This window comes from Humidesulfovibrio mexicanus (genome assembly GCF_900188225.1).
GTDB classification, from domain to species: domain Bacteria; phylum Desulfobacterota; class Desulfovibrionia; order Desulfovibrionales; family Desulfovibrionaceae; genus Humidesulfovibrio; species Humidesulfovibrio mexicanus.
In genome coordinates, this window is sequence record NZ_FZOC01000004.1 from 204,682 (window position 1) to 253,285 (window position 48,604).

Consider the following 48,604-nt stretch of genomic DNA (forward strand, 5'->3'; position numbering starts at 1 on the left):
CAGGGGTTGTACCCGCGCGCCTTGAGGGCGCCGGCCTCCGGCGTGGTGAGGCCGAAGAGGAAGAAGTTCTCCGCGCCCACGCGCTCGCGGATCTCCACGTTTGCGCCGTCCAGGGTGCCGATGGTCAACGCGCCGTTCAGGGAGAACTTCATGTTGCCGGTGCCGCTGGCCTCGGTGCCGGCCAGTGAGATCTGCTCCGAGAGCTCGGCGCCGGGGATGATCTTCTCGGCGTTGGACACGCAGTAGTTGGGCAAGAAGGCCACGGCCAACTGCCCCTGGCACTTGGGCTCGCGGGCCACCGCATCGGACACGGCGTGGATGAGCCGGATGATGAGCTTGGCCATGCGGTACCCCGGCGCGGCCTTGCCGCCGAAAATCACCGTGCGCGGCACGATGTCGCGGCCCAGGCGGCCGGAGCGCAGATCATCGTACAGGCTCACCACGTGCAGCACGTTCAAGAGCTGGCGCTTGTACTCGTGGATGCGCTTCACCTGCACGTCGAAGAGGCTGTCCGGGTCGAGCTTGCGGTCGAGCTTATAGAGCACGTACTCGGCAAGGCGCTGCTTGTTCTTGTGCTTCACCTTGCCCCAGCGGGCGCGGAACTCGGCGTCCGCGGCCAAGGGCTTCAAGCCCTCCAGGCGCGAAAGATCCGTGACAAAGCCGTGGCCGATGCCCTCGGCGATGAGCTCGGCCAGGCCGGGGTTGCACTGCCGAAGCCACCTGCGGGGGGTGACGCCGTTGGTCTTGTTGTTGAAGCGCTCGGGGAACAGCTCGGCGAAATCGCGGAAGGTGCTGTTCTTGAGGATGTCCGTGTGCAGGGCGGAGACGCCGTTCACGGAGTGGGAGCCCAGCACGGCCAGGTTGGCCATGCGCACGCGCTTGCCGTAATCCTCGGAGATGAGCGAAAGGCGGCGCAGACGTTCGTCGTCGCCGGGGTAGCGCTTGCGCACCTCATCCAGAAAGCGGCGGTTGATCTCGAAGATGATCTGCATGTGCCGGGGCAGCACGCGGGTCATGAGGTCCACGGGCCAGTGCTCCAGGGCCTCGGGCATGACGGTGTGATTGGTGTAGGCGAAGGTGCCCACGCAAATCTCCCAGGCCTTTTCCCAGGGCAGCAGGTGCTCGTCGAGCAGAATGCGCATGAGCTCCGGGATGGCGATGGCCGGGTGGGTGTCGTTCAACTGCACGGCCACAAGGTCCGGCAGTTCGTCGAAGCCCTGATGATGCTTCAGGTGGCGGCGGGTGATGTCCTGGAATGTTGCGGCCACGAAGAAATACTGCTGCTTGAGGCGCAGCTCCTGCCCCTCCACGAAGCTGTCCGTGGGATAGAGCACCTTGGAGATGTTCTCGCTTTTGGCCTTGTCCTCAATGGCCCGCAGATACGCTCCGGAGTTGAAGAACTCCAGGTCGAAATCGCGGCTCGACTTGGCGCTCCACAGGCGCATGTTGATGACGTTGCCGTTCTGGTAGCCGGGGACCATCATGTCATAGGCCATGGCCATGACCTTCTCCCCGCCCTCCCACACGGCGCGCAGGCGGCCCTGCTCGTCGGTGTAGGCGCGCACCTCGCCGCCGAACTGCACCGGGTACAGATAGCCCGCGCGGTCGTACTCCCAGGGGTTGCCGAACCGGAGCCAGTTGTCCGGGCGCTCCACCTGCCAGCCGTCCTGGATGCTCTGGTGGAAAATGCCGTACTCGTAGCGGATGCCGTAGCCGTAGGCGGGTATCTTCAGGGTCGCCAGGGAGTCCAGATAGCAGGAGGCCAGCCGCCCCAGGCCGCCGTTGCCAAGCCCGGCGTCCCACTCGGTCTCGGCCACTTCCTCGAAGTCCTGGCCCATCTCGGCCAGGGCCTCGCGCACCTGGTCCTCCAGCCCCAGGCACAGCACATTGTTCTTGAGGGAGCGTCCCACAAGAAACTCAAGGGAAAGATAGTACACGCGCTTGGCGCTGGCGTCGTAGTAGGAGCGCTGGGTGCGTATCCAGTGCTCGGCCATGCGCTCGCGCATGGTGTAGGCCAGGGCCTTGTAGTAGTCGTGAATGCCCGCGCGGGCGATGTCCTTGCCAAGAAAGGCGAACATGTGCCGCCGGATGTCCTTCTTGAGCTTCTCGATGAGGGAGCAGAAGCCGACCTGTTCCTCCGGGTCGTCCGGACACGGGCCGGAAACGGGCTGGGGCTGCGGGACCGGTGGGGACTTCTGGGCGGGGCGCTTGGGAACGGGCTTTTTCACGGGCATGGCGACCTCGATTGCTTGTGCGTGGCGTGCCGGGCAAGTATGGATGCCTGTAGCCCGCAATGGGCCAGAATGGCAAGCCGCCCTTGACGGCCGCAGGAAAATGCGCAATCTGTATGCTACCCCACCAGGGTATACACACTGGAACAGGAGGAATTCGCATGAGCGCAAAAACGCCGTCCCCCCCCTGGAACCCGTATCTGGCCGGAGCGCTGGCAGGGTTGCTGCTGGTCCTGTCCGTGTACGTTTCGGGAAACTACTTCGGGGCCTCCACCACCTTTGTGCGCGCCGCAGGCTTCGTGGAAGGCGCGGTAGACCCAGAGCGCGTGACCGCACTGGACTACTTCGTCAAAATCGCGCCCAAGCTCGACTGGCAGTTCCTGTTCGTCATCGGCATAGCCTTGGGCTCGCTTATGGCCGCGCTGGCCAGCCGCACCTTCCGCGTGCAGGCGGTTCCCGACCGCTTCGCCAAACGTTTCGGCCCCAGGACGGCCCTGCGCATGGGCCTCGCCTTTCTTGGCGGCGCCGTGGCCATTTTCGGCGCGCGCCTGGCGGACGGCTGCCCCAGCGGGCATGGGCTGTCCGGATCGCTGCAGCTTGCGGCAAGCGGTTTTGTGTCCCTCGCGGGATTCTTCATCGGCGGGCTGGTGATGGCCCGGCTGGTGTACGGCCGCCCCTCCGGCGCGGGAAGGAGGTAGACATGGATCTCTGGTTCGGACTTTTCACCGGCATCGGCTTCGGCGTGCTGCTGCAACGGGCGGAGGTCATCCGCCACGACCGCCAGCTCGGCGCGCTGCTGCTTCAGGACATGACCATCGTCAAATTCATGCTGAGCACCATCCTGGTGGGCATGGTGGGCGTGCACCTGCTGGTGGACCTGGACCTGGCCAAGCTGTCCATAAAGACCCTGTCGCTGGGCGGCAACCTGCTTGGCGGCGTGGTGTTCGGCCTGGGCTGGGCGCTTCTGGGGTACTGCCCGGGCACGGCCGGGGCCGCCCTGGGCGAAGGCCGCGTGGACGCCCTGGCGGGCATGGCGGGCATGGTCGTGGGCGCGGGGCTGTACGCGGAGTTCTACCCCGCGCTCAAGGAAAGCGTCATCGCCTGGGGCAACTTCGGCAAGGTCACGGTCCCGCAGCTGCTGGGCCTGGGGCACTGGCCGGTCATCGCGGCGTTCCTGGTATGCGGGGTGCTGCTGCTGCGCTTCATCGAGCGCAAGGGCCTGTAGGCACGGGACGAAAGACGGCCGGGGAAGGGCGCGGGCCTAGGAGCCCATGCCCTTTTCCCGGTACAGGTCCAGGTTCCATTTGAACACGAACTTGCCCAGTCCGGACACCTCGTCGAACTTGAGCGGCCGCCACATGAGCCCGTTCTTCTCGTCCATGCTCCCCTCGGCCACGAACTCGAAGCCCAGGGCGGTTTCGGAGGTGTGCGGGTCGCGAAAGACGTTACGCAGCGCGGCCTGCACCCAGAAGGTGGCCGGGGCGGCGCCCGGCTCGGCCACGGCGCTGAAGCGCATGGCGTAGCGCGTGCCCTTCACCGGTTCGGGCAAAGCCTCGTGCATAAGCGCAGAGGTGACCACAAGGCGCACGCCGTTGGCGGAGAAGTTGTCCACCTTGAAGCCCCGTTCGGCCAACTGCTCGGGTCCGAATACGGCGGGGAGCTTCTCCAAATCGCGCCAGCCGGAAAAATCCGGCCAGACCGTGAGTTCCGGAACCTTCCGAGGGTCCACCTTCACGCGCACGCTGCGGCGCAACTGCGCGCTTTTGAGGTTCTGGGGGAAGGCCAGGCTGAAATGGACCATGCCGCTGGGGCGCTGGGTCACGCCCTGAACCGCGGAATCGAAGGTGAGGTACCGCTCGCGGCCGCGACCCGCGCGGTCGCGCACACGGAAATAGCAGGAAATATTCGCACCGTCGAAGGCGCGGGTGGCGCCCTTGAGGCTCGAAACCTCCACCACCATGCCGGAGACATCGTACTCAAGCAGGGTGGCGGTCAAATCCTTGATGCTGGTGACCCCCTCGTCGAACTCCAGCTTGATCTTGGCGCGCTGGTCGCGAATGTCCTCCAACAGGTCCATGATGACCTGCCGCTTGCGATCGTCGTCGCTGCTGTTCTTGGTCCACAGGGCGCACACAATGACCTGCCTCGCTGTCTGGGGGGCGTGGTTCTTCCAGCGCCGGGGCAAACCGGGCGCGCTTCACAGGGCAAACTACGGTTCAGCCGATATGGCTAATGCACCGATCTGCTGGAGGGCTGATCAGGATCGCCCCCGCCGGCCATGAGCTTCTTGCGGTATTCCTTCACCTGGTCCAAGGAATTCCATCCCGCGTACATCTCGCGCCATTCGGCAAAAGACATGCGGCGCTCGTCAAGGTACTGCTGGTGCCCCTTGAGCCACACGCCGAAGACATACATCTCGATCTTGAAGGCCTTGCTGTCCAGGGCGCGGGCCACAACGTCCGGCCCGTACTTGGTGCCGTCGTAACGCGCGCCCACAAAGGAGCAGACCGTGGCCTGGCACTTCTCGTAGCTGATCTCGGCGTTCTGCAGCATGTCCACCAGCGGGGCAAGATGCTCTTCCTGCTGATAGATGTCCCGCAGGTCGTCCTGAGAGACCTCGAGGAACAACTTGCCGTCCTTCTCGACGACGAAAGAGTGCCTGAGCCAATGTTCAAACATGAACACCTCGGCGATGTCGGCCACCGCGTTGGCGTAAGGGTCGTTGGTCATTCGTCGGGACTCCTGGAAATGGACGTTTTGCCGCGGGCAGCGCCCGCTGATTGATAATGAAGCCTTACGCCGCATCCGTCAAGGGCAATGCCCGGCGCGCAGGGGCCAGACGACCCTTTACATGCGCCGTGATGTGCGCTAGAAGCGCGCATCCGAAGAAGGCGATATGCCGTTTTTTCCCAGGAGGACACATGGGCAAGCACAAGAAAGTCGAGCGCATGAAAGAGATTGACCGCCGCCGCAAGCGCCGCGAGGAGCGCCTCAAGGAGCGCGTCCGCGAGGCCAAGGCCGCGGCCAAGGGCAAATAGGCGTACTTCCCAGACGGGCGGCTCGACCGGCATGGCTGAGCCGCCCCGCCAGCTACGACGGGCCCCTGCGGCCCTTTTTCCGTTTGGAGGCCGATCAATGCCGATCTACGAATACCACTGCCAGGACTGCAAGCAGATTTTCGAGGAATGGCAAAAGGACTACGAGGAGCGGGACATCCCCTGCCCCGTGTGCGGCGGCACAGCCCGCAGGATCATCTCCAGCTCGTCCTTCGTGCTGAAGGGCGGAGGCTGGTACGCCAACGGCTACTCCGGAGGTTCCGGGGCGTCCGCGCAGACGGGCGCAAGCGCCCCTGCCGCACCGGCGGCCGAAAGCGCGCCGACGGCCCAGGCTCCGGCAAGCCCGCAGTGCACAGGCCCCACGGCCGCCAGTTAGACACGGCAAGAACAAGGCAGCCCGAGGCTGCCTTTTTCTTGCGCTCCCCCCGGAGCAGGGCCGCAGCCCGGCGCGGGCCAAGCGCCCCCCTGACCAAACAGCGCAAGACGGAAGCACCCACATGATCGAACGCTACTCCCGCCCGGAAATGGCCGCCCTCTGGACCATGGAGGCGCGCTTCGGCGCGTGGCTTGAGGTCGAACTGGCCGTGTGCGAGGCCTGGGCCAGCCTTGGCGTCATCCCCCAGGCCGACATGGAATCCATCCGCGCCAAGGCCTCTTTCGACGTGGACCGCATCCTCGAAATCGAAGAAAAGACCCGGCACGACGTCATCGCGTTTTTGACCGCCGTGGAGGAAAAAGTGGGCGCAAGCGCCCGCTTCATCCATCTGGGCTGCACCAGCTCCGACATCGTGGACACGGCCAACGCCGTGCTGCTGGTGCGGGCGGGCGCAATCATCCTGGCCGACATCGACAAGGTCCTGGGCGTCCTCAAGACGATGGCCTTGGCGCACAAGGACCTGCTCTGCATGGGCCGCACCCACGGCATCCACGCCGAACCCACCAGCTTCGGCCTCAAAATGGCGGGATTCTATGCGGAATTCTGTCGGCACAGGAAACGCTTCGCCGATGCGCTGGAAAACATCCGCGTGGGCAAGATTTCCGGCGCCGTGGGCACCTACGCGCACCTTTCGCCCGAACTGGAGGCCAAGGCCTGCGCCATCCTGGGCCTTGCCGCCGACCCCGTGAGCACGCAGATCATCCAGCGCGACCGCCACGCCCAGTACTTCACCGCCCTGGCCCTCTTGGGCGGCGGCGTGGAGCGCCTGTGCACCGAGCTCAGGCATCTGCAGCGCACCGAGGTGCTGGAGGTGGAGGAAGGCTTCGCCAAGGGGCAGAAGGGCTCCTCGGCCATGCCGCACAAGAAGAATCCCATCAGCGCGGAGAATCTTTGCGGGCTCTCGCGCCTGCTTCGCACCAACGCCTTGGCCAGCATGGAGAACATGCCCCTCTGGCACGAACGCGACATCAGCCATTCCAGCGTGGAGCGCGTCATCATGCCCGACTCCACCATCCTGGCCGACTACATCCTGAACCGCCTGGCGGGGTTGCTCTCGAACCTGCGGGTGATCCCGGAAAACATGGCCCGAAACCTGGAGGCCTCGTACGGGCTGTTCTACTCCCAGCGCGTGCTGGTGGCCCTGGTGGACCTGGGCCTGCCCCGGCAGAAGGCCTACGAGATGGTCCAGGCCGCGGCCATGCGCTCCTGGGACGCCAAGAGCCCGTTCAAGGACCAGGTGCTTGGCGATACGCAGATTCGTGAACACTTGACTCTAGAAACTCTTGAAAGATTGTTCGACCCCTGCTATTACTTGCGCTACGTAAGCGCCATATTCGACCGGGTGTTCGGCCAGGGACAGGAGTAATCGTGAAGGATTCCAAAGCGAAACTTGCGCGTCTGCTCATGGCGTTGTCTTACGTGGAGGGAGAGGTGACCCTCACCTCCGGCCGCAAGAGCGACTACTACTTCGACTGCAAACAGACCGCCCTCAACCCCGAGGGGGGCTATCTCATCGGCAAGCTGTTCCTCGACATGCTCACGGGCACGGGCGCTCACGCCGTGGCGGGCATGACCCTTGGGGCCGATCCGTTGGTCACGGCGGTGTCCGTGCTTTCGCACCTGGAGGGCAGCCCCCTGCCCGCGGTGATCATCCGCAAGCAGTCCAAGGGGCACGGCACCGACCAGTACCTGGAAGGCCTCAAAAACGTCGAGCCCGGCGCGGAAATCGCCCTGCTCGAGGACGTGGTGACCACCGGCGGCACGCTGGTCACCTCTGCGGAGCGGGTTCGCGCGGCCGGGTTCACGGTGGGCGCGGTGCTCTGCGTGCTGGACCGCGAGGAAGGCGGCACGCAGCGTCTGGCCGAGGCGGGCCTGACGCTCAAGTCCATTTTCACGCGCAAGGAGCTCTTGGCCGCAGCCAAGGGCTAGGACGAAAATGGCGTCCCGGCCGCCATCGCGCGGGGGCATAGGGTGCGCCGCAAACAGACAAAGCGGATGAGCTGTTGAAAACCTTACGCACCCTCCTCCTTCTGGCCGGTTTGGCCCTGACTCCAGCCCTTGCCCTGGCGGCCGGAACCGGCTGGGTGACGCACGTCAACTCGCAGCCCTCCGGGCCGGAGTTTTTCCTTGGCATCGACAAGGAGACGCAGACGTTTTTCATGTTCGGCAAGCGAAGCCCGCTCACGGTGCTGCGCAAGCTCGTGTGCGCCACGGGCCAGGCCGAGGGCGACAAGCAGAAGGAAGGCGACAAGCGCACCCCAGAGGGCGTGTACTTCGTTGAAGAAAAGGTGCCCGGCAAACTCGACTTCGCACTATACGGCGACCGCGCCTTCAGTCTGAACTTCCCCAATCCCGTGGATCGCCTCAAGGGCAAGACCGGGCACGGCATCTGGATCCACGGCCGCGGCAAGCAGCTGCTGGCCCAGGACACGCGCGGCTGCGTGGCCCTAAGCGCCCAGGACATCAAGAGCCTGGACGGGCAGATTCCGTCCGGCACGCCGGTGGTCATCGCCAAGAAGCTTACCTGGAGCAAGGACCAGGGCAGCGACGCCACGGCCCAGCACCTGTCCGAGCGCGTGCGCCAGTGGGCCGGCGATTGGCAGAACAAGCGGGAACGCTTCTTCGACTACTTCCAGCCGGAAAAATTCGCCCAGACCGAGGGCGTTTCCTTTACGCAGTTCAAGAACCACAAGCTGGGCATCTTCGCCCGGCAGCCCTGGATTCACGTCATGGTGGACAACGTGCGCGCCATCCAGGGGCCGGACTACTGGGTCACCACCTTCGACCAATACTACCGCACCCAGGACCTCATCTCCGCCGTGGGCAAACGCTTCTACTGGCAAAAGGAGAAGGACGGCGCCTGGCGCATCGTGGGCGGGGAATACGTCGACGCCCCCACCGCCGCGCTGGAGACCCGCTATCTCCGCTCCAAGCAGCCGGAGGTCGACAGCCTGCTCAAAGGCTGGCTGGAGTCCTGGCTTGCGGCCGACATCGACAAATACATGGCCTACTACGACGAGGACGCCAACAACGGCCGCCAGCATGGCGCCAAGGCCATTCGCGAGTACAAGCAGGCCCTGTGGACCAGCAAGACCCCGGTGCGCATCGCCGCCGACAAGGTGGAGGTGGCCATCCACAAGCAGGGGCTGAAGGTCAGCTTCGAGCAGATTTACGAGGACAGCTCCGGCCACGCTGACAGGGGCGCAAAGACCCTGGTCATCGCGCCCAGGGGCGACGGTTGGGTGATCGTGAGCGAAGCCTGGGGCAAAAGCTGATGAAGAACGCCAGCTACAGCGTGCTGCTCATGCGGGACGACGCCGACGTCAAGACGTTGCGCGTCAGCCCACGGCGGCTCAAGCTGTTGCTGTGGGTCGGCTCTGTGCTGGCCGTGGTGGTGCTGGTGGGGCTTGTGGTGGGCCTGCGCTCCTTTGTGGGCTACCGCAGCGTGCTGGCCGAACGCCGCGACCTGGAAGTGCGCCTGGCCGAGGCCCAGGTGGAGTTGGAACGCCTGGGCAACCTGGAGAAGATCCAGAATACCGCGCCAGCGGCCGGAAAGAACGGCAAGGCGTCCACGGAAAAGGCCGTACAGCCGACATCGCGGGCCTTCGCTCGGGTGGACCTCGGCACCATCGCCGTGGAGAACTTCAAGGCCCAGCTCTCGGGCGAGACCATCACCACCAGCTTCGACCTGAACAACCGCGCGCAGGGGGCGTCCTCGGGCGGCATTTCGCTTTTGCTGCTGCGCACCGACGGCGCCCTGACCGAACTTTCCGTGCAGAACGCTTCCGACCTCACCTACCAGATCCAACGCTTCAAGCGCATCTCCGCCACAGCCAGCGCCCCGCGGGGCCTCACCCGGAAGGATGTCCTGGGGCTGCGCGTGGAGATACGAAACGCAAACGGGGAAGTGATCCTTGGCGAAACGTACCCTCTGGGCGGCTAGCTTCGCGCTGACGCTCCTTTTGCTGCTGCCGCTCGCCTGCCTCGGGGCATCGCGCAGCAGTTTCGTCTTCTTCGAGGGCACCCAGTACCCTCTGCATGTCGTGTTCATCCAGGGCGAGAAACCCGGTCCCACGGTCATGATCCAGGGCGGCATTCAGGGCGACGAGCCCACCGGCTTTCTGGCCGCGCAGATTCTGGCGGAAAGCCGTGTCCGCACGGGCAACCTCATCGTGGTGCCCCGGGCCAACGTGCCCTCCATCCATGTGCACCAGCGGGCGGTGAACGTGGACATGAACCGCCGTTTCGACCGCGACTACAACCAGTTCTACGAGGACCGGCTGGCGCGCGCCGTCCGGTTCCTGCTCTCCCAGTCCAGCGCGCTCATCCACCTGCACGAGGGCTCCGGCTTCTATGACCCGGAATACGTGAACCCCCTGCGGAACCCCTCGCGCTGGGGACAAAGCATCATCATCGACGCCAACGTCCATGACAGCCTGGACCTGGCCCGGCTCGTAAATTCCGCCCTGCGGGAAATCAACGCCTCCGTGCGGGAAAAGGACTACGAGTTCAAGCTGTTCAACACGCGCACCTTCGAGTCCGACAGCCGCTACGCCCAGGAGATGCGCAAGTCGCTCACTTTTTACGCCCTGGCCAACCTGAACATCCCGGCCATGGCCGTGGAAGTGAGCAAGAACATCGGGGCGCTGGGCTGGAAGGTCAAACATCAAGTCTACGCCACCGGCGTGCTGCTCCGGCATTGCGGGGTGGACATCGTGCCGCCGTCCGTGGACGAGCGGGACGTGCAAAGCCAGTTCGAGCGCGACTGCCGCCCCAAGATCAACGGCACCCCGCTGGACGGACGACCGCTGGCCATCCGCTCCGGCGGCACCATCACCGTGGACCCGGCCTCCATCGGCCAGAACGCCGACAAGGGCCAGGCCGTGGCGGTGTTCGCCTCCGACCGCCAAGGCGTGAACATCGTGGATTCTCCGCGCATGGCCCTGGAGCGTTTCAAGGAACTGGAGACGCGCGTGGACGGCCGCAAGGTCAGCTCCACCACGGTGCGCTTCGCTGGGGCCATGCCTCCCCCGCTGCCGGCCGGGCCGCCGGTGTTCGTCTGCTGGCTTAACGGCAAGCCCGTGCAGGTGCGCCAGGGCGAGACCCTGCACGCCCTGGTGGGAGACCAGCTGGTCATCGAAGGCGTGCTGGGGAGCAAATGGCGCGAGGTGCTGAACTTCAAGGGCTACACGGCCCGCCCCACCGACAACGACGGCCAGGACATGGGCTGGGAGATCATCCTCGATCCGGAGAGCTTCATCGACCGCTACCGCCTGCCCGGCCCGCAGGCCGATGTGGCCCGGTACCAGGTGCTGCGCGAAACCAAAGGCGCGCGGCCGTCCTCCTTCTATGTTGACGTGGCGCCGCGGATTGTGCGCTCGGTGAAGCTTGTGGACGCCAAGGGACAGGTGATCACCCTGCGCTGGTCCAGCGGAGGCGAGGTGGCCCTTCCCGCAGGCCAATACACCGTGGCCGAAACCGCCAGCAACGGCCCGGCCAACCGGATCCTCTCCCTGGCGGGCGGAAGGCCGCTCAGGCAGGGGGACACATTCCGCGTGGAGCCTGGCAAGCCGCTGCTCTTTTCCCTGCGGCAGGCCACCACCTTTGCCGCCCTGGGCACCATGACCCTGGTGCCAAAGGCCCAGGAAGACCGGGCGGCCAGAAACGACACCCAGCTTGTGAGCGATGGGCAAAGCGCGCGCTATTGTGGCGAACTGCCCCCGCCCGGCTCCGTCTACTAGCCTCCCGCCAGCGCCGGACGCAAAAAAGGCCCCTGCCATGGCAGGGGCCTTTGCATTTCCGTGGAGCCCACGACCGGAATTGAACCGGTGACCTCTTCCTTACCAAGGAAGTGCTCTACCGACTGAGCTACGTGGGCGAAGCGCGTTTCCGGAGCAAGCCCCTATCCCGACTGGCTTTCAAGGTCAAGCAAAACCTTCGCGCGCCGCCCTGCGCAACGCCGCAGGTTGGGGCACCCACCGCGCCGAATCGCGCGCCGATCAGTGCCGAATCGCGCGCGGGTTTACGCTAAAAGCCACTTTCCGGGCGTCTGGGTATACTATTGTGCATACCAAACAAAACGGCTTGCAGTTTTTATGCTGCAAGCCGTTGTATTTACTGGTCGGGGCGACTGGATTTGAACCAGCGACATCCTGCTCCCAAAGAAGGTGTGCAGGCTGTGAACCATTGGTATCACTTGCTTTGTCTGTTTCAGTAGGCGCATTTTGTGGCATTTTCGGCCATCTGGAGACACCTTTGCGCCTACTGATGCGCCTACTTGATTTTGACGAGCTTCCCGGCCTTGGGCGCGGCGACTTGGGGCATGAGCGCGACGGCCCGCGCCTTCTCTCCGGCCATGAGGTGATAGTAGCGTTCCTGCGTGGTAGCGATGCTGCTGTGGCCCAGGAGGGCGGACACGGCGGCGAGATCGGCCCCGCCCTGGAGCAGCACCGATGCGAACAAGTGGCGCACGTCGTAGGGAGTGACGGGGTAGGTGATGCCAGCGCGCTTGATGGCAGTCTTGAGGCTGCGGTAGACCTGTTTCACCGGCCTGCCCTTGTACTCAATCAGGTAGGCGCTCTTGGCCTCCTGGCGCATGATGAGCAGCCGGGCGCGAAAGTCCGGGGTGATCGGCACGATGCGGCTGGCCCCCTCGGTCTTGGTGCCACGCACATGGACGAGCAGGCCTTCAAAGTCAACGTCAGCCCAGCGGATGCTGAACAACTCGGAGGGACCAGGGCGGGTGCCCAGGTTGGCCTCCACCTCCAGAGCCCAGGAAAGGTGGGGATCGGCTGCGGCGATGATGCGGCGCAGACCGTCCAAGGTCAGGTGCATTTCCTTCTTGCGCTCGGGCGTCTGCTTCCAATCGTCCAAGGGGCTTGCCCCGGTGATCTTCTTTTTGACACCGAATTTGAACACGGAGCGCAGATAGCCCATGTAGCGGTTGACCGTGGGGGTACTCTTGTCTGCCCACGGGCCGCCCGGCTCCACCATCTTGAGGATGTCTTGATACTCCAGTTGATCGACGGGGCGTTTGCAAAGCACCGGCAGGATGGCATCGTTGAGCAGGGCCGCGAATTCCGTGCGAAACTGTTCGCCTACACCGCGCATTTTGGCATCGTGGAGATAGAGCTGGGCGAGTTGGTCAAGGAACACGCCGGAGGCGTTGCGGGGGACCTGCCCCTTGGCGCGCATCAGGGCGATCTCGGCAAGCCGGATACCCGCCTGGCGCTGGGCGGCTGGGCCAAGGCCAAAGTATTCCTTGATTCGCTTCCGGCTTCCCGGCAGCGAATAGGCGATGTAGTAGCCGCCCGTCTTGTGGAATAGAACCTTGCCCATGCCTTGCGCCATAGCCTACGCGACAACCCGCGTAAAGCCCCCCCCTTTGTGGCGTGGCATATGGATCTTCGCGGCCAAGAACACCTCGGGGTCATCCATAAAGGCGTCGAGGTCGGCCCGGCCAAACTGGTTGCGGCATGGCCCCTTGCGCGGGATTTGGTATTGCTTGGCCCAGCGAAGGAGCGTGCGCGTGGACTTCCCCACGTGCGCCGCCGCCTCCTCAACGGTCAAGTATGCTGCCGGAATCTCGCGCATTGCTCATCTACCCTCTCGCGTCCATGGCCAGCGGAGCGGCCTCGGTGAAATGCTCGCACCCGCCCTGTTCAGGATTGTACGGGTCGAAGTTGCTGCCCGCGCGCACCGCCCCGGCCAAGTCCGCCCACGTGTGATGACAGGAGTGGACGGCGCAATCCAAGCGTCTGGGGCAGTCTTGTGACGCGCATACTGTGATGTCGGCGCTGGGCATAGCTAGGCCCTCTCGTCCAACGCTGGGTTGTGCCGGACGCGAGCCAGGGCGGCCTGATAGTCCTGGTGCTGGGGCATGGTCTTGGGCGGGAACATAAGCTGCGCGATGCGCTTGAAGTTGGGGCGGCGGTAGTCATTGAGCCAGTAAAACCAGCGCGCTGTTATGTCGACCTTCCCCGTTCCGCCACACTCGTCGCACGGCTCCTGCTCACCACCCTGCGCTCCAAAACCTTTACAGGTTGGGCACTCCGCCTCGTGCACGACCTCAACGCGTGTTCGCACCTCGTCTAGACCGGGCCACGCGGCGCGGAACTCGTCGATGAGGGGGGCCAGGCGGTCCTGCCACTCCGGGGGCATCGCCCCCATGAGGCTGCGCGGCATTGTAAGCCAAGAGTCGCGGGTGAGCCCGAAGGCCAGAGCCAGCTTTTCAGTTTCCATGCTACTTCACCTCCGTGGCGGCGAGGGCGGGGGTCGGGAGGGGCCCGGTGTGCAGGATGGCCTCGCGCAGGGCCTTGCACTCCGCGTAGGTTTCCTTGCTCCGGGCGCGGCCCGATTCCACCTTGCCGATGAACTTCTCGGCCAGTGCAAGGGCCTGTGTGACAATCTGGAGCAGGTCTGCGACGTGCTTGGGAAGGGCATCAAGGCGGCCCTGGAAGCCCGAGGCATCGAGGGTTCGCATAAGGATAGGCCACATACCCTTACGGGAGTTGAGCTTGTCGTTCTCCGCTTTGAGCCCGGCCACGATGCCCGCGAGTTCGCTCATCATGGGCTTGCCGCCAACGCCCAGCGCTTTGCGGATGTCCGCCAGGGCGTTGAGGGCCGGGGTAATGGTGTCGGCGGCGGGCGCGGCCTTCGCGAGCTTGAGCAGGTTCACGCGTGGCCAGTAGAGCCGAGGAGCGCATCCGGGCACATTCTGCGTGTCCACCACGTAGCTCTCGTGGCCGCGCGGGAGAGCGCCCTGCGCGAGATTTTTCGGCGGACGCCCCTGGGCAGGGATGATCTCGACGATGCGTCCGGTCTTAGTTTTGAAGCGCCCGCCAGCCTGGGAAGTCCAGGTGACGGTATCACCGATTTTGAAGTTCATGCTCTCACCTCCCGGCCAGCTAGGGCCTCGGCCATGCGGCCGCCTACATGGTCGCCCTTGTCGAGCGGGGCGCCCTCAAGTTCCGAGTCCAAAGCCTCAGCGAGATCAGCCAGCAGCCCATGCAGCAGATTCCACTCCATGCGCTTGGCCTGCGCGCGCGGACCGCGGATGTGTCCTTCGGCCCAGAGTCGGTCCAGCTCTTCCTGCTGCGCGGCGACCAGAGACAGCGCCGCCGCTACAACCTCACGGGCGTCGATGTTTTCCGGCCAGAGTTCCCAAAGAGCGTCGTTCATGCGGAGGATGGCGCGCTTGACCCTCCGGTCTTCTTTCGCGTCGCCCGGGGCAGGCTCCATGCCTTTTGCCCGCAGCACGCAGCGCCCGATGCGACTCCGTAAAATTTCCGTTCGTGCCCGCTCTTCAGTGGTCAGCCCGCTGTCTTTAACCGGCGATTCCGCAGCCTCCAGCATCCCCAGGATGAAATGCAGCGGCCCCAGCCTACGGATGACGTGCGCGGTGATGCTCCCCATGCCCCCTCCTGTTCTCTCCTCGGATTGTCGGGCGAAGGCTGGCGGCAAGAGATTGGGGCGAAGAAGCCCTCCTCCTGCCGCCAGCTTGTGCTACGCCGCGCCCTGGACGTGCTCCGCGGCATCGTCGCCCACGCGCGGGATGCTCTCGCCGCTCACGCCAGCTCCGGCCATCTCGCTGCATTCAGCGTAGAAGGCACACAGGCTCGCGCCTTCGCCGCATTCCAGACCGATGGGTCCGCCGTAGCAGTCGGGCGCCACACGCTCGCCTCCCAGGGCCTCCAGCCGAGCCTTCGCCGCGGCTTCGTCCATGGCCAGCTCAAAGGCGGTCGGGGTGTCGTCGTCGTCCACCACAGGCTCATCGCCGGGGGTGTGCTCCTCAACCTTCTCGCCGTCCGGGTGCGGATTGGTCCCGAAAGTGCCGCCGATGTTGGCCGCCGCCAGGTCGCCCGGTGTGGCCTCACCGATGGGAAGCGGCACCTGGGCTTCGTCGTGGCGCAGACGCCGACGGTGGGTCTCCTCCATGGTGTCCAGGCGGATGGTCGTGACCCAGCCTGTCTTGTAGTCCTTGACGATCTGGCACTCGACATCGCGCATTTCGTGCCCTTCGCGGTAGAGCGCGCCGTCCTTGTGCAGCTCGGCATCGACCTCGCCGATCTTCTGCGCGTAGGACTTGGTGCTCTGCGCCTTCTGCTGTTCCAGGTCGGCTTTGCGGCGCAGATTTTCCGCCGTGCGGTCGGCCAGGGCCTTCATCTCTTCCGTGGTGAGCTTCACCCGGTGCTGCTCGATGACCTTCTCAATGCGCTTGCCTTCCGCCTTGGACTTTTCTTCCTGGAGGCGCTTGCGCTCACGGCACGCCTCGCCGTCCAAGCAGAACACCTGCTCGGTGGGCGTCACGAGGTAGGCCGTGGTCTGCTCGCCGCAGTGCTCGCAAACGCGGGGCTCGGGTGCGTCCGCTTCTCCGCTGGCGTCGACGCGCGCGGTCCAGAACTCCAGGGTGTCATCCAGACAGTAGCCCTCGGCGCGAGTGCAGGGGTCTTCATCCTGGGGGCCGGAGAACGCGCATGTGGTGCGCGAGCGCTCGACCTCGCGGGTTTCAGCCTGGCTCTGGTCCACAACTTCCACGAAGCCCTGCTTTGCGGCCTCTTCCAAGACGGCGCGCTTGCCGCGGCGCGCTTCCAGCCACGCGCGGTAGCTCACCACGAACTGCGGCCAGTCGGCGATGGCGTTAGCCATGATCTCGCCGGGGTCTTTGCCCAGCGCCGTGCGCGCGTCTTCCAGCATGGCCTCGATGCCGTCTTCGCCCAGCGTTTCGTTGGGGAAGTCGCGCACCAGGCGGTCGTAAAACTGCGGCCCGACCGCATAGCCCGCGATGGACGCGGGGACATCCTGAAGCTGAAGCGTGGGCTCGGTTCCGGTTGCCTTCTTCTTCGCCATGGTTCCTCCTGTCGTCGTTTGTGTTGATGGTCCCTCGCTCGTTGCCGCTCTGGGTCTCCCCGGAGCGGTGTGAGGGGAGGACTAGGCTTCGGCCCGGTCTCCAGTGATCCCCCCGATGGGTCGGCAGTCGTTGAAGTCCAGGTCCGGGCAGAGCTTGCGGGTGTTGCTGCCGTAGATGCCGCGCCGCCTGTTTTCGAGGTGCGGGCACGGCCCGGCGTAGCCTTCTTTGCCCTCGTACAGCGGGTCTTTCAGGCAGGTTTCGCAGCCGGTCACGTAGTCCAGGGCGTGCAAAAGGAAGTCGATGCGTTCAGCGTCGTCTTTCAGGTCTTCGAGTTTCATTATTGCCTTCCATTTTTTTGTGGGACGGCGGGTGGGGAAAAGACCCGCCGTCCCGGTGCAAGGAGGAACATGCTCCTGTTGCGCGAATCCTCGCCGGGGATGGAGCGGCGGGGTCTACACCTGGAGCTGGTAGCTGTTAGCCGTTCTGCTTGGCGTGCTCCGGACCGTACTCCGGGCAGCGCGCGGCTTTCGGACACTTCGCGCAGACGCTGGCCGGGAAACGCGTCCCGTCCGTCCGGTCGGGGCAGAGGTAAGTCTCCTCCGGCGCACGCCGGGCTTTCCAAGCGTTGAAGCTGGTCAAGAACGAGCCGAAGTTGTCGCCAGCCGCGGCCATCTTCAGGCCGTTCACGTCGGTTCCGTTTGCCGCAGCCGTTGCCGCTATGAACTCGCCCAGGATGTCCATGTCTTCGTCAGGGAGTGCTTCCGTGATTTGCTTGTTGAAGCGGTCGAGGGCGGCGAGGTCCAGAGTGGGCTCTGGCCTTGTGTCAATGGCGGCGGGCATGTCTCTGGTCATATTGACCACTCGCGCTTCGGCGATACGTTCAGCCTCGTCCTCGTCGTAGACACCAGAGAAGCCAAAGGCGATACGCACCCCCTGAATCAGGGCCTTGTGGCGCAGGAAGCGTCGCGTGTGCGACTGCCACGGGCCCTTGATTTTGTAACTGCCGCGCTGTCCCTGCCCTTCAAATGCTGGGCGGTAACACTCGTCCAGGTATTCGCGCACCACTATGGGGTGGCTCCGATCCTTGCGGTGGATCACAACCTCGATCCATTCCGGGCAATCCTTGGCGTCGGGGTCTGCCTTGGCCATGGTCTCGCTGTACCGGAACTCTATGCCGTCCATGGCTGGGTGGTCATTCATGATGCGGTTCCACCCGTCCACGCCGATCACGGGCACGATGCCTTTCTGTTTGTCGGGGAAGGCGTAAATTTCTTTGGTGAAAGGGTTGAGTCCGTATTGATCGGCTACGATCAACAGAGCAGCCAACTGCTCGTTGCTGATTTCTTCGGCCGGGCCGTCCTTGCCCTTCGGCTGCTTAAACACCGTGGCCTTCAGAATCTCGCCAACCTTGGCCTTATCCACGCCGAATTTCTCGGCCATGCGGGCAAGCAAAGCGCCCTTGGTGCCGTCAACGACTGCGACTGTTTGAGCCATGACCTTTTCTCCTAGCCCCGGAAGGCGATTTCGGTGTGTTCGTAGATGCGGATGCCGGGAATCTCCCGCACGCCCTGCTTGACGGCCTGGCGCACCTTGGCCTCGTCGACCATCAGGTATTCACGCGGCACCTGGGTCTCGTCGGTGATCTCGTGCTTCCAGACCTTGCGCTGGGTGGCGCTGCCGGCCTCGGTGCGGACGATGGTCTGCTGCTTGGGCAGCGCGGGCGCCGCGATCTGGACCGGCTCCACGTGCGCGGCCTTGGCCTCGGCGTCGATCTTGGCCTGAAGCTCGGCCTGGGCCTTGCGCGCGGCCTCTTCGGCCTTGCGGCGCTCCATCTCAATGCGCTGGGCGTAGGCCCCGACCTTGCCGCGCAGGCTGGCGACGATGGTGCCCAGCCGCCCCTGGAAGCCCTTGGCCAGGCCGTTGACGCTCTTCACGTACTCGTTGGGGGCCAGCACCAGATCCTTGCGCACGCGCTCAATGGCCGCGTCGATCTTCTTGGCCTGATTCGCCATTTCAACTGCCGTGGCGTTCGTGGCGTCGTCGGAGACCATCAGGCGCTCGGTTTGAGCCACCATCTTGTCTATCTCGGCGTCGTAGACCGCCAGCTTGGCGCGCACCGGGGCGAGGTCGTAGGGGTTTTGTGCCGCCGGGGCGTGACTCGGTTCCCAGGTGATGTTCATGTCGCCCGACTGTTCGTCCTGCATGGCCATCATGTGCCCGGCGAGGTTCCCGTCTTGGGCGCGCAATGCTGCGCCAAAATCCATTCCCATGGTGTCCTCCTTACAGTTTGGTGCCGAAATACCGGTGCGCGTTGAGCGCCGCGACGAACCCGGCGAGGTCCGCTGCGCTGCCGTCCGTGTACTCGTCGAAAATTGGGGCCTTCCCGTCGCGCTTGAGGCGCAGGGAGCCGACACGCTCCACGGGATAGCCATTGACCACAGCCAGGTGCTTGTAGGCAGCGAGTTGCGCCCGCCAAAGTGGGCTCTTCGTGGCCGGGGTCTTGAAGTCGATCAGGGCCAGGGTTTCGTCTCCCCGGATGCGGCAAATCAGGTCCGGGTGCCCGCAGAAACCCAGAGCGGCGTCAGACAACTCCCCCTCGGAGAGCACGACCTCCTCCACCACGGGGAACCACCCGCGAAAGCTCTCGATGAACCCGGCGCAGTCGTCGGGTATCTCGGGAAACCAGAGGCCTTGCGTGATGCAGCCACAGATGCGGTGCACTGCGGTGCCGCGCCGGGCCGCGTTCTCCAGAACATCGGGGGCGATGCCGGAAAAGTCCGCCCAGGGCGAAAGCACGGCCGTCACGCTAGGCAGCATCGCGCTTTCCTTTGCGTCCGCAGCGGCCAACGAACCGGCCGCAGAACTCCATCCGGGGCTCGGCCCACAGTGCATCACCCGCCCAATCCGCCGGGCACCACTCCCAACTGGCGGGAACACACGCGGGGCGCGCAGGCTCGACAACGGCGCGCGGGTCGTCGCAAGGGTGCGTGCCGTAGCCGCCGAACGAGGGCTGCATGTCTTGCGGGCCGAAGGCCCAGCGCTTGCAACCTTCGGGGGTGCAGAACGCGCCGCTCTTGGCCTTGGCGAAAGGGCATGGCGTCTTGCGCGCCTCGGCCACCGTGACGAACATCCCGCTCATGCCTACAGCCCCCCTGTCCCGTATCCCTTCACAGAGCCAACATCCCACTGGTGCTGTGCTGCGCTGCGCTGCTCGGCCAACTCCAACGCCCGGTCCTGGGCGGTATTGCGCAGGTAGTTGCGGCTCGGCCACATACCGGGGCATTGGCTGGCGTTCCGGTCGCCGTCGGGGGTGAAGTCGAACACCGGGATGCTCATGTCGTTGCCCCGGCTGCGCATGGCCTCCAACACGACCACCGCGTTGGCGCACGTGTGGCCGAAGTATGCGCACTCGCGGCACTCGATGTCCGCGAAATCTTCGTCGCGCCGCCCGTCGTACAGGTCGAGATGGATGAGCTTCTCCATGGCTAGGCCGCCTTTTTGGTGTTTTGGGCCTGCGGCTTCGCCTTGCTCGCCGCGCTCCAGGCCAAGTGCTTGATTTCGTCCAGGTACTCGCCGCGCCTGTAGTCGTCATCGCGCAGCGCCCGGTCGGCTAGACTTTCGATTTTGCGCAGGGTTTCGAGCATCTTGTCCATCGCTACCTCCCGAAGATATTGTCGGCGTTGAGGTCAATGAGCAGGACCACAATGGCCCAGGCCACGGCCAGCCACCCGGCAATGTGCAGGCCCAGCGGCAATTTCTCGTCGGCCTGGTCCAAATTCTCCCGGCGCACAGTCTTTGTGAGTTCCGTCATGGTTGCCTCCCCTTTTTCAAACTTTCCCAATCCTCAAAATCAACAACTCACAAATAACCAATTGGCAAAACATAGTCAACAACTAAATTCCCAATTGGCAACAAATGGGTCAAAAAAGTCCATCAGGGGAGGGTGGCATTTTTGTAAGGGGCTGGCCCAGGCTGATGAGCAAAAGAAAAGCCCCCTGGGAGGGGGCTTGAGTTGGTAAGCAATGCTTTACAACTGATTTATGGCAGCTCTCGCCCTTCTTTATCCACGGCCCACACCTCCAGGGGCAGGCCGTAGGCCTCGCGCACGCGCAGCACGCGCTGGAGGTAGCGCTCATCGCCAGGCTGCTCCAATATCAAGACGACGCCCGGAGCCTTGCCGCTTTGGGCGCCATAATTGAGGGCCTGGCCTACACTCTCCGCCTACTTGCGCGCAAAATCAAATTCCACGGCGTAAGTCTCGGTCAGGCAATCGCAGCGGCTACCGTCGGGCATGACCACTTCCATTTCGCCGCGCGAGTCGCACCAGGCCTCTTGGTACCATGGTTCGGGGTGGGAGTGAGGTGAAGCCGAGAACGCAAGAGATGAAAACAGAACAATAGAGGCTACGACCACGGTTGCTGTGAGCGATTTAGCCACAGCATGTGCCGCTAGTGCATAGATATTGAAATGATGAACAATCGAAGCCATTGTGCTATGCAGGCAGCCAGAATAACGACAATCCCTCTTCCTACCAGCCCCTTCGCCATTACAACGATACCAAGAGCAACCGCGACAAGCGCAAGTACAACACCTAGCATACCGAGCAATACGGAAAGAAGAGCAAAACCTATTCCTGTCCAAAACATTTTGAAAGCCAAGTGCTCACGGCTTGCTACTACAAATGGGTTAGCCCCTTTCACCGCTACATAAAATGAATAGATAATTCCAAGGACAATGAATAGGTAGATCATTTTTAGACTCGGCAACAATTCCGCGACCACGATTTTATCCTCCTCAATATCAGCCCAATGATGCAAGTACCCACCTACACCTCTGGGAACATCCTGATTACAACCCCTCTCCCTCGAAGTTTCACCTGACGCGGCGCAAAACCTGGAAGCGGCAGCAGGCAAGCCGCGTCATACCGCCGCATCTTTCTCTCGGCCTGCCGTAGCCTCCTCAAGCGACTTTATCTTTGCCTGGAGCGCAGCGGACAAAGCCTTGAGCGTTTCCAACTCGCTCATGCCGCATGATATATTCACGTCAACCAGCCGGGGAATGAAGCTGTAGCTCTCCGGGAGCTGTAACTGGCTCTGCACAACTCCGGGGGTATCCTGTCCAACGGCAACCTCTTCCTGCTGCCCTTTCTCTCCGAGGAACACAATCCTACCCCCGATGGCGTCGAGGATTGCGCTGGCCGTTTCAAATCCGACATTTCTTGTCCCATCGGCCAATCTCTTTACCTGGCTCACGGCAATGCCAGACCGCTCGGCCACACGACTTTGGCCGCCGCGTCCTAAGTCTTTCAGCAACTTATTTAAGGCCTTTACGGCATCTTCATGGATTCCCATATCAACCCCTTTGGCACACACGTTGCCAATTGTCTACGCGCAGATTGGCAAAATACTGTTGACATATTTTGCCAATTGGTTAGGTTCTGACCATGGGAATCAAACAAGACATCGAAACATTCCTGGCGGAGTCCGGCTGGAACTCTTCTCGTCTTGCCAAGACGGCGGAAGTCCCGATCAGCAGCATCACCAGGCTGCTTAACGGGAAACGTCCCGGCCTCAACACAAAAACCTACGAACGCATCCAGGCGGTCATCGACGCGTACATCCCCATCCCCCCGCCCGAAAACCCTCCCCAAGACGAGGCTCGTGCGTGAAGCCGTCCACCTCGCTTGCCCGGCATGGCCCCGCGGCGCGCGGCGAACTGAACCTGTTGGCCCGTCGTAGAGACGGGGTGGAGGTGCCCATGGTTTCACCCACCCGAAGGCAAGGCCAACTGGTACATGACCAGGTTTGCGGCAGGTCCACCGTGCTTCTTCAGGTGGGCGAGCACCTGATTGACGATGTCGTGCTGGACTTTATCCAGCGAGACGGACTCTGGCAGCGTGACCCTGAACCACTTCACGTCTTCGGCAGTGAGGATTCTGGCCGTGGCCAAGACGTTTCCGTTCATCGTGCGACGAGTGGTGATTTGGATGTCCATGAGACCAGAAAGCACAGGGCGATGAGTGTGTACACAAGCACTTCGCGTGGGGAGGCTTAAGGTATGGCGCAAATGATGAAATTGGTCGCGCTACTCCATGAGTCCGTAGAATCCGCCATCAAAGACGGCCGCACGACCAAGGAAGAGCTCTTGGTCCTGCTCGACAAGGCACCCTCGACCCTCAACAACGAATTGAACCCTTTCCCCACCCCAAACAAGCTCGGGCTTGAAGACGCCTGGAAGCTCATCCAGAAGATTTCCGACACCTCAGTGCTCGCACACATGGCGACCGCCCTCGGGTTCTTGCTGCGCAGCAACGACGAAGCCTGCCCGGACCAACCGACGCTCCCTGAGGAGATGCTGGACGATGTCCCGGCCCTTGCCGCCTACCACCAGGCAATGCGCGACGAACTCCCAACCGAGCAGGTCCACGCCAAGCTCCAGGCCCACATCCGCGAATGCGAGCAAGACTTTGTGGCCTATCGCACCGAACACGAGAGGCGGACGAAGGTCAAGAGAGGGAGGCCTGCGGCATGAAAGGCTTCTCCCTTTCCGACTTGCGCCGACCCGCGGACTACAAGGCGCGCTACGAGCGCGCAGAGCACCAACGGGCACGCCTGTCCGACCAGGTGAAGCGCCTCGAAATGGAGCGTGACGCCTACAGAATGCGCCTTCAGGATGCCGCCGCCGAAATCGAGCGGCTGAAGGCTGCGGCGTGCCCGCCAAGAACGGCCCAGGCCCGGCTCGGAACGGGGGCGTAGGAGATGATCTCCGGCGGCTTCATCCTCAAGGCGCGCAAATCTCTTGAGTCCGAACTTATGGACAAGCCCCCCCTGTACTCGAAACTGTGGGATTGGATGCTGCTGCGCGCCGAGTGGCGCGATGGTGCAAAGCTCAAACGAGGGCAGTTCCGAACCTCCATCGAGGAGATGCAGGAGGCGATGTCCTGGCTGGTCGGATACCGCCGCGTAACCCCGTCCATCAAAGAAATCCGCTGTGCTTACGAGTGGTTCGCTGGGCGTTCCCACGAAAGTCCGCATGAAGGGGACACGAAGGGCACAATGATAGGCATTACGAGGGGCACTCGCGGGATGCTCATAACCATCACAAATTACGAAGTTTACCAGACAATAGAAAACTACGAAGGGCACAACGAAGGGCACAACGAAAGGTCTACGAAGGGCAGACAGAGGGCACCCGAAAGAGAAGAAGTTAAAGAAGCTAAGAAAGAAGAAAGACAGATTCCTGAAGACAGGAATCTTTTTGTCGAAGGTGCTCCGCCCCTCCGACTCGCCACGTACCTGTACAACTGCATTCGGCGCAACCGGCCGGAGTTCAAGCAGCCGGACCTCCAGGCGTGGGCAAGGCACGTGGACCTCATGCTGCGGATCGACAAGCGCGACCCCGAGCATATCCGAGAGGTTATCAAGTGGGCGCAGGCCGACAACATCCCGCAGGAGGGGAGCAAATTCTGCTGGGCGGCGAACATTCTCTCGACGGCCAAGCTCCGCGCGCAGTTCGACCAGTTGGCGATGAAGATGGCCGCCGCGCAGGCCCCGCCCGGAGTCCCCAGAAGACCACGTGCCACGACGGTCTACCAGCAGAAGCAGCAGGAAGGTGAGCAGAAGGCGAAGATTCTTCAGAAATTGAGACAGGAGAGGGAGAGAAATGGACAAGGCAATAATTCTCGAAGCGTTGATGAAAGCGGACTTGGTATTCCAATCAAGGCTCTCGGCTGATGAGCTGTCGGAACTGTCCGACCTGTGGGCGGATGCCCTTGAGGGCATGGGTGAGACCGATTTTCTCTTGGGCATGAAGTGGTGGACGAAGGTCGGGGGGTTCTTCCCCAAGCCGTCGCAGATTGTCGAAGCCGTTGGCGAGGCCCATGCCGAGGCCCACCGCGCCAAGATCGCCGCGCAATCCCAGAGGCCCGCTTTGTCGATCGGGATCCGCACGCCGGCGGATATTGCGCACTTTCAAGCCAAGTGCCGCGAGCTGCGCGCGTTGGTCGCCCGGAACGGCTCACCGGTTCAACCGTTCAAGCAACGCTGCGCCTCCGAGTCGGCGACGCAATAGCCGGAGGAAGCCCTGGATGTCCGTGGAATGCCCCCCCCCGGCTTGGGCTAGGTCGGGATGCGCCGAAACGAAAAGGAGAGACTATGCCTCAGCTTGAGCGGACATCGTTCGAGTTCAGCTTCGGGCTCCAGATGGACTTTAATTCATTCATCCTCGGGGACCGGCTAGGTGAAGGCGTTGGGAGAGAGGTGTTCGAGGACCGATTCCACCCCACGCGGGTGTTCAAGCTGGAAAATTACGGGGTGCAGAATTTTCACGAGTGGCAACTGTGGGGCGCCGTTCAGGGGACCGAATGGGAGCAGTGGTTCGCCCCGGTCTACTGGCTTTCCAGCTACGGACGAGTGCTCATTCAGGCGCGCACGCGGCAACCAGTCGTGGGCCGGAACACGCCAGCGTTCCCCACAGAAATCCCAAGCTTCATGGACGACGTGAAGCCCGCAAATATGGGGATTTACCGGGGTCGGTGGGTGTTCCATGACTACGGCGACACCAAAGCGCTGAAGGTCGGACTGGCCGGGGCGAAAATGATCCTGTGGGCTGAGGCAGCCGCGGTCTTCACGAGCCCAAAGGCCAAACCCGAATGGGAGTTGCCATGACCCAGCAAGCGATTCGCCTCTACATTCCAGGCACGCCCACAGGGCAAAAGCGCGTGCAGGCCGTGCGGCGCGGAGAACACGCGGGTGTTCATAAGGACGAGAAACAGAAGAAGCGCGAGGATGTCATGCTTGCGCAGATCGCGGCCAAGGCTCCTGGTGAGCCGTTGACCGGGCCGCTTGAGCTTGGGGTCTACGCCTACCTGCCAATTCCGGCCAGCAAGCCCAAAAAGTGGCAGGCCGCGGCGCGCGCCGGACTCATGCGGCCAACGAAAAAGCCCGACCTGTCAAACGCCATCAAGAACATTGAGGACGTGATGACCATGGCCGGGTTTTGGACCGACGACAAGCTCATTGTCGGATATCTTCCGGGGACCGGGAAATACTACAGCGACAACCCCCACTGGCTCATCGTCGTGCAGCCGTGGGTCCCGAAGCCTTCAGGAGGGGCGATATGAGCAGCCAGGCAGTAGCAGCGCGCGTCACGGAGGTCCTCGTGGGCTACGCAGACTTCAAGGTGGCCTTCCGGGTGCAGGAAAAGCTCGTAAGGCGCTGGGAACGCGAAGGCGCGCCGATCGTGCGCGATGAGATGAGGCGGCCTGTGGCCGACAAATACGAACTGTGGCTTTGGCTGAAGGGGCGCAAACTCATAACCCCGTCAAGTCCCCCTCCTGACCCCCTCTAGGCCCCTGCCTGACCCCGTCTGGCGGGCGCTTACCGCGGACTGCGGTGTTAGTGCCTCACGCAAGGGCAAACCGCCCTGCGTTTTCCCCGGGCCACAGGAGGGGTACAGGTGAAAAATCTCGACATCTGCATGAACTTCACGCTCGGCCCGAGCATCGAGGGCGGGTTTTCGGACAATCCGAACGATCCGGGTGGGGCAACCAACCACGGCGTGAGCATCCGTGCCCACCGCGAGGACATCGGCGACAAGGACCACGACGGCGACATCGACGCCGACGACGTGAAGCTGCTCACCCTCGAAGACGCAAAGGCCATTTTTCAGGCCGACTACTTCGCCCCCTGCAATGCTGGCCAGCTCCCCGCGCCCCTGGCGCTCATGGTCGTGGACTTCGCTTACAACTCGGGCGTGCGCGTCGCCTGCAAGAAGCTCCAGGAGCGGCTGGGAGTCACTGCGGACGGCAAGGTCGGCCCGCACACCCTGGCCGTGGGCAACGCGCTTTCTCCCAACATCCTGCGTTCGGTCATCAACGCCTACGCCGCAGCGAGAATCGACTACCTGGAAGGCCTTTCCGGCTGGCCGATTTTCGGCGGCGGCTGGGAAAGCCGCGTCAAGGCCGTGCGCGAAGCGGCTCTCAAACTCGTGGAGGGATAGCATGGGCTGGGTCATCGGAGGTCTCATTGTTTTGGTGGTCGCCGTTGAGGTGATGGTGATGGTCTTTGCGATCATACCAACGGCCGGAGAGTAGTCCATGGATCCCATCACCATCATCGGCGGGCTCATCGGCGTGGCCCCGACCATCGCCAAGTGGATCGGAGGTGACAAGGCCGAGGAGGTCGCGAACACTGTGGCCAGCGTGGCTCAGGCCGTCACCGGCAAGGCCGACGCGCAGAGCGCCGTGGATGCCATCAAGGCCGACCCCGCCCTGGCCATGGAGTTCCAGAAGGCATGGCTAGCCACGGAGCTGGCTCTTGAACAGGAAGAAACCAAGCGCCAGTTGGCCGTGAACGAAACCATGCGCGCCGAGGCGCACAGCGAGCACTGGCCGCAGTGGAGCTGGCGGCCGTTCTGGGGCTTCACAAGCGCCCTGGCCTTTTTGTTCGTGTCCATCCTGTGCTGCTGGCTTGGCTTCGACGCCGTGAAGTCCAAGAACATGGCCGCGCTGAACATGATCCCGCAGCTCGTGGCCTCCTTTGGCCTGCTCTTCGGCACCCCGTTGGCCATCCTCGGCGTGGCCAGCTTCAAGCGAGGCCAGGAGAAGATCGAGAAGCTCAAGACGGGGGCGCAGTAGATGCTCCCGGAGGACGCCGTGAGGGCCACGCGAACCATGGGTGAGTACGCCTCATTGATCGCAGGGCTCATGCCCGTGGCAATTCTCGCCGCCCTCGGGGCCGTCGTGCGGTCGATCCAAGCCAGGCGCTGCGGTCTCAAGGCCGTTGGCGTCGCAGCCGCAGGCGGTGGATTCGTCGGGGTTCTCGTCGGACTCCTCCTGGACCAGACAGACCTCCCGATGGGCGTCAAGGCGTTCCTTGTTGGGTCGGGCGGATACGCCTCCGGCGAGCTGCTGAAGATATTCATGGTGCGGGCCTGCCGCTGGGCTGAACGCGCCGTTCCCGGGGGCAAGTAGCCCCCCATATTTTTCGCAAGACGAAACCCTGCGGCCCCATGACCACCGGGGGCCGATTGCCCAGCACCGCTGGGGTAACGGATAAACGAGCGCCGGGATTCAGATCACGCCAGCCACGTCTGGCCAGAGCGCAAGCCGACCACGGGCAGCGCCGCCCCAAGGGGAGGATCGAACGGTGGGAGACACGCGGCAGGCTCGATATATCGCGGGGCATAAAACGCATGGCGGTTGCCTCATAAATTCAAGGCCTTGGTGGTCGAGTGTGTCGAGGAAACGGGGCTGAATGGAAAGGCGCCACCGCACACACTTTGGACGCCATAAAGGCGAAGAAGACGCTGAAACCTCCAGCCCGTAATCCGTCGTTGCGGCGGGAGAGGGGCTGGAGACAAACCACGGAGGCCAGTATGGCTTATCTCCAGGACCGGGCTCACACCGGCATGAAGCAGGGCATCGGGCGCGGCGCTTCCAATTACGGTGGCATCGGGCGTTCGACGAAAAGCGGCAAGGTGCCCAAGTACCTGATGAATACCCGTGACCACGGCAGCGACTCCTAGCCGCGAGGCGTGGAGGAGCTACGCGGGGGGAAAGGGGTATGCTTCCCCCCGCGTTTCATTTTTAGGACTTGGGATACGGGTACTGAACCAGCGCACAGAGCTTTGTGTCTTCCTTGGCCGGCTGCGCACGGTACTTGAATGTGAATGGAGGCAAAGTGATCCCCAGCCGTGCGGCGAGATCGTCGCCCCACATATACCGCTTCTCGTTGATAGGGACGCCGAGCGTGCGCAGGAATCTGTCGGCGCACTCCTGGCTCCTGAAGCACACGGAGGACCAGAACCCCATGTCTCCGGTCCACTCGATGTACTTGGCCACATTCTTCTCTTCGGACCTGATATTCTGGAGCGCTTCGCCCACTTCCGCCTTGACCTCTTCGACCGCGGCCAGCTTTCCCGCCTTGAAGCCCTTCGCGGCGGCAAACTTCCCGGACGCTCCGGCGGACGGTTCTTTGTGCGCGGTAAATTTCGGCGGGCTCCATGGTGTATCGCGCTCAAGCTCGATTCCCAAAACCGCCGCGACCACATGGCCATCAAGGTACTTGTCACCATGGGCGGCAAGCCCCAGGTCGGCGAGTAACTTGTCGCGCCACTCGCGCCCATTGAAGGCGATGACGAATCCGAAGGGGTACAGCACGTCGCGCACGGGAGGAACCCGTGGGTTCTTTGTCGCATCAAGCAGAACTCGCCGCACGATCTTATGCAGCATGGCGCAGTCGTGTTCTGGTTCGCCGTTGAAGGGATTTTCCTCATCGGCGATCACGTCGATGGGGTTGGGCATGGGCTTTTCTCGGCCACGGCTGAACGAACCGCCTCCAGAGACCTTGCCTCGGCTAAACGAAGTTGCCAGTTTCTTTGCCATATCGGAACAACTCCAAGTCGGCCAGGGGGTAGTATTCCAGGACGCGCTGGTAATCCCTGGGAAAGTGTTTTTTGAGGCCAAGCAGGAACAGAAGATAAATGCCGTCGAATGTGCGGCCCCAAATTTTGTAATCCACGGGCAAGACGATGTTGTTGCGGGTCAGCTCGGAGACGAGCCGGTCCTTGTTCCAGTCCCACACGGGGTAGAACTTGCGCAGATTCTCGGTCACAGGGCCATGGGATTTGAAGGCCAGGGCGCGACGCGCAGAGTCCGCAGCGCGAACGCCAAGCGCCGTATAGGTGCCCTCATCGATCCCAAAACAGCGCGCTGCGGTTCTTTGGACCTCAGTCCAGTCGAAGGTTTCCAGATTGCAGGCGCACAGCGTCTCAACCCTTTCAGGCGGTTGGAACACAAGACCCTTGGGGGACAAGCGGGAGTGCGCTGCCGGGGACGGCAGACGGACAATGCGCTTCCCAATGACCCTCTCGCAATACTCCAGGTACTCGTCCACGAACTCAAGCCCCTCTATCCCGTAGTAATAGAACGGGCAGACGTCGAACTTGTCCCGGATGGCCAGCCATGCTGCCCATGCGTCCTTCCCGCGCGAGAAGGACAGCAGAACCTTTCCGTCGGGCGATTTTGCCCTGACCCTCTTCACAATTTCGCTGAGTTCCATTTTCTTCCCTCCTTCAAACACACCAACACACCAACACACCAACACAATAAAGTCAACAAAAAGCAACAAACTGGACGTACATTCTACGTCAAGAACAAATAATTGACTATGAGGAATGACAAATGGCAGCAAAGAGCAAAGTAAAGACAGACTCCGGGGAGGCGAAGAAGCCCGCAAAGAAAAAAAGAAAGAATAGACCAGGTGGACCTGGAAGGCCGAAATATACCATCAAGCAAGTGAAGCAGGCGATAAATGGGACAGGCGGGATTAAAGTAGAGATTTGCGAACGTCTCAAATGCAGCAGAACAACACTTGATGCGTACATCGCAAAGCACCCAGAGATCGCGGAGTACTACAAGGAGGAGTGCGAGTCTGTTCTGGACATGGCTGAGTCCCGCCTGTTCTCCAACATTGACCGCGGGGAGCTTGGCGCGCTCATGTACTACCTGAACAACAAAGGCAAGGAGCGCGGCTACAATAGGCCCCAGCGGGGCGATGCCGCAGATGCCCAACAGCGCCCGGTCGTCCTCTCTCTGAATTTCGGCCCGAAGCCTGGCCAGGATGACCGGCCCGCAGGCCAACCCGTGGGCGGAGGTGCCGATGGCCAGTAGCGAGAGCTACGAGCTCGAAATGCCCGCCTACCAAGCGGAGCCCACGGCCCAGAAGTTTCATGCAGACCCGGCCTTTTTCCGGGGAATCCGCGGCCCGCTAGGAAGCGGCAAGTCTGTGGCGTGCTGTGCAGAAGTCATGGGCAAGGCGCTTACAGCCAGGCCATACAAGGGCGTGAGGCGGTCGAAGTGGGCGATCATCCGCAACACTTACGGCGAACTGCGCACCACGACCATCAAGACTTGGCTGGACTGGTTCGGTCCCGTGACCCGCATCAACTACGGGCACCCGATCATCGCCACCATCGTGCTCCCGCCGCTCCCGGACGGAACGCGGGTTGAGTGCCAGATTGTCTTCCTTGCATTGGACCGCGATGCGGACGTGCGCAAGCTCAAGTCCCTGGAGCTGACGGGCGTCTGGCTGAACGAGGCAAGCGAAATCGGCTTCAGCGTGCTCGAAATGGCTACCGGCCGCGTGAACCGCTATCCGGGCATGATGCTGGGCGGCTTTGATTGGTCGGGGATCATCGCCGACACCAACTCCTGCGATGTGTCCAACTGGTGGTATCGCCTGGCTGAGGAAGAGAGGCCTGAGAACTACAGCTTCTATTCGCAGCCTCCGGCGCTACTCACCGTCAAAGGCCCCGATGGCATCCAGTACGTGCCGAACCCAGCGGCCGAGAACATCGACAACCACGTCACGGGCTTCAACTACTACCTGCTCCAGCTCTTCGGAAAGCCCAAGGAATGGGTGAAGGTCTTCATCCTGAACCAGTACGGCAGCGCCGACGCCAGCAACGTCGTGTACGGCGACTACGATGAGCGCAACCACTGCGCGGTCGAGGCCGACAAGAACTTGGGGCACCTGATCTGGACCCACGACTTCAACTTCACCCCCCTGTCCAGCATCGTCATGCAGCGCGACAGCTCCAACAACGTGTACTGCGTGGATGAGATCGTCCTGGGCAGCGCCGTGGCCAAACAGACGGCAGCGGAATTCTGCGAACGCTACAAGGACTACAAGGGCTGCCTGGTGAAGGTCTACGGCGATGCCAGCGGCCACGCGGGCGAGAAGCACGGACATGCCTCGGACTTCATCACCATCGAGCGCATCCTGCGCTCCGAAGGCTTTCGGGTGGAGATGAAGGTGCCGCGCTCCAACCCGTCCATTAAGGACGGCCAGGAGAGCCTGCGCGCCCGCATTTGCGACGCCACGGAACACCGGGCCTTTTTCGTGAACCCACGCAGATGCCCCACGCTCGACAAGGGCCTCCAGGCGCTCAAGCTCAAGCAGGGCTCGACCTTCCAGGAAGAAGACGCCGACTACCAGCACATCACAACCGCGGCGCGCTATTTCACCGCCGTGGAATTCCCGATTCAACATCGCGTTGCCCTCGGCTTCGGCCTCCAGGGCTAAGGAGGGTCCATGGCGAAGAAACTCAAGTCCGTACCGGCCCCGGCAGGCTTCACCCCCAACGAAAACCAGCACCTGGACTTCTTCGGGAGCAGCACGCGCCGGGTGCTCTGGTCGAACCTGTACGAGGGCGGCGCACGCATCGAGGACAACGGGCAGTACCTGCTGCGCCACCCGTTCGAAACCCAAAAACAATTCGACATCCGCAAAGATCGTGCGACGTACAGGAATTTCGCTGCGCCCATCGTGGACACATTCGCGGCCGCGATCTGCGAAGGGCGCCCGCCGCGCGTACTGCCCAACGCCATTGAGCCCATGCTCACCGACGTTGACCGCCAGGGCAACAGCGCAGACAGCTATTTTCAGGACAACACCCGCATAACAGGAGCGGCCGGCGTCAACTTCATCCTGGTGGACATGGAGCCGGGGACCGGCGGGAGCGTTGAGGCCGACAAGCAGGTGGGGCGGCGCATGGTGCCCTACTTTGTCCAAGTCGCGGCCGAGAACCTGCTTGATTGGAGCATTGGCGCAGACGGAGAGCTTGATTGGGTAGTGGTGCGCGAAGTCGTTGAGGCCCGGCGCGAGCCTTTTCAGGCTTGCAGCACGAAGGTGCGCCTGACGCTCTGGACGCGCACAGGTTGGCAGCGCTGGGAGCGCGTTGAGGGCGGAAACAAAGGAAACTCCAGCTTCAAGCCCCTCAATAGCGGGACTCACAATCTGGGCCGTGTTCCCATCGTGCCTTTCTATTTCGAGTTCGAACGCCCGATGGTCGGCAATTCCGCTCTGGACGACGTGGCCACGCTGATCTTGCGCATCTACCGCCGGGATTCTGAGCTGGACAAGCTCCTGTTTGACTGTGCCGTGCCTCTTCTCCATGCCCGGGGTGTGACCCAGGAGGAGATCACCGAGTTCGTCCGCGCCAGCAGCAACGCGTTCTGTACCAACGACGAAACGTCGGCTTTGACCTACGTGGAGCCCGCAGGGGGCTCCTTCGAGGCCCTGTCGGCGGCAATCACCCGCGATGAGGCCAGTGTGCGCGAGATTGCCATGCGCCAAATCAGGCCGGACAGCGGCGTCGCCGTCAGCGCCGATGGCAAGAAGATCGACAAGAGTCAGCTCGACAGCCAGCTCACGAAGTTCGCTCAGCTCTGCCGGGCGTCGGAAGAGAGCTGCTGGAGGCTGGCGGCGAAATGGCTCGGCCTGTCGGACAGCGGCATCGAGGCCAAGTACAACGAAGACTTCAGCGTGGACGAAGTGAACGTCGTCCTGATTTCCGCGCTGTCCACCCTGCAAAGCAACCGCGTCATCAGCCGCAAGACGCTTCTGGAGGTCGAGGCGGTCAAGAAGGCGCTGCCCGAGAATTTCGACCCCGTGGAAGACCGGAGAGAGATTGAGGAGGACATGCGCCTGGGCGGCGCTATGAACGCCGGGAGGGGCCTGGGAGGGATTCTGAACCCTGGGCAGAATCCGAAGCCTGGTGGCCAGGCCCAATAGGCGTAGGGTTGGGCAGAAGAGGCACGGCGGATCCGCAGGCCCTGGCCAACTCCTGGGCGATCATGGCCTGGCGGCGCGGTGTCATGGGTATTTCGAGCACGCCGGTTTCGTTGAACTTGCGCCAGCGGCGTAGCGTGTCCAGACGTTTTGACATCCGAGGACGGTAGCAGCATGAGCAGGAACATTCAAGACACCATGGGGCTCTACAGGCTCGCCCGCAATGTCAACTGGCGCTTGCAGCTCGATGCGCTTGAGGACGCTGGTGTCCGGAACATCGAAGCCGCCTTGGCTGTTGCACGCGCTGACCTCCAAGCACAGATGGAAGGCGAGGTGGCCCAGGGCATTCTGGAAGGGACCATGGGTGAGGACCAGCTCACGGCCTGGCTGGACGACATGACGCTGGCCGTGCGGCAAGCCCTGACCGGACAGCTCACGGAGATGACAACCCAGACTGCGCAAGCCTCGCTCGTCGAGCACGCGGCGATCCTTTCCATCGACGGGGCCATACCCGGCGTGAACACCGTGGCCATGACCGAAGCACGGATCAGGACGTTCTTTCAGGAGACGCCGCTGGGAGGCAGGATCATCGGCGAGTGGGTGGACAGGACTTTTTCCGGCGCCATGCAGCGCTCCATGCTCACGGAGCTACGCGCCGGGGCGCTTTTGGGAGAGGGCTACCCGGCGCTGAGTGCGCGGCTTGCGGACGGGATGGGTCTGGCCGAACGCGACGCGATCACTCTGGCCAGGACGTTTGTGCAGACGGCCAACGTCGAGGCCAGCATGGCGACGGCCCAGGCCAACAGCGACATCGTGACCACCTGGCGCTGGTGCGCCACGCTTGAGCCGGGCTTCCATGCCACCGGTCGGGGAACCTGCCTGCGCTGCGCGGCCCTGGACGGAAAGGAGTTCAAGCTCGGGGAGGGGCCGCCGATCCCGTTGCACCCGAGGTGCCGCTGTGTACCCCTGTACGGAACCGTGAGCTGGCGAGAGCTGGGCGTGGACCTGCCGGAGCTGAAGCGCGCCATGCGGCCGTACACCATGCGCCCGGACGAGAACATCGACGCCGGGCTGCGGCGCACCATCATTGAGAGCGGGTTCCACGACGGGGACTACGGGACGTGGTTTGAGAAGCAGAACGATGCCTTCAAGCTCAATGTGCTCGGCCCCCAGCGCTTCGACCTGGTGAAGGCCGGGCGGGCGACGCTTGGCGACATGGTGGACGGCAACGGCGCGCTGCGTACGCTGGCCGAGCTGCAAAAGTAAGGGCCACCCCCGGAGGAGCGGCCCTTGAGCGGTCAAGCAAAAAAGGTCAGTTTGCGAAATTTCGCAAGTTGAGGGTTTATCTCTTATCCAGGCCAAGGCTGTGAAGCAGTTTGTAGGCATCTGCGGGCTCGTTCAAGAAGGCGCCGCGCACCGCGTTTTGGGCCAGGTCCGGAAGTCGGCTTTCCCCCATCACGATCTCGTAGGACTCCAACATGCCGTTCAGGCTCTTGGCCAGGGCGGCGATGGTGTCGTCCTTGGCCTGGGACGCTTGCTGGCGCGCAATGGCAGCGAGTTCACCAGACAGCCACTCAGCGGAAGAGGGAATATGCCCGTGGCGCTCAAGGGCTTCAGCGATCTGCTCCAGGTTCTTTCTGCCGACGCCTTTTTGTTTCAGAAGGAAGGGGGCCGGACGAGGAGTCGAAGCGAGCTGTTTGGCGATGCCGTCGCCGTCGACCGCTTCAGGGAACAATCGTTTGAGCAGGTTGACCGCGCGGGTGTCCAGGTCGCCAAGGAAATCCGTCTTGCTTTGCTCAGTGATCTTCTTCATGGACCCCCCCTGTTTTTCGGTTTGGCGCTCTTCCCTGGTCAGGCAACCGCGCTCCCGGGCCAGACGCATGATGCATAGGAGGTCGGTCATTACGCGCCGCCCTGGGGCCTAGTCCGACGAAGATATGGTGAGTCCGGGCGGGCCTCGTCGGGGTGGTGCTTGTCAAGCCACCGCTCCAGTTTGTCCTTACATTCCCGCCATGGGGCCATCTGCTGCTGCTCCTGGCATTCAAAGTCCCCACGGTTCCTGTACGGCGGGCGCATTTCAGGAAGGGCACACTTTTCTTCCAAGTAAGCCTTCATACACTCATCGTGAAATTTTTCGAACTCCGGGTCATCTTCAAGGTGTCGGCAGATGCGATCATCCAATGCGTCGCTCCGCATTCGTATCGTATCCGTGTAGGCCTTGCTCGGCCCAGACCTGTCGCGGTCGGCGTTGCAGGCCAGCACAACCAAGCCCATGACGATGAGAAAGAAGAGCTCCATCACGGCTTTGCCCCTCGAACGAGCCCGTATTCGACCCTCAAGACATTCGTAAACTTTGGCAAAAAATGCCCAAGCGTGCTGTCCCAGCGTTCAGCGGTGCCCCAAAGGTCTTTCACCCCCACCCCGAGTGCGCAAGCCGCCGCGAAGCCAGCGCGCGGGAGGAAGCAATTCAGCATCTTCACGTTGGCGGCATTTACCTCGCCCTGGAGCAGCATTATGGACATGGACGCTACCGCGTTTTCCACCATAGCGTCGCCGCCCACGAGGAGCGCGATTTCGTTGATGGTGGACCAATACTCCGTGATGCTGTCCGGCTCGACCCCGACGGTTTTCGCGGCGAGGCAGAGTCCGATCTGTAGCCGTATGGCTCGGTCCTCGTTCATCCCACGTCTTCCTTCTCGACCACCGGCAGGGTCTCGTCCCCGCCAGCGTAGAAGACCTTCTTGCAGTCCACGCAGCGCCAGCGTTGCTTCCCCGCGTAGGCCGTCCATTTCCGGCTCGGCCCAGAACACGCCGGACATGTCGGGTACCCTTTGGTCTTGGCCGTGCGGGCGCCCGCAGGCATTCCTGCGGAAGTTCGGCGCGTCTTCAAAAAGTTGGTGATCGTGCGCGACTTGAAATAGGCGAAACACCCGTCCACGAGGTCGGGCACGAGCAGCCCACTTTTGATGAGAGCATGGACGCGGGTGTCCCATAGGCCAAGCCTCTCCGCCACCTGCGGCACGTTCAGAAATCCTTTGATCTTCGGCACAGGTCCTCCACGTGGGGCACTGGCAGCCCCACGCTGATCGTAAGCCGACATGGTGGAGTTCGCAAGGGGGCGCGTGCTCTTGTCCTTCGAGGTCATTCTCTTGCTCCTGTATTTCTTCCTGTACGGCGTTTTACGGCAGTTTGCCCCGTGAGCGACCAACGAGCTGCGAACGGTGGCTACGGTGCCGTGACGCGCGCCCACAGGTGCAGGCAGTGGGGCATGAGGTTCACGTACTCGCTCTTCTTCGGCAGGCACTGGATGGCCTCGACCTCCTCGCCGATGAAAACGTCCTTGACCACTTTGAGGTCGTCCCAGGACGGGAGGCGACTCTTGCGCGAGCACGAGACGTGCAGGTAGCGCTCGTCGCCCACCAGCGTGTCCACGGACATGATGACCCGCAGGCCCAGGCGGTGGTTCGCCCAAGCCGTGCCGTAGGGGAAGACCCCCACGGGCTTCCATTCCGGGGCCAGCGTGGCGCCCGGTCGCGCCGGGGTAGTGGCGATGATGCGTTGCAGCATGGGTTAGGCCTCCATCCACGCCGGGAACTGGCGGGGCATCCCCTCCGGGAACTCCCCAGCGGAGTCCTTTTTGAAGAAAAACGGCACGCCGACGCGGGCGCATTGCGAGGCCAGGGAGCCGGGGTACTGGATCGGGACTTCGCGCTTGCCCGGCCCCTGCTCGTGGCCGCAGACGACCCAGGAGAGGCGTCCCGCGTCTGAATGCACCACGTCACCTGTCCCACGTATGCCCCGCAAGGCGTCAATCCAGTCTGATTGCTCCCCCTCCGCTGCATCAACGACGATGGTTTTCAGGTTCACCGGCCCAAGCATGGGCTCCACGATGACGCCGGTGTGCCAGCCCTGCGCGGCCAACTTGAGCAGGTGCGGGACGCGCTCATCGGCCCGCTGCTGGTCCTCGCAGGTCGCCATGAGCATGACGTTGTGCAGGGGCTTGGGCCAGTATGCGCGACAAAACTCCGCCATGGTCGCCGGGCGTTTGGTGATGATGATGAAGTGGTGCCTGGGCAGGTCTCGCATGAAAACAAACACACCGCCCTGATCCAAGGACATGACGCGAGGATGAAACAGATCGCCCATGCTCACCATGAAAATTCGCCGGGGACTCCTGGCCTTCAAGAGCCGGGCCTGGGCCTTCTCCAGCACGCCCGACACGTAACGGACTTCCCCGGTCCAGGCCGGACCATTCGGCGTCATCGTGGCGAGGCCCTTGTACTGCGGCACGGTCGGGTTGTTTCCGAAGCGATGTGCCATGCGGACTGCGTAGCAGTTGTCACAGCCGGGCGACACGCGGGAGCACCCCACCAGTGGGTTCAACGTCTCGTGCGCGAATTCGATCTTGGTTGTGGCCATGGGCTATTTCTCCTTCTGCTTCGAATATGCGGGCGCATTGGCCCACTCCGGGCGTTTCCCGCCAATTGGTTTCGGAATGCAGCGACGGTGCGCCCACCCGACTAATCCTCCATTGGATGCTTGGCACCGCGCTCCCACCTTCCCGCAGAAGATGCACCGCTGGGGAGGGCTTGTGGTCCAGCTCATACCCGCCCCCGACCTTGGCAAGCATCGCACGTCTCGATTGAACGACGGCCAGGAAGATAGACGGTGACGATCTGCCCGGTCCCCTTGCACTCCCCGCACGTCACCTTGGCGCGCTCCTTCTGGAGTTCGGCGCGCAGGGCTTTGACCTCGGCATCCTGCGGAAGCCCCGCAGGCTCACTTCCGTGGCTCTCGCCGTAGACCTCGTGCGCGCCCTGGACGATTCCAGCGACCGTCTTGAGCTGTTCCTCGGTGGCCGAAATCCCGGCCTCGCAAAGTGCCTCACCGACGCATTCCATCCAATAGGTGTCGCTCATGCGGCACCGCCCGGCGCTTCGCAACGGCCTTTGGTCGTGCGCCCGATCTCCGGGGCGTCGCCAGGAAACCAGCCCCAGGCCATGCACTCGGAGCCAATGCACTTGGCTGGTTTATATATCGCCGATTCACCCTCTCCGACCTGCTTCGGGTTGTAGCAATAGGTCATGAGGTGACAGGTTTTGGTCTTCGCCTCTTCCTCGGTCATGTAGGGGCGCATCAGCGCTTCCTCCTGTTTGGGTTGTGGCTGCGGCGCTTACCGAAGGGCTGCTTCAGGTGGCCATGGCCTTCGCCGTATCTCTCGCCGTCCCAATTTGTCTGGGCGTCGGGGACGAGTAGGTCGGAAGCCCGGCACTCGTCGGTGGCCAGAACCGCTCCTTCGACATTGCCCATGGCCGCGAGGTGGTGCACCAGGATGCGGAGCCCATTCCCTGACGGTGTGCCGATGGTGAGGATTTTCTTGTGGTCGTCCAAGACCTACGCCCCCTTCCCCTCGATCTTGGCGATGACTGCGTCGATGTCGCAGAACGGGCAGCCGCAGGGGTCGTCGAAGCCGTGCACGAAGCCTTCCTTGGCGTTCCTGACACGCTTCATTGCCGCCAGGGCCTCCATGACGATGTCGGTGTCGTCGGTGGGCTGCGTGTTGACGTCCGCGACCATCTCGCCGCCTTCTCGGCGGATGCAAGGCGGTTCGTATTGACGAGCGTCTACGGCCACCAAGATAGGTTTGCCTGCGGTAAGGCCTCGTCCCACGAGCACGTAGAGGTCGTCCCGGTCTTGCTCGTCGCCCGGTGTGAAGAGGAACGCTTCGCCGAGCACTCTGATCTTCATGGCTCTACGCCTCCTTCTCGCGCAGCCTCACGCCGCAGAACGGGCAGAAGGTGTGAACCAGCGACGCTGTTTCAACCTTTTTCTGGTCCACCAGCGCGATCTTGACCTCGGTGTATGTGCCAAGGCGGCCGCTATTGAAATCAATATAGGTCTGGAGCTGGAGGCTCTCGATGGGCTTCTTGAACTTCCCGTCATAGTGCTCGCGCAGCTTCTTGGTCACTTCGGCGATGCAGTTGCACATGGCCCTACGCCCCCGTTCCCTGCGCCATGCCCTTCGCGTCTTCTCCCTCCAGAATGGCCTGCATCACCTTCTCGGCGTAGGGCTCGTCCTGGTTGCAGATGATGTACTTGTTGGCCTCGATGGGCGGCTTTTTCTGGAACTCGCGGAGCGCCTTGATGTGGTCTTCGATCTTTTCCCACGCCTCTTCAAAGTCCGGGTTGTTCTCGGACAGGTAGACCACCTCGTCCATCTTGAACACGATGTACTTGTCCTGCTTCTCTGCCATGATCTGCCCCTCCTCGGGTGTTCGGAAGTTGGTGAGCTAAATCGCCCCGTGGCGGTTCAGGACGCCGGGGGCGGTGTAGTCGTCGGCCATGCGCGTCGTGCCCCAGAACCAGAAGTACGAGCGGCCCTCGGTGGAAAACTCCGTGATGGTCTTGGCCCGGTCCACGTTGGCCAAGGCCTCGCGGTGCGTCGGGTACGGCCCGGCCACGAGAAAGAAGCGGCCGGCGTCGGTGGCCGAGATGTAGTAGCTGCCGGGCTCCAGGCTGCACACGGCCTTGGCCTGGGCTTGCACGTGGGATTCGGTGATGGCGGGCATCCCTACGCCCCCATCCCGGCCACATCGCGCGCGCCGTCGATCTTCGCGGCCATGGCCAGGACATGCGAGAGGCCGAGCTGGAGCTGCTGTGCCGCCTTTTCCTTGTGCGCGGCGAGTTCGTCGTTGGTCATGCCCGCCAGAAGGATGGCCTGGCCCAGCGTGGACTTCAGCTCGTGAAGTTCCAACTGGACCTCGGTGACGACGCGGCCAAGCCGGTTGATCTTCTCGGGGAGCATGTCGCCGAGGAACTGCGCGCCCCGGCCAGTGAGAAGCCAGTCCGGGTTAACCTGATGCAGGCGCATGATCTTCAACTGCCACTCGGGCGGAATGGACGCGCGGCGCTTGGCGTCGCTGATGCTCGACTGGCGCACGCCCAGCACTTCGGCCAGCTGCACCTGAGTGCGTGCGCCGGTAACGGTACGGATGCGATCCATAGCGGCTTCGTAGGCGGCGCGGACTTCCGGGGCGACTTCGATGATCTTCTTGGCCATGATGTACTCCTTTGCGTTGCATCGCAGCATTTGAAAGGGCGCGGGCCGTTGCCACATCGGCGTTGCTCACGCATTGCGCTTCCTTCCCGCTAGCCTCACGGGACCGTCAGCGTTGTTGCTGGGGAGGCGGTATCTGCCCCGCCGCGCCCTGCCAGCAATCCGCCGAGGAATCCCACTGTGGGCGTTACATCCGTCAGACGCGGCCTGCTGGCTCAAATGCTGCGATATTCGGTTGTCAAAGAGGCCAGGGCGTTTCCCCGGCCTTGGCGGCTATCCTTCCTTCACCTCGATCAACCCAGCGTGCCCGAGGGCGGCAACACAACCGATCAGGCGCATCACCTGGTGCTGCTCCCCGCAGGCAAAGGTGAGCTTGTAGTCCCCGCTGGCGTTAATCACGACCTCATTTACCTCCACGGAGAAGCTGCCATCACCAGATTCGCGCTCGCAGCGCGCGGCTTCCCGGAGTGTGACAAGAGGGCATTCGGCAGCGTCGAAAATCGCGGTGATGATCTTCATGGCGTTCTCCTCGCTTCTGGTTCCATCCATCTCTTCCCTTCCCACAACTCAACCCTACAACATCTACACAATAAACGCAACAAAATAGGCAAAAAATGTTAGTCTACGTGAGCTTGCGATGCCGTTTCGCTAGCACAGTCCGCAGCCCTGGACCGGCCCGGCATGGTCTCCATGTCCTGGACCTGGTGAATGGGCCAGCGCAGGGCGCAGCGGCGCACCACGGACGCCAGAAGGCGGCGCTCCGCGTCCAGGTTGGCCTCCTGGGGCCTGGCCTTCACCACGACCTTGATCTGCTTCGGGAGGCAGTAGAGCAGGCCCCAGGCTTCGGGCAGCTCCTCGGGGCGGATCAGGCCCGGCGGGCACAGGTAGTACCGCAGGTTGCCCATGCCCGCCTCGGGCCGACGACGGTAGTATTTCTTGGCGTCGGCCAGGAAGTCCGAGCGCGTGGCCTTGCACTCCACGAGGATGGAGCCGTCACCGCCGTAGCCCCAGCCGTCCGGAATCTCCATGGCGGCCGTGGCCAGTTCGGAGAAGGCGATTGTGCAGCGGTTCCCCAGCCACTTGAGGCCGCGGGCGACGAGGTCGGCGTGAGTCATACGCCCTCCAGAGGGACGGGCTTCACCCCACGCGGCAGGTACAGCGGGTGCTTCGGGGAGCCGTCCGCGTTCTGCCCCAGGCAGCGCACGTTCGACCCCAGGAGGCCCGATTCGAGCACCTGGACGGCGCGCTCCCGCGCAGCCCGGAAGGCCCCCCAGCCCGCAACCACGAGTTCGCTCTCGCGCACGGCGGTATGGATGGTGAAGTCGTTGAGCGGGCCAACAGGGTCGGGGTGCACGAGCAGGGCCTTTGGGTCTGGTGACACCAGGGAGAACAGGTTGCACACCAGCAACCGCCCGTAGCCCTCCCAGGACCGGGCGAGGCCGATGAGGCGGCGCAGAGTCGGGTCGTCGTGCGTGGCGTTGGCCGTGGACGGATTCAGACCCACGAAGAGCACAGTCCAGCCGTAGCCCCACTGCCGGGTGAGCAGGTAGCGCCGGGTGTCGTTCTCGGCCATGATGGCGGAGCGGTGGACTTCCGGTGCCTTTTCCTTAGGCGTGAAGCAGGCCAGCATGGATGCTTCCTTGTCGCTCATATCGCCACCATGCTGCCCCATGCGGTGACGCTCACCCACGGGTTGTCCGCCCAGGCGAGGCCGGGGCGCTTGCCGTAGATCATATCCCAAAGGACGCGGTATGCCTCGCGGGCGTATCCTTCCTTGAGAGAGAGGCTATGCTCCCCGAAGTTGTAGACCATCGCTATCTCTTCAGCCGTGAGGTACCCGTCGTGCACGCCATCGAATGGCAGGTAGTCGGACGGGTCATGAACTGATGTTTCGAGGAGCTTTCCGCAACTGGTGCATTCCTCAAAGACATCCGACTCGATGGACGCCAAGCTCCACCCGCCGTCAACTTCAACATCTTTGCCTTCACGCCGGAGCTTCCACGCCTCTTTCTCCGCACAGCGGCGGCAGTAGGACTCTCCGTGGTCATGCGAAAGCCAGCATTGCGGCTCCCACTTTGGCTGGTATTTGAGGAGCCAGGACTTCACGGCCTCCTCTACGCCCTCGGCAATGGCTCCGGCCTCGGTGATCTCCCAAAGCCGTTCCACGCGCACAGCCAGCACGACCGTCTTGTAGCGCGCCGCCTCGCGGAAGATGCCGTTGGGGATGCCAACGCAGCGCATTGCCCACAAGGGAAGCATTGTCTTGAGTTCACCGATCATTAGGCGATTCGGGAAAATCAACGTCCGCGATGCCTTATCGGAGGCGTATTGGATGGTAACTTTGCAGCCATCCCATTCGTCCAGACATTCGCCCACGCGCCCTGGCTCCCGCAACCAGAGTTCCGTGCCGGGCAGGCCGAAGGGGGCGGCGATGTCGCGGATCGCCTGCGGGATGTCGCTTGCCGCGCACTGGTAGAGGCACCCGTTGAACGTGTACTGCCAACCCGGTTCCTGCTCTTTGGCGCGGGCCTCCGGGGAGTTGTCCATCGGGTAGGCGACACGCCCGCACTCATGCAGATGCAGGCGTTTCGGTATGGGCCTGCGCGTCTCCGTCTTCTCCCCCAGGATCGCAGCCAGGGCCATTTCGGCGGTCAGGGGGAGCGGCTTCATTTGTCCTCCGTTGCGGCCAGGGCCACTCTCGCAAGTTCGTGGTGCTCAAACAGATTCCCGCTGTCCAAGATGCCGCGCAACGCTCTCCCTCTCGCCTCGGCGCGGTCCCGGTGCCCGTCGCGCTCACCCTCGACCTTGCGCAGCTTCTGGCGCGTTTCATGGAGGTGTTGCGCCTGCCGGACCAGATGTGCGCCGCGCCGGGCGTAAGACGATTCCAGCGCCCGGAGGCGTTCCGTGGCTTGGCGCCGGAGCTCCACCTGTTCATTGCCATATGCCTGGAGCTGCGAAACCTGGGCGCGCAGACGGGCCATTTCAGCGTCGAAGGCAAGCCCGGCCTGCGTCGGGACAGCGATGTACGGAGGCAGCGGGGACGTGTCAGGAATATCCTCCAGCAGCTTCTCGATGTCCTCAACCGAAACGAACAGTGTTTGGCTCATGCTGCCAGCTCCTTTGCGATGGCCCACAGGCCCGCGTCGCCTTCCCTCAGCACCTCAAGCAGCCTGCGTTTCTCCTCCAGGTAGACCGCGGCGAATTTTGGGTCGAAGGCCACGATGCTCTTGGTGTTGTCGATCAGGTCCGCCAGCTTGATCGTCTTGGCTACGGGACAGGCCTGGGTGGTGTGCCCCAGGTCGATGCGCTTGCGCATTGCCCTGTTTCCATCTTCAGGCCTGGACGGGTCGGTTAGCATTTCCACGAGGTCCGCCACGAATCGCCCAAATCTGTCGGCCAAGACGATGAAGGGCACACCGCAGTCCTCCACGGTGTCGTGCAGGAACGCTGCTGCGATTGCCTCCTCGGCTTCAACGACGGAGCGCACGAGCCCCGCCACGGCGAAGGGATGCACGATGTAGGGCTCCCCGGTGTATTTGCGCTTCTGACCCCGATGCGCCTGCGTGGCGAAGTCCATCGCGTCGGTGATGATGTTCATCTCAACCCCTTCGCCCGCGCCACGCGCAGGCAGTTTTTGCACGCCTCCCCCAGGGACAGGTTGCACGTCATGCGGTAGCCCTCCGGTGGGGCTTGGCGTCCGCAAATTGGCGCACTCACATGCCCTGCCTTGACCAAGTGCTGGTCATCCCAGCCCTCGCCAGCCTCAAAAACGAGATGCAGCTTCTGGCCGCCTTTGATCTGTGCGTAGCGCATGGTTCCTCCTTGGTCAGGCCTTGGGCAGCAGGTACTCAAGCCCATATGTGGGGTGGTAGGGCCGGGCCTGGAGCTGCCCGTCCAGCTTGATTTCTACGTAGCCGTTCAGGGCGCCGACGATGATGCCTTCCTGCGGGCCGTCGCTGCCTGTGTAGCGCACGCGGACGTCTTTGTAGGCCGGGACTCCGTAGGTGTTTCGGATGTACTCAAGGCTCATTGTTCACTCCTTTGCGGGTTATCCGTTCTGCCCCATCACCGGGGCTTCCGCCGCCATGAGCCCGGCCACCAGCGGCTGAACCCAGATCGGCGTGTTGCCCATGCTGAAGGTCTCGCCGCTCCAGGTGAGCAGCAGCACCTGGCCCATGACTCCGGCGATGGCCCGGGCAGCCGGAGGCGGCACGGCGTTTCCGATGCGCTCGCGCCAATGCATGTCCGACAGTCCGTCCAGCTCCAGCTGCTCATCCACGTCCACCAGCCCCTGCAATGCGGCCAGCTCCAGCGTGGTGAAGGGCCGGTGCCACGTGCCGTCCAATGCCTGGATCACGGCCACGAGGTTCTGCCGCGGCTCGGGCATCCGAGGATCGGCGACGGACCAACGGCCATTGTCAGCGCCGGCCGATGCCGAGACGGCCCCGGCGGTGGCATCCCACGGCAGGACGCCGAAGTGGCCCCCGCCGTTGTAATTCTCGCGGTCTTTGCCGCCCCACATGCGCGGGTCGGCGACGGCATAGGCCCCCTGGCCCGTCGTGCTGCCGGAGATGACCGTGCCCGCCGGGTCGTCGAAGTCCGTCACGCCGTACTTGCCGAAGCTGTTGCTGGGCATCCTGGGATCGGCCACGGCCAAGCCTCCGGCACTCGGCCCGCCTCCGCCTGTCACTGCCGGGGAGGTCTCGGCGAAGCGCACCACGCGGAAGATGTTGTTGTGCCGCACGCCGTCAAAGCGCGGATCAGCAACCGCGTAGGGACCGCCTCCGGGCGCGCTCTGGCCGCTCACGGCCCCCATGCTCTTGTCCCAAGCGCGCACGCCGTACTGGCCGTAGTCCTGGCCGTGGAAGCGAGGATCAGCCACAGCAAACCGTCCGTTGTGCGGGAAACCGCGCGAGGTGACAGTTCCTGCGGGTTCGTCGAAGGCCATGACGCCCAGGCAGTCACCGCGCATCATGCGCTCGGCCCTGGGGTCGGCCACGCTGAACCGGCCACACGTGGGGCCAGCGTTGCCGGTGACGACTCCTGCCGGATCGGTCCAGGGCAACACGCCCAGCGCGCCGTCCTGCCAGGTGCAGGCGGGCACAATGCCGTAGTCAGCAAGCTGGCCGTCCTCGACCCGCAGGCGGTTGAGAGTGCGCCAGTCGCCCCCGGCCTCCACGAAGGCCAGACGCAGCCACGTGCGCCATTGCAAAGCGGGCATACGGTGCATGGGGCCTGCGGCCAGATGTCCGGGCATGGGCATGTTGCCCAACACGTCGCCCACGGCGCGGAGAGTGCGCTTGCGGGGCTCGTAGAGGTAAGGCGGAACCTTGGCCGTGTGCCGGGCCACCAGGAGGAAGCGCTTGCGGCTCTGGGCCAGCCCGCCCAGCTCACCGCAGTCGTGGGTGGTTTCGGCCACGGCGTAGCCGTAGGAGCGCAGAAGACCCGTGATCTGGTCCAACAGATGGCGCCCGCGCGTGGCGATCCTGGGCACGTTCTCGAACACGATCAGCTCCGGCGGGCCGTCGTCGTGGTCGGCCCAGGCCTCAAGCATGAGCCACACGCCGCGCAACGTGAGGCGGTTGAGCGCCTGGTACTTGCCGGTCTTGCTCCGCGTCTCGGACAGCAGGCCCGAGAAGCCCTTGCAGGGCGCGGAGAGGAACACGATGTGCGGGCGCTCTCCGCCCGCCGCGCGCCGGATCGCATCCGGCCCGGCCTCGCGCCAGTCCGCCGGGGGCTCATGGCCGTGGAAGGCCCGATACTGCTCGCGGTCGAACATATCCAGGCACGTGCCCGGGACTCCGGCCATGCGGCCAAAGTCGGCGATTGCTGCCCGGTCCACGTCCACGCCGCCGATACAGCGGAAGCGGGCTTGCAGGTTGCCCACCCGGGCCTCGCCCTGGTTGAAGCCGCGCGCGCCGCCGCCCAGGCCGCAGAACAGGTGGAAGTGCTTGATCTCGACGATACTCATTGGTTCTCCTGTGTGTTGAAGCTGGCGACGAGCGCGCGCAGTTTCGGTCCCTCGGTGTGGGCCACGCGCCATTGGCGCTCCCCATATGACAGCCACGTCTTGAACAGCGCGCGGTCCTGGCCCTGGCCACAGAGCACAAGACCCTGGTAATCTGGAACGGGCTGGCCGCTGTGCCAGTCGTAAAAAGTGTCGGGCTCCTGCGGGAGCATGAAGGCCGGCATAGCTAGGCCGCCGCCAGTGCCGGAACGCTTGCCATGTCGAGCGCAAACGATGACCGCCACGCACCCTTGGCCGCGTGGTCGCCCATCTCTTCCTCGGCTTGCCGCTGCGACGTGACCCAGCCGAGCAACCGCCCGGCTTCGACGTTCAGCCGCCCCATGAACTCCCGGTGAAACTTGAGGTGCATGTTGCCGTTCAAGTAGACCTTGGCTGCCAGCAGCACGCCTCCATCGAAGTAGGCTTCGCGCCACACTCCGGGGGTCCACTCTCTGCCCCGCAGGTTCCGGTCGGAAACGCCTTCAAAGCCGAGGTTGCGGGCGATGGTGCAGATGTCTTGCAGCGTCTCCGCGCGGTAGTCGTCCCTGCTCCAGGAGTATTCTTTTGAGAAGTAATGGCCCTCAAGAATGAAGCGGTAGTCGAGCGCGTACTGGCCCAGCTTCCCCTCACGCAAATCCCAGCCGTTCCTGGATCGCCACGAACCGTCCAGGAAGTGCTGATTGCTCTTGTACGGGATCGTCGAGTTTTGGCAGGACAGGTGCTTGAACACCTCGACAAGCTGCTGGTCGAAGTATTGGTTGGCGTTTTTGACCACCCAAATGAGCACGGTGTAGACGTTGCTGGCGTCGAAATCGACATTCGCCGCGTGCATCAGCCTTTCGAGCAGCGCCTTGCGGGACTTGCTGGTGAGGCGCGTCGTCACCTTGTCCAGGTTGTTGAAGACCTCTTGCCAGTATTTGTTCTTGAGGTTCTTGATCTTTTCGCGCAGCGCGCCGCGGATGGCCTCTTTCTCAACGCCGATATCCTTCAAAGTCTGCACGTCGAGCGCGGTGATGGCCTTGTAGGAGGCGTAAAGTCGGGCCAGTTCGTCATGGTACAGCGCCTCAAGGGCTTCCACGAGGTTTCGGCCAGACACCAGCGCCTTGTCGCGCAGAGACTCGCCTTCGACCTCTTGGAACTCCGGGGCGGCGTGGAACTCAAACTGGCCGTCGAACCAGGCCCCGAACGGGTCGCACTCGCTGCCACCGTAGCGGTCTCCGCTGTAGGCGATGCGCACGATATCCACCGTGGCGCGCGCCGCGCGCTCCGCGTTGAGGAAGTCGCCAGACCAAAGCACCTCTGTCTTGAGTTCGCGCTTCTCGATGGCGTCCTGAATCTCGCGATTCTCTTTCCACCGGCGCGGGATGATGAGGTAGGCGGCGAAGAAGAAGCCCTCGCGGATAATCTTGCAGGCCCACTCGGCGTACTCGCTGTAAGGCGGGTTGCAGAAGATCGTCTCCACCGGCTTGTCGATCAGGCTCTGGGCCATGAAGTCACAGCCGACCGGGAAGACATACTCCGGCCACTGCTGGGCGAGGATGCTCGATTTCTCGATGGCCATGAGCTTGTGGGCCTCGCAGTGCTCTTTGAAATAGCGGAGCGCGCGCCCGTCGCCAGCCCCGATGTCGAGGATTCCCGTCAGCTTGTCGCGGTAGCGGTGCGGGACGCTCCAGGCCTTGGCCTTGATGTCTGCGGCGACGACGGAAAGCATGGCCTCCGTGGTCGGATACCACTCGAAGTCCTGGTCGGCGTCGATGATGGATTGGAGGATGTTCTGCCGGGGCCTGGAGTTGGTCGCCTGGTCCATCACAGCACCTCATCCAAGATGCGCCAGGACTTGAGCAGGTTGCCCTCGAATTCGATTTCGACAGGCACACCAGCAAGGGCCGACACTTCCGACTTCTTGGCCCTTACCAGCAGGTCGGCGATCCGCCTCATTGTGCTCGCAAGCTCCTTGTCGCGGTCTTCCTCCGTCCACTTTGTGCGTTCGTTGACCTCGATGAGCCCGGGGCAGTATGGGCCGAAGAAGTCGGCGACGCCGCTCCCCCCGCTTGCCAAGTGGACCGTCAAGCCGATGCATTGGTCTTGATAGCCACCGAGGCCGAATCTGACGCTCTCGATCTTTCCAAGATGCTTGTGCATGGCTATTCCCCCTTCGCCAGCGCCAGGGCGGCGTGCGCGAGTTCAAGTGCGGCCTCTTCGCTCGGGTCAGCCGACATGCCATCCAGGCGACTTTCAAGCTCGCTTGTAACGGCCTCCAGCGCCTCGACCAGCGAGTTGTGCGCGTTGGCGGCGCGGACGATGAACTCTGCGTCTTGGCTGTCATCATCCTCCTCATCGACCCGAGCCACGTGGACGCAGGAGTGGCTTTCCTCTGTCCAATTCGGCCCCTTG

At 63.1% G+C, this 48,604-nt stretch carries 73 protein-coding genes and 1 tRNA gene (1 of these 74 cut by a window edge); 24 read left to right on the forward strand and 50 right to left on the reverse strand.

The window, feature by feature from the left end; all coding sequences use genetic code 11:
* A protein-coding gene (locus CHB73_RS09890) for a glycogen/starch/alpha-glucan phosphorylase (protein ID WP_089274406.1) crosses the window boundary here: on the reverse strand, positions 1-2,234 show its 5' portion. The gene continues 307 nt to the left of window position 1, outside the view; only the first 2,234 of its 2,541 coding nucleotides appear in the window; it begins with the start codon at positions 2,232-2,234; the stop codon falls past the left edge of the window.
* 158 nt (positions 2,235-2,392) lie between these two features.
* On the opposite strand from CHB73_RS09890, the gene CHB73_RS09895 reads away from it, so the two are divergent.
* Positions 2,393-2,929, forward strand: coding sequence for a YeeE/YedE thiosulfate transporter family protein (locus tag CHB73_RS09895; RefSeq protein WP_089274407.1), 537 nt, complete (start codon positions 2,393-2,395; stop codon positions 2,927-2,929).
* 2 nt (positions 2,930-2,931) lie between these two features.
* Positions 2,932-3,456, forward strand: a complete 525-nt coding sequence (locus tag CHB73_RS09900; RefSeq protein ID WP_089274408.1) for a YeeE/YedE thiosulfate transporter family protein — start codon at positions 2,932-2,934, stop codon at positions 3,454-3,456.
* Between the two features lie 36 nt (positions 3,457-3,492).
* Here CHB73_RS09900 and CHB73_RS09905 read toward each other — a convergent pair whose 3' ends face one another.
* Together CHB73_RS09905 and CHB73_RS09910 are read right to left on the reverse strand one after the other, a co-directional pair.
* Complete coding sequence (locus CHB73_RS09905) at positions 3,493-4,416, reverse strand: PilZ domain-containing protein (RefSeq protein WP_143337357.1); 924 nt, start codon at positions 4,414-4,416, stop codon at positions 3,493-3,495.
* A gap of 44 nt (positions 4,417-4,460) precedes the next feature.
* Positions 4,461-4,961: a hypothetical protein gene (locus CHB73_RS09910; protein ID WP_089274410.1), complete on the reverse strand. Its 501-nt coding sequence runs from the start codon at positions 4,959-4,961 to the stop codon at positions 4,461-4,463.
* A gap of 405 nt (positions 4,962-5,366) precedes the next feature.
* Here CHB73_RS09910 and CHB73_RS09915 point away from each other — a divergent pair, with 405 nt between their 5' ends.
* The 6 genes from CHB73_RS09915 (at position 5,367) to CHB73_RS09940 (ending at position 11,464) form a co-directional block, all read left to right on the forward strand.
* Positions 5,367-5,663, forward strand: coding sequence for an FmdB family zinc ribbon protein (locus CHB73_RS09915; protein ID WP_089274411.1), 297 nt, complete (start codon positions 5,367-5,369; stop codon positions 5,661-5,663).
* A gap of 121 nt (positions 5,664-5,784) precedes the next feature.
* Positions 5,785-7,089: an adenylosuccinate lyase gene (gene purB / locus CHB73_RS09920; RefSeq protein ID WP_089274412.1), complete on the forward strand. Its 1,305-nt coding sequence runs from the start codon at positions 5,785-5,787 to the stop codon at positions 7,087-7,089.
* Between the two features lie 38 nt (positions 7,090-7,127).
* A complete protein-coding gene (gene pyrE, locus CHB73_RS09925; protein ID WP_089274671.1) occupies positions 7,128-7,652 on the forward strand; it encodes an orotate phosphoribosyltransferase in 525 nt (174 codons plus the stop codon).
* 110 nt (positions 7,653-7,762) lie between these two features.
* The gene (locus tag CHB73_RS09930) at positions 7,763-8,998 is read left to right on the forward strand and encodes a L,D-transpeptidase family protein (protein WP_143337358.1); all 1,236 of its coding nucleotides are present in this window, start codon (positions 7,763-7,765) and stop codon (positions 8,996-8,998) included.
* The gene (locus CHB73_RS09935) at positions 8,998-9,666 is read left to right on the forward strand and encodes a hypothetical protein (RefSeq protein WP_089274414.1); all 669 of its coding nucleotides are present in this window, start codon (positions 8,998-9,000) and stop codon (positions 9,664-9,666) included. The genes CHB73_RS09930 and CHB73_RS09935 overlap by 1 nt, the downstream gene beginning before the upstream one ends.
* Positions 9,638-11,464, forward strand: a complete 1,827-nt coding sequence (locus tag CHB73_RS09940; RefSeq protein WP_089274415.1) for a M99 family carboxypeptidase catalytic domain-containing protein — start codon at positions 9,638-9,640, stop codon at positions 11,462-11,464. Before CHB73_RS09935 ends, CHB73_RS09940 begins: the two co-directional genes overlap by 29 nt.
* A gap of 61 nt (positions 11,465-11,525) precedes the next feature.
* Here CHB73_RS09940 and CHB73_RS09945 read toward each other — a convergent pair.
* The 18 genes from CHB73_RS09945 to CHB73_RS10010 form a co-directional block, all read right to left on the reverse strand.
* Positions 11,526-11,601: transfer RNA gene (locus CHB73_RS09945), tRNA-Thr, on the reverse strand.
* A 395-nt stretch (positions 11,602-11,996) separates the two neighbouring features.
* Positions 11,997-13,061 carry a tyrosine-type recombinase/integrase gene (locus tag CHB73_RS09950; protein ID WP_089274672.1) on the reverse strand — a complete coding sequence of 355 codons (1,065 nt, stop codon included), beginning with the start codon at positions 13,059-13,061 and terminating at the stop codon, positions 11,997-11,999.
* A gap of 15 nt (positions 13,062-13,076) precedes the next feature.
* Positions 13,077-13,316 (reverse strand): helix-turn-helix domain-containing protein, encoded by a 240-nt coding sequence (locus CHB73_RS09955; RefSeq protein WP_089274416.1) that lies wholly within the window; start codon positions 13,314-13,316, stop codon positions 13,077-13,079.
* 7 nt (positions 13,317-13,323) lie between these two features.
* A complete protein-coding gene (locus CHB73_RS16475) occupies positions 13,324-13,527 on the reverse strand; it encodes a hypothetical protein (RefSeq protein ID WP_143337359.1) in 204 nt (67 codons plus the stop codon).
* 2 nt (positions 13,528-13,529) lie between these two features.
* A complete protein-coding gene (locus CHB73_RS09960; protein ID WP_089274417.1) occupies positions 13,530-13,964 on the reverse strand; it encodes a zinc finger-like domain-containing protein in 435 nt (144 codons plus the stop codon).
* A 1-nt stretch (position 13,965) separates the two neighbouring features.
* Entirely contained in the window at positions 13,966-14,610 is a 645-nt protein-coding gene (locus tag CHB73_RS09965) for a hypothetical protein (RefSeq protein ID WP_089274418.1), read from the reverse strand.
* Positions 14,607-15,137: a hypothetical protein gene (locus tag CHB73_RS09970; RefSeq protein WP_089274419.1), complete on the reverse strand. Its 531-nt coding sequence runs from the start codon at positions 15,135-15,137 to the stop codon at positions 14,607-14,609. The genes CHB73_RS09965 and CHB73_RS09970 overlap by 4 nt, the downstream gene beginning before the upstream one ends.
* 90 nt (positions 15,138-15,227) lie before the next feature.
* A complete protein-coding gene (locus tag CHB73_RS09975) occupies positions 15,228-16,571 on the reverse strand; it encodes a sbcc family protein (RefSeq protein ID WP_089274420.1) in 1,344 nt (447 codons plus the stop codon).
* An 81-nt stretch (positions 16,572-16,652) separates the two neighbouring features.
* The gene (locus tag CHB73_RS09980) at positions 16,653-16,910 is read right to left on the reverse strand and encodes a hypothetical protein (RefSeq protein ID WP_089274421.1); all 258 of its coding nucleotides are present in this window, start codon (positions 16,908-16,910) and stop codon (positions 16,653-16,655) included.
* 136 nt (positions 16,911-17,046) lie between these two features.
* Positions 17,047-18,066 (reverse strand): recombinase RecT, encoded by a 1,020-nt coding sequence (locus CHB73_RS17345; RefSeq protein ID WP_089274422.1) that lies wholly within the window; start codon positions 18,064-18,066, stop codon positions 17,047-17,049.
* Positions 18,067-18,077: 11 nt separating this feature from the next.
* A complete protein-coding gene (locus CHB73_RS09990) occupies positions 18,078-18,842 on the reverse strand; it encodes a hypothetical protein (RefSeq protein ID WP_089274423.1) in 765 nt (254 codons plus the stop codon).
* Between the two features lie 10 nt (positions 18,843-18,852).
* Positions 18,853-19,389: a hypothetical protein gene (locus CHB73_RS09995; protein WP_089274424.1), complete on the reverse strand. Its 537-nt coding sequence runs from the start codon at positions 19,387-19,389 to the stop codon at positions 18,853-18,855.
* Complete coding sequence (locus CHB73_RS10000) at positions 19,379-19,711, reverse strand: hypothetical protein (RefSeq protein WP_089274425.1); 333 nt, start codon at positions 19,709-19,711, stop codon at positions 19,379-19,381. Before CHB73_RS10000 ends, CHB73_RS09995 begins: the two co-directional genes overlap by 11 nt.
* Before the next feature lie 2 nt (positions 19,712-19,713).
* Complete coding sequence (locus CHB73_RS10005) at positions 19,714-20,055, reverse strand: hypothetical protein (protein WP_089274426.1); 342 nt, start codon at positions 20,053-20,055, stop codon at positions 19,714-19,716.
* 2 nt (positions 20,056-20,057) lie between these two features.
* On the reverse strand, positions 20,058-20,225 hold the full coding sequence (locus CHB73_RS16810; protein ID WP_179216986.1) for a hypothetical protein: 168 nt from the start codon (positions 20,223-20,225) through the stop codon (positions 20,058-20,060).
* Positions 20,226-20,227: 2 nt separating this feature from the next.
* Positions 20,228-20,383 (reverse strand): hypothetical protein, encoded by a 156-nt coding sequence (locus CHB73_RS16815; RefSeq protein ID WP_179216987.1) that lies wholly within the window; start codon positions 20,381-20,383, stop codon positions 20,228-20,230.
* A gap of 637 nt (positions 20,384-21,020) precedes the next feature.
* Positions 21,021-21,353, reverse strand: coding sequence for a hypothetical protein (locus CHB73_RS16480; protein ID WP_143337360.1), 333 nt, complete (start codon positions 21,351-21,353; stop codon positions 21,021-21,023).
* Between the two features lie 138 nt (positions 21,354-21,491).
* Complete coding sequence (locus CHB73_RS10010) at positions 21,492-21,824, reverse strand: hypothetical protein (RefSeq protein WP_143337361.1); 333 nt, start codon at positions 21,822-21,824, stop codon at positions 21,492-21,494.
* Positions 21,825-22,015: 191 nt separating this feature from the next.
* Between CHB73_RS10010 and CHB73_RS10015 the strand changes: the two genes are divergently transcribed.
* Positions 22,016-22,240, forward strand: a complete 225-nt coding sequence (locus tag CHB73_RS10015; RefSeq protein WP_089274428.1) for a helix-turn-helix domain-containing protein — start codon at positions 22,016-22,018, stop codon at positions 22,238-22,240.
* Positions 22,241-22,335: 95 nt separating this feature from the next.
* Here CHB73_RS10015 and CHB73_RS10020 read toward each other — a convergent pair whose 3' ends face one another.
* The gene (locus CHB73_RS10020; RefSeq protein WP_089274429.1) at positions 22,336-22,536 is read right to left on the reverse strand and encodes a hypothetical protein; all 201 of its coding nucleotides are present in this window, start codon (positions 22,534-22,536) and stop codon (positions 22,336-22,338) included.
* Positions 22,537-22,629: 93 nt separating this feature from the next.
* Here CHB73_RS10020 and CHB73_RS10025 point away from each other — a divergent pair, with 93 nt between their 5' ends.
* The 11 genes from CHB73_RS10025 (at position 22,630) to CHB73_RS16820 (ending at position 28,098) form a co-directional block, all read left to right on the forward strand.
* A complete protein-coding gene (locus tag CHB73_RS10025) occupies positions 22,630-23,103 on the forward strand; it encodes a phage regulatory CII family protein (RefSeq protein WP_089274430.1) in 474 nt (157 codons plus the stop codon).
* The gene (locus CHB73_RS10030; protein ID WP_089274431.1) at positions 23,100-23,327 is read left to right on the forward strand and encodes a hypothetical protein; all 228 of its coding nucleotides are present in this window, start codon (positions 23,100-23,102) and stop codon (positions 23,325-23,327) included. The genes CHB73_RS10025 and CHB73_RS10030 overlap by 4 nt, the downstream gene beginning before the upstream one ends.
* A gap of 3 nt (positions 23,328-23,330) precedes the next feature.
* The gene (locus tag CHB73_RS10035; protein WP_089274432.1) at positions 23,331-24,305 is read left to right on the forward strand and encodes a hypothetical protein; all 975 of its coding nucleotides are present in this window, start codon (positions 23,331-23,333) and stop codon (positions 24,303-24,305) included.
* Positions 24,235-24,642, forward strand: a complete 408-nt coding sequence (locus tag CHB73_RS10040; RefSeq protein WP_143337362.1) for a hypothetical protein — start codon at positions 24,235-24,237, stop codon at positions 24,640-24,642. The genes CHB73_RS10035 and CHB73_RS10040 overlap by 71 nt, the downstream gene beginning before the upstream one ends.
* A gap of 83 nt (positions 24,643-24,725) precedes the next feature.
* A complete protein-coding gene (locus CHB73_RS10045) occupies positions 24,726-25,238 on the forward strand; it encodes a hypothetical protein (protein ID WP_089274434.1) in 513 nt (170 codons plus the stop codon).
* The gene (locus tag CHB73_RS10050) at positions 25,235-25,693 is read left to right on the forward strand and encodes a RusA family crossover junction endodeoxyribonuclease (RefSeq protein WP_179216988.1); all 459 of its coding nucleotides are present in this window, start codon (positions 25,235-25,237) and stop codon (positions 25,691-25,693) included. The genes CHB73_RS10045 and CHB73_RS10050 overlap by 4 nt, the downstream gene beginning before the upstream one ends.
* Positions 25,690-25,920 carry a hypothetical protein gene (locus tag CHB73_RS10055; protein ID WP_089274436.1) on the forward strand — a complete coding sequence of 77 codons (231 nt, stop codon included), beginning with the start codon at positions 25,690-25,692 and terminating at the stop codon, positions 25,918-25,920. The genes CHB73_RS10050 and CHB73_RS10055 overlap by 4 nt, the downstream gene beginning before the upstream one ends.
* Before the next feature lie 108 nt (positions 25,921-26,028).
* Positions 26,029-26,571, forward strand: a complete 543-nt coding sequence (locus CHB73_RS10060) for a glycoside hydrolase family 108 protein (RefSeq protein WP_089274437.1) — start codon at positions 26,029-26,031, stop codon at positions 26,569-26,571.
* 97 nt (positions 26,572-26,668) lie between these two features.
* The gene (locus tag CHB73_RS10065) at positions 26,669-27,208 is read left to right on the forward strand and encodes a 3TM-type holin (protein WP_089274438.1); all 540 of its coding nucleotides are present in this window, start codon (positions 26,669-26,671) and stop codon (positions 27,206-27,208) included.
* A complete protein-coding gene (locus CHB73_RS10070; protein WP_089274439.1) occupies positions 27,209-27,544 on the forward strand; it encodes a hypothetical protein in 336 nt (111 codons plus the stop codon).
* A 404-nt stretch (positions 27,545-27,948) separates the two neighbouring features.
* The gene (locus CHB73_RS16820; protein WP_179216989.1) at positions 27,949-28,098 is read left to right on the forward strand and encodes a hypothetical protein; all 150 of its coding nucleotides are present in this window, start codon (positions 27,949-27,951) and stop codon (positions 28,096-28,098) included.
* A 61-nt stretch (positions 28,099-28,159) separates the two neighbouring features.
* Here the strand turns inward: CHB73_RS16820 and CHB73_RS10075 are convergent, their stop codons facing one another.
* Both CHB73_RS10075 and CHB73_RS10080 read right to left on the reverse strand, forming a co-directional pair.
* Positions 28,160-28,957, reverse strand: coding sequence for a hypothetical protein (locus CHB73_RS10075; RefSeq protein WP_143337363.1), 798 nt, complete (start codon positions 28,955-28,957; stop codon positions 28,160-28,162).
* Complete coding sequence (locus tag CHB73_RS10080; RefSeq protein WP_089274441.1) at positions 28,929-29,633, reverse strand: adenine nucleotide alpha hydrolase family protein; 705 nt, start codon at positions 29,631-29,633, stop codon at positions 28,929-28,931. The genes CHB73_RS10075 and CHB73_RS10080 overlap by 29 nt, the downstream gene beginning before the upstream one ends.
* Before the next feature lie 122 nt (positions 29,634-29,755).
* On the opposite strand from CHB73_RS10080, the gene CHB73_RS16485 reads away from it, so the two are divergent.
* From CHB73_RS16485 to CHB73_RS10100, 4 genes are all read left to right on the forward strand, one after another.
* Positions 29,756-30,244, forward strand: a complete 489-nt coding sequence (locus CHB73_RS16485) for a hypothetical protein (RefSeq protein WP_143337364.1) — start codon at positions 29,756-29,758, stop codon at positions 30,242-30,244.
* Positions 30,234-31,658 (forward strand): hypothetical protein, encoded by a 1,425-nt coding sequence (locus tag CHB73_RS10090; RefSeq protein ID WP_089274443.1) that lies wholly within the window; start codon positions 30,234-30,236, stop codon positions 31,656-31,658. Before CHB73_RS16485 ends, CHB73_RS10090 begins: the two co-directional genes overlap by 11 nt.
* A 9-nt stretch (positions 31,659-31,667) precedes the next feature.
* Complete coding sequence (locus tag CHB73_RS10095) at positions 31,668-33,149, forward strand: DUF4055 domain-containing protein (RefSeq protein WP_089274444.1); 1,482 nt, start codon at positions 31,668-31,670, stop codon at positions 33,147-33,149.
* A gap of 171 nt (positions 33,150-33,320) precedes the next feature.
* Entirely contained in the window at positions 33,321-34,412 is a 1,092-nt protein-coding gene (locus CHB73_RS10100; RefSeq protein WP_089274445.1) for a phage minor head protein, read from the forward strand.
* 76 nt (positions 34,413-34,488) lie between these two features.
* Here CHB73_RS10100 and CHB73_RS10105 read toward each other — a convergent pair whose 3' ends face one another.
* The 26 genes from CHB73_RS10105 to CHB73_RS10235 all read right to left on the reverse strand — a co-directional run bounded on the left by CHB73_RS10105 (position 34,489) and on the right by CHB73_RS10235 (position 48,561).
* Positions 34,489-35,028 carry a hypothetical protein gene (locus tag CHB73_RS10105; RefSeq protein ID WP_143337365.1) on the reverse strand — a complete coding sequence of 180 codons (540 nt, stop codon included), beginning with the start codon at positions 35,026-35,028 and terminating at the stop codon, positions 34,489-34,491.
* 415 nt (positions 35,029-35,443) lie between these two features.
* Positions 35,444-35,827: a hypothetical protein gene (locus tag CHB73_RS10115; protein WP_089274448.1), complete on the reverse strand. Its 384-nt coding sequence runs from the start codon at positions 35,825-35,827 to the stop codon at positions 35,444-35,446.
* Positions 35,824-36,195, reverse strand: a complete 372-nt coding sequence (locus tag CHB73_RS10120; RefSeq protein ID WP_089274449.1) for a transposase-like zinc-binding domain-containing protein — start codon at positions 36,193-36,195, stop codon at positions 35,824-35,826. Before CHB73_RS10120 ends, CHB73_RS10115 begins: the two co-directional genes overlap by 4 nt.
* Positions 36,196-36,371: 176 nt before the next feature.
* The gene (locus CHB73_RS10125; RefSeq protein ID WP_089274450.1) at positions 36,372-36,713 is read right to left on the reverse strand and encodes a DUF7694 domain-containing protein; all 342 of its coding nucleotides are present in this window, start codon (positions 36,711-36,713) and stop codon (positions 36,372-36,374) included.
* A 3-nt stretch (positions 36,714-36,716) separates the two neighbouring features.
* A complete protein-coding gene (locus CHB73_RS10130; protein ID WP_089274451.1) occupies positions 36,717-37,565 on the reverse strand; it encodes a DUF5131 family protein in 849 nt (282 codons plus the stop codon).
* A gap of 182 nt (positions 37,566-37,747) precedes the next feature.
* Entirely contained in the window at positions 37,748-38,065 is a 318-nt protein-coding gene (locus CHB73_RS10135; protein WP_089274452.1) for a J domain-containing protein, read from the reverse strand.
* A complete protein-coding gene (locus tag CHB73_RS10140; RefSeq protein ID WP_089274453.1) occupies positions 38,062-38,283 on the reverse strand; it encodes a hypothetical protein in 222 nt (73 codons plus the stop codon). Before CHB73_RS10140 ends, CHB73_RS10135 begins: the two co-directional genes overlap by 4 nt.
* Positions 38,283-38,537 carry a hypothetical protein gene (locus tag CHB73_RS10145; protein ID WP_089274454.1) on the reverse strand — a complete coding sequence of 85 codons (255 nt, stop codon included), beginning with the start codon at positions 38,535-38,537 and terminating at the stop codon, positions 38,283-38,285. Before CHB73_RS10145 ends, CHB73_RS10140 begins: the two co-directional genes overlap by 1 nt.
* Before the next feature lie 3 nt (positions 38,538-38,540).
* Positions 38,541-38,894, reverse strand: a complete 354-nt coding sequence (locus CHB73_RS10150) for a hypothetical protein (protein WP_089274455.1) — start codon at positions 38,892-38,894, stop codon at positions 38,541-38,543.
* A gap of 4 nt (positions 38,895-38,898) precedes the next feature.
* Positions 38,899-39,135, reverse strand: coding sequence for a hypothetical protein (locus tag CHB73_RS10155; RefSeq protein ID WP_089274456.1), 237 nt, complete (start codon positions 39,133-39,135; stop codon positions 38,899-38,901).
* Between the two features lie 4 nt (positions 39,136-39,139).
* Positions 39,140-39,400, reverse strand: a complete 261-nt coding sequence (locus CHB73_RS10160) for a hypothetical protein (RefSeq protein ID WP_089274457.1) — start codon at positions 39,398-39,400, stop codon at positions 39,140-39,142.
* A 36-nt stretch (positions 39,401-39,436) separates the two neighbouring features.
* Positions 39,437-39,715 carry a hypothetical protein gene (locus tag CHB73_RS10165; RefSeq protein ID WP_089274458.1) on the reverse strand — a complete coding sequence of 93 codons (279 nt, stop codon included), beginning with the start codon at positions 39,713-39,715 and terminating at the stop codon, positions 39,437-39,439.
* A gap of 2 nt (positions 39,716-39,717) precedes the next feature.
* On the reverse strand, positions 39,718-40,206 hold the full coding sequence (locus CHB73_RS10170) for a helix-turn-helix domain-containing protein (protein ID WP_089274673.1): 489 nt from the start codon (positions 40,204-40,206) through the stop codon (positions 39,718-39,720).
* 270 nt (positions 40,207-40,476) lie between these two features.
* On the reverse strand, positions 40,477-40,722 hold the full coding sequence (locus CHB73_RS10175) for a hypothetical protein (protein ID WP_089274459.1): 246 nt from the start codon (positions 40,720-40,722) through the stop codon (positions 40,477-40,479).
* 98 nt (positions 40,723-40,820) lie between these two features.
* Positions 40,821-41,318 (reverse strand): hypothetical protein, encoded by a 498-nt coding sequence (locus tag CHB73_RS10180; protein WP_089274460.1) that lies wholly within the window; start codon positions 41,316-41,318, stop codon positions 40,821-40,823.
* Positions 41,315-41,854 (reverse strand): DUF1643 domain-containing protein, encoded by a 540-nt coding sequence (locus tag CHB73_RS10185; protein ID WP_179216990.1) that lies wholly within the window; start codon positions 41,852-41,854, stop codon positions 41,315-41,317. The genes CHB73_RS10180 and CHB73_RS10185 overlap by 4 nt, the downstream gene beginning before the upstream one ends.
* Entirely contained in the window at positions 41,851-42,873 is a 1,023-nt protein-coding gene (locus CHB73_RS10190; protein ID WP_089274462.1) for a hypothetical protein, read from the reverse strand. Before CHB73_RS10190 ends, CHB73_RS10185 begins: the two co-directional genes overlap by 4 nt.
* Positions 42,870-43,310: a hypothetical protein gene (locus CHB73_RS10195; protein WP_089274463.1), complete on the reverse strand. Its 441-nt coding sequence runs from the start codon at positions 43,308-43,310 to the stop codon at positions 42,870-42,872. Before CHB73_RS10195 ends, CHB73_RS10190 begins: the two co-directional genes overlap by 4 nt.
* On the reverse strand, positions 43,307-43,801 hold the full coding sequence (locus tag CHB73_RS10200) for an HD domain-containing protein (protein ID WP_089274464.1): 495 nt from the start codon (positions 43,799-43,801) through the stop codon (positions 43,307-43,309). The genes CHB73_RS10195 and CHB73_RS10200 overlap by 4 nt, the downstream gene beginning before the upstream one ends.
* Positions 43,798-44,016, reverse strand: a complete 219-nt coding sequence (locus CHB73_RS10205; protein WP_089274465.1) for a hypothetical protein — start codon at positions 44,014-44,016, stop codon at positions 43,798-43,800. Before CHB73_RS10205 ends, CHB73_RS10200 begins: the two co-directional genes overlap by 4 nt.
* Positions 44,017-44,029: 13 nt before the next feature.
* Entirely contained in the window at positions 44,030-44,233 is a 204-nt protein-coding gene (locus tag CHB73_RS10210; RefSeq protein ID WP_089274466.1) for a hypothetical protein, read from the reverse strand.
* An 18-nt stretch (positions 44,234-44,251) separates the two neighbouring features.
* Complete coding sequence (locus CHB73_RS10215) at positions 44,252-46,174, reverse strand: DNA cytosine methyltransferase (RefSeq protein WP_089274467.1); 1,923 nt, start codon at positions 46,172-46,174, stop codon at positions 44,252-44,254.
* A complete protein-coding gene (locus CHB73_RS10220) occupies positions 46,171-46,383 on the reverse strand; it encodes a hypothetical protein (RefSeq protein ID WP_179216991.1) in 213 nt (70 codons plus the stop codon). Before CHB73_RS10220 ends, CHB73_RS10215 begins: the two co-directional genes overlap by 4 nt.
* A 14-nt stretch (positions 46,384-46,397) precedes the next feature.
* Positions 46,398-48,017: a class I SAM-dependent methyltransferase gene (locus tag CHB73_RS10225; protein ID WP_089274469.1), complete on the reverse strand. Its 1,620-nt coding sequence runs from the start codon at positions 48,015-48,017 to the stop codon at positions 46,398-46,400.
* A complete protein-coding gene (locus CHB73_RS10230) occupies positions 48,017-48,352 on the reverse strand; it encodes a hypothetical protein (RefSeq protein WP_089274470.1) in 336 nt (111 codons plus the stop codon). The genes CHB73_RS10225 and CHB73_RS10230 overlap by 1 nt, the downstream gene beginning before the upstream one ends.
* A 2-nt stretch (positions 48,353-48,354) precedes the next feature.
* Positions 48,355-48,561: a hypothetical protein gene (locus tag CHB73_RS10235; RefSeq protein ID WP_089274471.1), complete on the reverse strand. Its 207-nt coding sequence runs from the start codon at positions 48,559-48,561 to the stop codon at positions 48,355-48,357.
* Positions 48,562-48,604: the final 43 nt, after the last annotated feature.

What these genes read in the sequence shown, in the direction of transcription:
- CHB73_RS09895 (WP_089274407.1), top strand. Translation starts at nt 2,393, where the DNA reads ATGAGCGCAAAAACGCCGTCCCCCCCCTGGAACCCGTATCTGGCCGGA.
- CHB73_RS09900 (WP_089274408.1), top strand. Translation starts at nt 2,932, where the DNA reads ATGGATCTCTGGTTCGGACTTTTCACCGGCATCGGCTTCGGCGTGCTG.
- CHB73_RS09910 (WP_089274410.1), bottom strand. Translation starts at nt 4,961, where the DNA reads ATGACCAACGACCCTTACGCCAACGCGGTGGCCGACATCGCCGAGGTG.
- CHB73_RS09915 (WP_089274411.1), top strand. Translation starts at nt 5,367, where the DNA reads ATGCCGATCTACGAATACCACTGCCAGGACTGCAAGCAGATTTTCGAG.
- purB (WP_089274412.1), top strand. Translation starts at nt 5,785, where the DNA reads ATGATCGAACGCTACTCCCGCCCGGAAATGGCCGCCCTCTGGACCATG.
- pyrE (WP_089274671.1), top strand. Translation starts at nt 7,128, where the DNA reads ATGGCGTTGTCTTACGTGGAGGGAGAGGTGACCCTCACCTCCGGCCGC.
- CHB73_RS09935 (WP_089274414.1), top strand. Translation starts at nt 8,998, where the DNA reads ATGAAGAACGCCAGCTACAGCGTGCTGCTCATGCGGGACGACGCCGAC.
- CHB73_RS09950 (WP_089274672.1), bottom strand. Translation starts at nt 13,061, where the DNA reads ATGGGCAAGGTTCTATTCCACAAGACGGGCGGCTACTACATCGCCTAT.
- CHB73_RS09955 (WP_089274416.1), bottom strand. Translation starts at nt 13,316, where the DNA reads ATGCGCGAGATTCCGGCAGCATACTTGACCGTTGAGGAGGCGGCGGCG.
- CHB73_RS16475 (WP_143337359.1), bottom strand. Translation starts at nt 13,527, where the DNA reads ATGCCCAGCGCCGACATCACAGTATGCGCGTCACAAGACTGCCCCAGA.
- CHB73_RS09960 (WP_089274417.1), bottom strand. Translation starts at nt 13,964, where the DNA reads ATGGAAACTGAAAAGCTGGCTCTGGCCTTCGGGCTCACCCGCGACTCT.
- CHB73_RS09965 (WP_089274418.1), bottom strand. Translation starts at nt 14,610, where the DNA reads ATGAACTTCAAAATCGGTGATACCGTCACCTGGACTTCCCAGGCTGGC.
- CHB73_RS09970 (WP_089274419.1), bottom strand. Translation starts at nt 15,137, where the DNA reads ATGGGGAGCATCACCGCGCACGTCATCCGTAGGCTGGGGCCGCTGCAT.
- CHB73_RS09975 (WP_089274420.1), bottom strand. Translation starts at nt 16,571, where the DNA reads ATGGCGAAGAAGAAGGCAACCGGAACCGAGCCCACGCTTCAGCTTCAG.
- CHB73_RS09980 (WP_089274421.1), bottom strand. Translation starts at nt 16,910, where the DNA reads ATGAAACTCGAAGACCTGAAAGACGACGCTGAACGCATCGACTTCCTT.
- CHB73_RS17345 (WP_089274422.1), bottom strand. Translation starts at nt 18,066, where the DNA reads ATGGCTCAAACAGTCGCAGTCGTTGACGGCACCAAGGGCGCTTTGCTT.
- CHB73_RS09990 (WP_089274423.1), bottom strand. Translation starts at nt 18,842, where the DNA reads ATGGGAATGGATTTTGGCGCAGCATTGCGCGCCCAAGACGGGAACCTC.
- CHB73_RS09995 (WP_089274424.1), bottom strand. Translation starts at nt 19,389, where the DNA reads ATGCTGCCTAGCGTGACGGCCGTGCTTTCGCCCTGGGCGGACTTTTCC.
- CHB73_RS10000 (WP_089274425.1), bottom strand. Translation starts at nt 19,711, where the DNA reads ATGAGCGGGATGTTCGTCACGGTGGCCGAGGCGCGCAAGACGCCATGC.
- CHB73_RS10005 (WP_089274426.1), bottom strand. Translation starts at nt 20,055, where the DNA reads ATGGAGAAGCTCATCCATCTCGACCTGTACGACGGGCGGCGCGACGAA.
- CHB73_RS16810 (WP_179216986.1), bottom strand. Translation starts at nt 20,225, where the DNA reads ATGGACAAGATGCTCGAAACCCTGCGCAAAATCGAAAGTCTAGCCGAC.
- CHB73_RS16815 (WP_179216987.1), bottom strand. Translation starts at nt 20,383, where the DNA reads ATGACGGAACTCACAAAGACTGTGCGCCGGGAGAATTTGGACCAGGCC.
- CHB73_RS10015 (WP_089274428.1), top strand. Translation starts at nt 22,016, where the DNA reads ATGGGAATCAAACAAGACATCGAAACATTCCTGGCGGAGTCCGGCTGG.
- CHB73_RS10020 (WP_089274429.1), bottom strand. Translation starts at nt 22,536, where the DNA reads ATGAACGGAAACGTCTTGGCCACGGCCAGAATCCTCACTGCCGAAGAC.
- CHB73_RS10025 (WP_089274430.1), top strand. Translation starts at nt 22,630, where the DNA reads ATGGCGCAAATGATGAAATTGGTCGCGCTACTCCATGAGTCCGTAGAA.
- CHB73_RS10030 (WP_089274431.1), top strand. Translation starts at nt 23,100, where the DNA reads ATGAAAGGCTTCTCCCTTTCCGACTTGCGCCGACCCGCGGACTACAAG.
- CHB73_RS10035 (WP_089274432.1), top strand. Translation starts at nt 23,331, where the DNA reads ATGATCTCCGGCGGCTTCATCCTCAAGGCGCGCAAATCTCTTGAGTCC.
- CHB73_RS10040 (WP_143337362.1), top strand. Translation starts at nt 24,235, where the DNA reads ATGGACAAGGCAATAATTCTCGAAGCGTTGATGAAAGCGGACTTGGTA.
- CHB73_RS10045 (WP_089274434.1), top strand. Translation starts at nt 24,726, where the DNA reads ATGCCTCAGCTTGAGCGGACATCGTTCGAGTTCAGCTTCGGGCTCCAG.
- CHB73_RS10050 (WP_179216988.1), top strand. Translation starts at nt 25,235, where the DNA reads ATGACCCAGCAAGCGATTCGCCTCTACATTCCAGGCACGCCCACAGGG.
- CHB73_RS10055 (WP_089274436.1), top strand. Translation starts at nt 25,690, where the DNA reads ATGAGCAGCCAGGCAGTAGCAGCGCGCGTCACGGAGGTCCTCGTGGGC.
- CHB73_RS10065 (WP_089274438.1), top strand. Translation starts at nt 26,669, where the DNA reads ATGGATCCCATCACCATCATCGGCGGGCTCATCGGCGTGGCCCCGACC.
- CHB73_RS10070 (WP_089274439.1), top strand. Translation starts at nt 27,209, where the DNA reads ATGCTCCCGGAGGACGCCGTGAGGGCCACGCGAACCATGGGTGAGTAC.
- CHB73_RS16820 (WP_179216989.1), top strand. Translation starts at nt 27,949, where the DNA reads ATGGCTTATCTCCAGGACCGGGCTCACACCGGCATGAAGCAGGGCATC.
- CHB73_RS10075 (WP_143337363.1), bottom strand. Translation starts at nt 28,957, where the DNA reads ATGGCAAAGAAACTGGCAACTTCGTTTAGCCGAGGCAAGGTCTCTGGA.
- CHB73_RS10080 (WP_089274441.1), bottom strand. Translation starts at nt 29,633, where the DNA reads ATGGAACTCAGCGAAATTGTGAAGAGGGTCAGGGCAAAATCGCCCGAC.
- CHB73_RS16485 (WP_143337364.1), top strand. Translation starts at nt 29,756, where the DNA reads ATGGCAGCAAAGAGCAAAGTAAAGACAGACTCCGGGGAGGCGAAGAAG.
- CHB73_RS10090 (WP_089274443.1), top strand. Translation starts at nt 30,234, where the DNA reads ATGGCCAGTAGCGAGAGCTACGAGCTCGAAATGCCCGCCTACCAAGCG.
- CHB73_RS10095 (WP_089274444.1), top strand. Translation starts at nt 31,668, where the DNA reads ATGGCGAAGAAACTCAAGTCCGTACCGGCCCCGGCAGGCTTCACCCCC.
- CHB73_RS10100 (WP_089274445.1), top strand. Translation starts at nt 33,321, where the DNA reads ATGAGCAGGAACATTCAAGACACCATGGGGCTCTACAGGCTCGCCCGC.
- CHB73_RS10105 (WP_143337365.1), bottom strand. Translation starts at nt 35,028, where the DNA reads ATGCGTCTGGCCCGGGAGCGCGGTTGCCTGACCAGGGAAGAGCGCCAA.
- CHB73_RS10115 (WP_089274448.1), bottom strand. Translation starts at nt 35,827, where the DNA reads ATGAACGAGGACCGAGCCATACGGCTACAGATCGGACTCTGCCTCGCC.
- CHB73_RS10125 (WP_089274450.1), bottom strand. Translation starts at nt 36,713, where the DNA reads ATGCTGCAACGCATCATCGCCACTACCCCGGCGCGACCGGGCGCCACG.
- CHB73_RS10130 (WP_089274451.1), bottom strand. Translation starts at nt 37,565, where the DNA reads ATGGCCACAACCAAGATCGAATTCGCGCACGAGACGTTGAACCCACTG.
- CHB73_RS10135 (WP_089274452.1), bottom strand. Translation starts at nt 38,065, where the DNA reads ATGAGCGACACCTATTGGATGGAATGCGTCGGTGAGGCACTTTGCGAG.
- CHB73_RS10140 (WP_089274453.1), bottom strand. Translation starts at nt 38,283, where the DNA reads ATGCGCCCCTACATGACCGAGGAAGAGGCGAAGACCAAAACCTGTCAC.
- CHB73_RS10150 (WP_089274455.1), bottom strand. Translation starts at nt 38,894, where the DNA reads ATGAAGATCAGAGTGCTCGGCGAAGCGTTCCTCTTCACACCGGGCGAC.
- CHB73_RS10155 (WP_089274456.1), bottom strand. Translation starts at nt 39,135, where the DNA reads ATGTGCAACTGCATCGCCGAAGTGACCAAGAAGCTGCGCGAGCACTAT.
- CHB73_RS10160 (WP_089274457.1), bottom strand. Translation starts at nt 39,400, where the DNA reads ATGGCAGAGAAGCAGGACAAGTACATCGTGTTCAAGATGGACGAGGTG.
- CHB73_RS10165 (WP_089274458.1), bottom strand. Translation starts at nt 39,715, where the DNA reads ATGCCCGCCATCACCGAATCCCACGTGCAAGCCCAGGCCAAGGCCGTG.
- CHB73_RS10170 (WP_089274673.1), bottom strand. Translation starts at nt 40,206, where the DNA reads ATGGCCAAGAAGATCATCGAAGTCGCCCCGGAAGTCCGCGCCGCCTAC.
- CHB73_RS10175 (WP_089274459.1), bottom strand. Translation starts at nt 40,722, where the DNA reads ATGAAGATCATCACCGCGATTTTCGACGCTGCCGAATGCCCTCTTGTC.
- CHB73_RS10180 (WP_089274460.1), bottom strand. Translation starts at nt 41,318, where the DNA reads ATGACTCACGCCGACCTCGTCGCCCGCGGCCTCAAGTGGCTGGGGAAC.
- CHB73_RS10185 (WP_179216990.1), bottom strand. Translation starts at nt 41,854, where the DNA reads ATGAGCGACAAGGAAGCATCCATGCTGGCCTGCTTCACGCCTAAGGAA.
- CHB73_RS10190 (WP_089274462.1), bottom strand. Translation starts at nt 42,873, where the DNA reads ATGAAGCCGCTCCCCCTGACCGCCGAAATGGCCCTGGCTGCGATCCTG.
- CHB73_RS10195 (WP_089274463.1), bottom strand. Translation starts at nt 43,310, where the DNA reads ATGAGCCAAACACTGTTCGTTTCGGTTGAGGACATCGAGAAGCTGCTG.
- CHB73_RS10200 (WP_089274464.1), bottom strand. Translation starts at nt 43,801, where the DNA reads ATGAACATCATCACCGACGCGATGGACTTCGCCACGCAGGCGCATCGG.
- CHB73_RS10205 (WP_089274465.1), bottom strand. Translation starts at nt 44,016, where the DNA reads ATGCGCTACGCACAGATCAAAGGCGGCCAGAAGCTGCATCTCGTTTTT.
- CHB73_RS10210 (WP_089274466.1), bottom strand. Translation starts at nt 44,233, where the DNA reads ATGAGCCTTGAGTACATCCGAAACACCTACGGAGTCCCGGCCTACAAA.
- CHB73_RS10215 (WP_089274467.1), bottom strand. Translation starts at nt 46,174, where the DNA reads ATGAGTATCGTCGAGATCAAGCACTTCCACCTGTTCTGCGGCCTGGGC.
- CHB73_RS10220 (WP_179216991.1), bottom strand. Translation starts at nt 46,383, where the DNA reads ATGCTCCCGCAGGAGCCCGACACTTTTTACGACTGGCACAGCGGCCAG.
- CHB73_RS10225 (WP_089274469.1), bottom strand. Translation starts at nt 48,017, where the DNA reads ATGGACCAGGCGACCAACTCCAGGCCCCGGCAGAACATCCTCCAATCC.
- CHB73_RS10230 (WP_089274470.1), bottom strand. Translation starts at nt 48,352, where the DNA reads ATGCACAAGCATCTTGGAAAGATCGAGAGCGTCAGATTCGGCCTCGGT.